At 51.8% G+C, this 52,211-nt stretch carries 47 protein-coding genes and 1 pseudogene; 35 read left to right on the top strand and 13 right to left on the bottom strand.

Annotated features, from left to right (window positions below; genetic code table 11):
* Positions 1-81 precede the first annotated feature (81 nt).
* The 4 genes from hbs to GN107_RS02315 all read left to right on the top strand — a co-directional run bounded on the left by hbs (position 82) and on the right by GN107_RS02315 (position 5,691).
* Entirely contained in the window at positions 82-357 is a 276-nt protein-coding gene (hbs, locus tag GN107_RS02300; protein ID WP_155285845.1) for a non-specific DNA-binding protein Hbs, read from the top strand.
* Between the two features lie 914 nt (positions 358-1,271).
* The gene (locus tag GN107_RS02305) at positions 1,272-2,540 is read left to right on the top strand and encodes a tetratricopeptide repeat protein (protein ID WP_155285844.1); all 1,269 of its coding nucleotides are present in this window, start codon (positions 1,272-1,274) and stop codon (positions 2,538-2,540) included.
* Positions 2,541-2,594: 54 nt separating this feature from the next.
* Complete coding sequence (locus GN107_RS02310) at positions 2,595-3,791, top strand: CCA tRNA nucleotidyltransferase (RefSeq protein ID WP_155285843.1); 1,197 nt, start codon at positions 2,595-2,597, stop codon at positions 3,789-3,791.
* A gap of 10 nt (positions 3,792-3,801) precedes the next feature.
* Positions 3,802-5,691 carry an ABC-F family ATP-binding cassette domain-containing protein gene (locus GN107_RS02315; RefSeq protein ID WP_155285842.1) on the top strand — a complete coding sequence of 630 codons (1,890 nt, stop codon included), beginning with the start codon at positions 3,802-3,804 and terminating at the stop codon, positions 5,689-5,691.
* An 88-nt stretch (positions 5,692-5,779) separates the two neighbouring features.
* On the opposite strand, the gene trhA is transcribed toward GN107_RS02315, so the two are convergent.
* Entirely contained in the window at positions 5,780-6,433 is a 654-nt protein-coding gene (gene trhA, locus GN107_RS02320) for a PAQR family membrane homeostasis protein TrhA (protein WP_155285841.1), read from the bottom strand.
* 213 nt (positions 6,434-6,646) lie between these two features.
* On the opposite strand from trhA, the gene GN107_RS02325 reads away from it, so the two are divergent.
* The 6 genes from GN107_RS02325 to GN107_RS02350 all read left to right on the top strand — a co-directional run bounded on the left by GN107_RS02325 (position 6,647) and on the right by GN107_RS02350 (position 11,570).
* Positions 6,647-7,489, top strand: a complete 843-nt coding sequence (locus GN107_RS02325; RefSeq protein ID WP_155285840.1) for a DegV family protein — start codon at positions 6,647-6,649, stop codon at positions 7,487-7,489.
* 391 nt (positions 7,490-7,880) lie between these two features.
* The gene (locus GN107_RS02330) at positions 7,881-8,708 is read left to right on the top strand and encodes an SGNH/GDSL hydrolase family protein (protein WP_155285839.1); all 828 of its coding nucleotides are present in this window, start codon (positions 7,881-7,883) and stop codon (positions 8,706-8,708) included.
* Positions 8,708-9,358: a YpmS family protein gene (locus GN107_RS02335; RefSeq protein ID WP_155285838.1), complete on the top strand. Its 651-nt coding sequence runs from the start codon at positions 8,708-8,710 to the stop codon at positions 9,356-9,358. Before GN107_RS02330 ends, GN107_RS02335 begins: the two co-directional genes overlap by 1 nt.
* A 35-nt stretch (positions 9,359-9,393) precedes the next feature.
* Positions 9,394-9,915 carry a peptide-methionine (S)-S-oxide reductase MsrA gene (gene msrA / locus GN107_RS02340; RefSeq protein ID WP_155285837.1) on the top strand — a complete coding sequence of 174 codons (522 nt, stop codon included), beginning with the start codon at positions 9,394-9,396 and terminating at the stop codon, positions 9,913-9,915.
* Complete coding sequence (locus GN107_RS02345; protein ID WP_155285836.1) at positions 9,912-10,142, top strand: YozE family protein; 231 nt, start codon at positions 9,912-9,914, stop codon at positions 10,140-10,142. The genes msrA and GN107_RS02345 overlap by 4 nt, the downstream gene beginning before the upstream one ends.
* Positions 10,143-11,570 (top strand): S41 family peptidase, encoded by a 1,428-nt coding sequence (locus GN107_RS02350; protein ID WP_230678518.1) that lies wholly within the window; start codon positions 10,143-10,145, stop codon positions 11,568-11,570.
* A gap of 103 nt (positions 11,571-11,673) precedes the next feature.
* On the opposite strand, the gene GN107_RS02355 is transcribed toward GN107_RS02350, so the two are convergent.
* Entirely contained in the window at positions 11,674-12,024 is a 351-nt protein-coding gene (locus tag GN107_RS02355; RefSeq protein ID WP_155285835.1) for a hypothetical protein, read from the bottom strand.
* A 467-nt stretch (positions 12,025-12,491) separates the two neighbouring features.
* Here GN107_RS02355 and GN107_RS02360 point away from each other — a divergent pair, with 467 nt between their 5' ends.
* Together GN107_RS02360 and GN107_RS02365 are read left to right on the top strand one after the other, a co-directional pair.
* Positions 12,492-14,300 (top strand): DUF2075 domain-containing protein, encoded by a 1,809-nt coding sequence (locus GN107_RS02360; RefSeq protein WP_155285834.1) that lies wholly within the window; start codon positions 12,492-12,494, stop codon positions 14,298-14,300.
* Between the two features lie 54 nt (positions 14,301-14,354).
* On the top strand, positions 14,355-14,813 hold the full coding sequence (locus GN107_RS02365; RefSeq protein WP_155285833.1) for a GNAT family N-acetyltransferase: 459 nt from the start codon (positions 14,355-14,357) through the stop codon (positions 14,811-14,813).
* Positions 14,814-14,964: 151 nt separating this feature from the next.
* On the opposite strand, the gene GN107_RS02370 is transcribed toward GN107_RS02365, so the two are convergent.
* Positions 14,965-16,089 (bottom strand): GGDEF domain-containing protein, encoded by a 1,125-nt coding sequence (locus GN107_RS02370; RefSeq protein WP_155285832.1) that lies wholly within the window; start codon positions 16,087-16,089, stop codon positions 14,965-14,967.
* A 225-nt stretch (positions 16,090-16,314) separates the two neighbouring features.
* Here GN107_RS02370 and GN107_RS02375 point away from each other — a divergent pair, with 225 nt between their 5' ends.
* The 5 genes from GN107_RS02375 to GN107_RS02395 all read left to right on the top strand — a co-directional run bounded on the left by GN107_RS02375 (position 16,315) and on the right by GN107_RS02395 (position 21,987).
* The gene (locus tag GN107_RS02375) at positions 16,315-18,495 is read left to right on the top strand and encodes a Tex family protein (protein WP_155285831.1); all 2,181 of its coding nucleotides are present in this window, start codon (positions 16,315-16,317) and stop codon (positions 18,493-18,495) included.
* Between the two features lie 307 nt (positions 18,496-18,802).
* Positions 18,803-19,804, top strand: coding sequence for a ribosome small subunit-dependent GTPase A (gene rsgA, locus GN107_RS02380; protein WP_230678517.1), 1,002 nt, complete (start codon positions 18,803-18,805; stop codon positions 19,802-19,804).
* A gap of 31 nt (positions 19,805-19,835) precedes the next feature.
* A complete protein-coding gene (locus tag GN107_RS02385) occupies positions 19,836-20,099 on the top strand; it encodes an FAD-binding protein (protein WP_269057682.1) in 264 nt (87 codons plus the stop codon).
* Positions 20,100-20,410: 311 nt separating this feature from the next.
* Entirely contained in the window at positions 20,411-20,986 is a 576-nt protein-coding gene (locus GN107_RS02390) for a TetR/AcrR family transcriptional regulator (RefSeq protein WP_155285830.1), read from the top strand.
* On the top strand, positions 20,986-21,987 hold the full coding sequence (locus GN107_RS02395; RefSeq protein WP_155285829.1) for an NADP-dependent oxidoreductase: 1,002 nt from the start codon (positions 20,986-20,988) through the stop codon (positions 21,985-21,987). The genes GN107_RS02390 and GN107_RS02395 overlap by 1 nt, the downstream gene beginning before the upstream one ends.
* 173 nt (positions 21,988-22,160) lie before the next feature.
* Here GN107_RS02395 and GN107_RS02400 read toward each other — a convergent pair.
* The 3 genes and pseudogenes from GN107_RS02400 to GN107_RS02415 all read right to left on the bottom strand — a co-directional run bounded on the left by GN107_RS02400 (position 22,161) and on the right by GN107_RS02415 (position 25,167).
* Positions 22,161-22,449, bottom strand: a pseudogene (locus GN107_RS02400) (helix-turn-helix domain-containing protein).
* Between the two features lie 101 nt (positions 22,450-22,550).
* On the bottom strand, positions 22,551-24,362 hold the full coding sequence (locus GN107_RS02410) for an EAL domain-containing protein (protein ID WP_155285828.1): 1,812 nt from the start codon (positions 24,360-24,362) through the stop codon (positions 22,551-22,553).
* Positions 24,363-24,630: 268 nt separating this feature from the next.
* Complete coding sequence (locus tag GN107_RS02415; RefSeq protein WP_155286271.1) at positions 24,631-25,167, bottom strand: phenolic acid decarboxylase; 537 nt, start codon at positions 25,165-25,167, stop codon at positions 24,631-24,633.
* 118 nt (positions 25,168-25,285) lie between these two features.
* Between GN107_RS02415 and GN107_RS02420 the strand changes: the two genes are divergently transcribed.
* Positions 25,286-25,825, top strand: a complete 540-nt coding sequence (locus GN107_RS02420) for a PadR family transcriptional regulator (protein WP_155285827.1) — start codon at positions 25,286-25,288, stop codon at positions 25,823-25,825.
* A 90-nt stretch (positions 25,826-25,915) separates the two neighbouring features.
* Here GN107_RS02420 and GN107_RS02425 read toward each other — a convergent pair whose 3' ends face one another.
* From GN107_RS02425 to GN107_RS02440, 4 genes are read right to left on the bottom strand one after another with little or no spacing between them, the layout of a single operon-like run.
* Entirely contained in the window at positions 25,916-26,797 is an 882-nt protein-coding gene (locus tag GN107_RS02425) for a LysR family transcriptional regulator (protein WP_155285826.1), read from the bottom strand.
* A gap of 18 nt (positions 26,798-26,815) precedes the next feature.
* Positions 26,816-27,436 (bottom strand): NAD(P)H-binding protein, encoded by a 621-nt coding sequence (locus GN107_RS02430; protein WP_230678515.1) that lies wholly within the window; start codon positions 27,434-27,436, stop codon positions 26,816-26,818.
* Positions 27,429-27,749, bottom strand: coding sequence for a carboxymuconolactone decarboxylase family protein (locus tag GN107_RS02435; RefSeq protein WP_155285825.1), 321 nt, complete (start codon positions 27,747-27,749; stop codon positions 27,429-27,431). The genes GN107_RS02430 and GN107_RS02435 overlap by 8 nt, the downstream gene beginning before the upstream one ends.
* 3 nt (positions 27,750-27,752) lie before the next feature.
* Entirely contained in the window at positions 27,753-28,166 is a 414-nt protein-coding gene (locus tag GN107_RS02440) for a cupin domain-containing protein (protein WP_155285824.1), read from the bottom strand.
* A gap of 463 nt (positions 28,167-28,629) precedes the next feature.
* On the opposite strand from GN107_RS02440, the gene GN107_RS02445 reads away from it, so the two are divergent.
* From GN107_RS02445 to GN107_RS02455, 3 genes are all read left to right on the top strand, one after another.
* Positions 28,630-29,796 carry a GGDEF domain-containing protein gene (locus GN107_RS02445; protein WP_155285823.1) on the top strand — a complete coding sequence of 389 codons (1,167 nt, stop codon included), beginning with the start codon at positions 28,630-28,632 and terminating at the stop codon, positions 29,794-29,796.
* 169 nt (positions 29,797-29,965) lie between these two features.
* On the top strand, positions 29,966-30,382 hold the full coding sequence (locus tag GN107_RS02450; RefSeq protein ID WP_155285822.1) for a MarR family winged helix-turn-helix transcriptional regulator: 417 nt from the start codon (positions 29,966-29,968) through the stop codon (positions 30,380-30,382).
* Positions 30,383-31,768 carry a DHA2 family efflux MFS transporter permease subunit gene (locus GN107_RS02455; protein WP_155285821.1) on the top strand — a complete coding sequence of 462 codons (1,386 nt, stop codon included), beginning with the start codon at positions 30,383-30,385 and terminating at the stop codon, positions 31,766-31,768.
* A gap of 112 nt (positions 31,769-31,880) precedes the next feature.
* On the opposite strand, the gene GN107_RS02460 is transcribed toward GN107_RS02455, so the two are convergent.
* Together GN107_RS02460 and GN107_RS02465 are read right to left on the bottom strand one after the other, a co-directional pair.
* A complete protein-coding gene (locus GN107_RS02460) occupies positions 31,881-32,363 on the bottom strand; it encodes a DUF2798 domain-containing protein (RefSeq protein ID WP_155285820.1) in 483 nt (160 codons plus the stop codon).
* A gap of 166 nt (positions 32,364-32,529) precedes the next feature.
* Positions 32,530-32,847 (bottom strand): hypothetical protein, encoded by a 318-nt coding sequence (locus tag GN107_RS02465; RefSeq protein WP_155285819.1) that lies wholly within the window; start codon positions 32,845-32,847, stop codon positions 32,530-32,532.
* Positions 32,848-33,096: 249 nt separating this feature from the next.
* On the opposite strand from GN107_RS02465, the gene ylqF reads away from it, so the two are divergent.
* From ylqF to GN107_RS02505, 8 genes are all read left to right on the top strand, one after another.
* Positions 33,097-33,951 carry a ribosome biogenesis GTPase YlqF gene (gene ylqF / locus GN107_RS02470; RefSeq protein ID WP_155285818.1) on the top strand — a complete coding sequence of 285 codons (855 nt, stop codon included), beginning with the start codon at positions 33,097-33,099 and terminating at the stop codon, positions 33,949-33,951.
* Positions 33,944-34,699 (top strand): ribonuclease HII, encoded by a 756-nt coding sequence (gene rnhB / locus GN107_RS02475; RefSeq protein WP_155285817.1) that lies wholly within the window; start codon positions 33,944-33,946, stop codon positions 34,697-34,699. Before ylqF ends, rnhB begins: the two co-directional genes overlap by 8 nt.
* A gap of 49 nt (positions 34,700-34,748) precedes the next feature.
* Complete coding sequence (gene dprA / locus GN107_RS02480; protein WP_155285816.1) at positions 34,749-35,600, top strand: DNA-processing protein DprA; 852 nt, start codon at positions 34,749-34,751, stop codon at positions 35,598-35,600.
* A 76-nt stretch (positions 35,601-35,676) separates the two neighbouring features.
* On the top strand, positions 35,677-37,758 hold the full coding sequence (topA, locus tag GN107_RS02485) for a type I DNA topoisomerase (protein ID WP_155285815.1): 2,082 nt from the start codon (positions 35,677-35,679) through the stop codon (positions 37,756-37,758).
* A 416-nt stretch (positions 37,759-38,174) separates the two neighbouring features.
* The gene (xerC, locus tag GN107_RS02490) at positions 38,175-39,071 is read left to right on the top strand and encodes a tyrosine recombinase XerC (RefSeq protein WP_230678514.1); all 897 of its coding nucleotides are present in this window, start codon (positions 38,175-38,177) and stop codon (positions 39,069-39,071) included.
* A gap of 94 nt (positions 39,072-39,165) precedes the next feature.
* Positions 39,166-39,690, top strand: a complete 525-nt coding sequence (hslV, locus tag GN107_RS02495) for an ATP-dependent protease subunit HslV (RefSeq protein WP_155285813.1) — start codon at positions 39,166-39,168, stop codon at positions 39,688-39,690.
* Between the two features lie 12 nt (positions 39,691-39,702).
* Positions 39,703-41,100, top strand: coding sequence for an ATP-dependent protease ATPase subunit HslU (gene hslU / locus GN107_RS02500; protein WP_155285812.1), 1,398 nt, complete (start codon positions 39,703-39,705; stop codon positions 41,098-41,100).
* A 49-nt stretch (positions 41,101-41,149) separates the two neighbouring features.
* Positions 41,150-42,022, top strand: a complete 873-nt coding sequence (locus GN107_RS02505) for an aldose 1-epimerase family protein (RefSeq protein WP_155285811.1) — start codon at positions 41,150-41,152, stop codon at positions 42,020-42,022.
* Positions 42,023-42,128: 106 nt separating this feature from the next.
* Here GN107_RS02505 and plsY read toward each other — a convergent pair whose 3' ends face one another.
* Entirely contained in the window at positions 42,129-42,755 is a 627-nt protein-coding gene (gene plsY, locus GN107_RS02510; RefSeq protein WP_155285810.1) for a glycerol-3-phosphate 1-O-acyltransferase PlsY, read from the bottom strand.
* A 215-nt stretch (positions 42,756-42,970) separates the two neighbouring features.
* Between plsY and parE the strand changes: the two genes are divergently transcribed.
* From parE to GN107_RS02540, 6 genes are all read left to right on the top strand, one after another.
* On the top strand, positions 42,971-44,986 hold the full coding sequence (gene parE / locus GN107_RS02515; RefSeq protein ID WP_155285809.1) for a DNA topoisomerase IV subunit B: 2,016 nt from the start codon (positions 42,971-42,973) through the stop codon (positions 44,984-44,986).
* Between the two features lie 3 nt (positions 44,987-44,989).
* Positions 44,990-47,431: a DNA topoisomerase IV subunit A gene (parC, locus tag GN107_RS02520; RefSeq protein ID WP_155285808.1), complete on the top strand. Its 2,442-nt coding sequence runs from the start codon at positions 44,990-44,992 to the stop codon at positions 47,429-47,431.
* Between the two features lie 209 nt (positions 47,432-47,640).
* On the top strand, positions 47,641-48,624 hold the full coding sequence (locus GN107_RS02525) for a LysR family transcriptional regulator (protein WP_155285807.1): 984 nt from the start codon (positions 47,641-47,643) through the stop codon (positions 48,622-48,624).
* 43 nt (positions 48,625-48,667) lie between these two features.
* A complete protein-coding gene (locus GN107_RS02530; protein ID WP_155285806.1) occupies positions 48,668-49,597 on the top strand; it encodes a manganese-dependent inorganic pyrophosphatase in 930 nt (309 codons plus the stop codon).
* 959 nt (positions 49,598-50,556) lie between these two features.
* Positions 50,557-51,534, top strand: coding sequence for a mannose/fructose/sorbose PTS transporter subunit IIA (locus tag GN107_RS02535; protein ID WP_155285805.1), 978 nt, complete (start codon positions 50,557-50,559; stop codon positions 51,532-51,534).
* A gap of 27 nt (positions 51,535-51,561) precedes the next feature.
* The coding region (locus tag GN107_RS02540; RefSeq protein ID WP_155285804.1) for a PTS mannose/fructose/sorbose transporter subunit IIC at positions 51,562-52,211 on the top strand (650 nt) is incomplete at its 3' end.

Here is a 52,211-nt window from a genome sequence, read left to right on the forward strand (position 1 = left end):
CATTATTTCCTCATTCTTGAACCACTATCCAGTGGGCATGTTTGGGTGTTCACGCATCTAATCGCACGGAGGTGAAATAATTTGGCTAACAAAGCAGAACTTATCGACAGTGTTGCAACTACAACCGGTTTGACAAAGAAGGATGCTACTGCTGCAGTTGATGCAGTATTTAGCTCCATCCAGTCTAGCTTGGCTAAGGGTGACAAGGTTCAGCTTATCGGTTTTGGTAACTTTGAAGTCCGCGAACGCGCTGCCCGTAAGGGTCGCAACCCACAGACTGGTGCAGAGATTGAAATCCCAGCATCCAAGGTACCAGCATTCAAGCCTGGTAAGGCATTGAAGGACGCCGTTAAGTAAGACGGTCACGCAATACCTATTAAACAGATCGGCCGGAGCAGCTGCTCCGGTCTTTTTGTTGTCTGCGTTCAATTTTGTTCTAGATGCCAGGTGGCGGGCAGGGCTACTCCCACTGCGTCATGGGTCTGCTCCATGCACATGGTCGCGTTCAAGCCTTAACCAAACCCGGGTTAAGTCTTGCCGCTAAACTCGAGCCAACGCTCGCCTGCGGCTCACCTTGTTGGCTCTGCGTTTCCCCCGATAATTAGCGGCAAGCCTGCATAAACCGCAGTCTAGCAGCCAATTATCGCGATGGCATGGAGCAACCCCGTTTCTCCGCTCCGTAGCCCTACCCGCCACCCTCTGTGGATGCTTGCAGGTTACTGTGGTGATTCTGGTACGTCCATATTTACGCGGGTTTATTTTCATTTTCATTGACCTTTTTTCAGTGGGTATGACTTGAATGGTGTTTGTTGCGATGGTGATGCTCTTGTCCCGGTACTACTGGTTATGATGCTATGCTGAAAGTGAACATTGCACAGTTGTGGAGAGAGTGCTGAATTTACGATATACGATACATGTAATTCACAAAGTTAAAACTAGCTGTGCGGGGTGCCACTGCGTAGAGAAGTATATGCCGCGTAAAGCCCAAACTGTTATTAAGCAGCGGTTTTCTGCTTAATAACAGGGGGTGAAAGTAGGACCGCGTTGAGCGTAGCGATGCGGGCCTGGTTTTAGGTTCAAGACTCGCGAAGCTAGTCTGGAGACGGCCCCGGGCTGTTCCACGCGACAAGCATATACGGAACGGAGCAGTGGCACCCCGCACCGCGGGCCCACTGAACCACCAGTACAGCTTTGTCCGTGGCGTTAAACCGCCGGATGCGGTAGAGTATTAATGGAATGGATTAGAACGGATTTTTCCCAAGGAGGTACGCATGTCATATTCTGAACAAATGCTCGATGCCGTTGAGAAGGGTAATATGGATCAGGCCAAGGTCCTTTTTCAAAAGGTCCTTGCTAACGATGATGACGAAACCAAGTTCAGCCTGGCGGAGCAGCTTTATGCGCTTGGCTTCACTGGCCAGGCCAAACGGATTTACCAGGAATTGTCCACCAAGTACCCTGATGAGGCATCAGTGCTCACGGCGTTGGCGGATATTGCCGTTTCCGATGGCGATAGCGACACGGCCCTCAATTATCTGAACCGGATCGAGCCCGACAACCCGGATTATGTGCAGGCGCTCCTAGAGATGGCAGACGTTTACCAGACGCAAGGTTTGTACGAAGTCAGTGAGAACAAGCTGCTGACCGCGCAAAAATTGGCACCAGATGAGCCCGTGATCACTTTTGCGCTCGGGGAGCTGGAGTTTGCCTGGGGGCACTTCGAACAGGCAGCGGCGGCTTACCTGGACCTCATCGAGGCCGGAGAAGACACCGTTGCCGATGTTAACGTGCACTTACGCTATGCAGAGAGTCTGGCCAACAACGGGCGTTACGAAGATGCTGTCGCGGTTTATGAAGAGTACGGGACTGGTGAGTTGCCGCTTGCGGACCGTTTCCAGCTGGGCGCGTTGTACTACCAGCTGAAAGACTATCAGAAGTCCGTTGACATGCTGAAACAGGTCGTTGAACAGGATGCAAGCTACACCAACGCTTACCTGCCACTGGCTAATGCGGAGCGGGAAACCGGGGCCATGGAGGAAGCGCTGAAGACTGTGCAAAACGGGATCGCGCAGGATGAGACCAACGATGAGCTATACAGTGTGGGTGCACAGCTGGCGCTTGATCTGGATGACCAGGAGCTAGGTGAGAAGTATTTGCAAAAGGCGATGAGGATTGCGCCGGATAATGAACACCACAAACTTGCGTGGAGTAACTTCTTACTGCAAGCGGGCCGGGATGAAGAAAATATTGATTTCCTGCAGGATCTAGATGCTGACGGTAACGGTGACCCACAGCTATATTGGAACCTCGCCCGTTCGCAGGAACGCAGTGATGATTACGATAACGCGCGTGGCAACTACCTGTTAGCGTTCCGGACCTTCCAAGACCGGCCAGAATTCTTGCGGGATCTGGCACGCTTCTTCCGCACCACGGCAGCGCACGCCGAGGAACAGTCTGCGCTGACCAGATTACTGCAAATCGAGCCCGATGATTTGGACGCGCAGGACCGGCTCGACGCACTCAAGAACGGTGAATATTGATTGAACAGTACCATTTAGCAAAATAGTTGTAGTTAGTGAAAGGGAGAATATTTCGTGCAAGTGAACCTATCGCATCCAGAGTTTCAAGCGGCCATCCCCATCCTGCAGCGGATCGAAGCCGCAGGGTTTGAGGCGTATTTTGTTGGCGGCTGTGTGCGGGACGCGCTGCTAAACTTACCGATTCACGACGTTGATATTGCCACCTCTGCGTATCCGGAAGAGGTCAAAAGGATTTTTAAGCGCACGGTTGATACCGGGATTCAGCACGGAACGGTGATGGTGCTGGACCACGGGGCCGGCTATGAAGTCACCACTTTCCGGACGGAATCGACGTATCAGGACTTCCGGCGGCCGGATGAGGTAACTTTTGTCCGCTCACTGAAGGAAGATCAGCAGCGGCGGGACTTCACGGTTAACGCCCTGGCAGCACGGCACGACGGTACAATCATTGATAATTATGGGGGCCTGGCCGACCTAGACGCGCACCTGTTGCGGGCCGTCGGTGATCCCCAGGCGCGGTTCCACGAGGACGCCCTGCGTATGATGCGGGGGGTCCGTTTTGAGAGCCAGCTCGGTTTCAGTCTGGAGCAAAAGACAGCAACAGCCCTGGCGGCTAACGCACCGTTGCTGAAGCACATTGCCGTTGAACGGATTGCCGCGGAGTTCTCGCGCCTTTTGCTCGGAATCAACCGCACGGCTGGGTTGACTAGCTTCATTAACGCCAAGCTGTACGAGTATTGCCCTGAACTCAGCGGCCAAGGGGCGGCCCTTGAGCGCCTGGCCCAGTTGCCACGGACCCAGTTGCACGATGTGGCTGTTGGCTGGCTACTGCTGGCCTATGAGCTGCAGACAGCCGCTGCACCGTTGTTGCGGGCGTGGAAGCAACCCAAAGCACTGATGAAGTCCGTGCAGGTGGCCCAGGACATTTTGCCCAAAATTTTGAGTGGACAAGCCAGCGCCATGGATTTGTACACGGCGGGTGCGACCGACTTGACCGTTGCGGTGACCGCTGCGCAATTATTGCAGCCGAACGTGGACCCAGCCACTTACCAGCAGCGCTATGCCGCATTGCCGATGCACGCTGCAGGGGAGCTGGCCGTTAACGGCGGTGACCTGATCAAAGCTGGTGTACACCCGGGGCCAGCCCTCGGCACGACCCTGCGCGATTTAGAGGAAGCCGTAGTGGTCGGCAAAATCACTAACACGCGTGCCGAACTGCTGGCCCACGTGCAAACCGGCGCGAAGGAATGAGGAACAGATAGTGCAAACTTTAACAGCAACCGGTGTCGCAAAGGCATACGGCGATAAGACATTACTAGATGGCATTGATTTTCTAATTAACGCGGGGGACCGCATTGGTTTGATTGGGGTGAACGGGACCGGTAAGACGACGCTCCTGCAGGGTTTAGCTGGTGTCGAGCCGTTTGACAGTGGCTCAGTGCAGACGCCGAAGAACTATTCGATTGCCTACCTAGACCAAAAGCCGAAGCTCAATCCAGAGCTCAGCATCATGGACGCAGTTTATGGGGGCCAGTCTGCAATTTTCCAGGCGATTCGCAGCTATGAGTCCGCACTAGACGCGTACACTGCGGATGCGGGCAACGAGAGCCTGCAGAACGCCTACGCCAATGCCGAGCGCAAGATGGACCAGCTGGACGCTTGGGACGCGGAAACCGACATTAAAACGATTCTGACGCAGCTACACATCAACGACTTGACGCAAAAGGTCGGCCAGCTGTCTGGGGGCCAACAGAAGCGGGTCGGTTTGGCACAAGTGTTGATTGAGAAACCCGACCTGTTGATGCTAGACGAACCTACTAACCACCTGGATTTTGACTCCATCGATTGGCTGCAAAAGTACCTGGCTGCATATAAGGGTGCGCTCCTAGTCGTGACCCATGACCGTTACTTCTTGGATCGGGTCGCCAACCAAATCTACGAACTCGACCGCGGTAAATTACGGATTTTCCCCGGTAACTACCAGGCATATGTTGAACAGAAAGCCACCCTTAATGAGCAGGAGAGCGCCGCCGCCCACAAGCAGCAGCAGCTCTACAAACAGGAGCTGGCGTGGATGCGGGAGGGGGCCCACGCACGGACAACCAAGCAAAACGCCCGGGTCAACCGCTTCAAGGCCATGGATGCCGGCAAGCCGGAACTCGCGGACGCCAAAGTTGACATTAATATTGGCACCTCGCACCTCGGCAAGAAGGTCATTGAGTTCCACCACGCGAACTTGGACCTTGGCCCGCACCATATTTTGCATGACTTCAATTACCTTGTGCAGCGCAACACGCGCATTGGGATCACGGGGATTAATGGGGCCGGCAAGTCATCACTTTTGAACGTGATTGCGGGTGACCTCAAGCTTGATTCCGGCGTGCTGGATATTGGCGAAACCGTGAAACTCGGTTACTACCGGCAAAAGATGCCAGCTCTGGACCAGAATAAGCGGGTGATTGCCTACCTGCAGGAGGTCGGCGAGGGGGTTACCAACGCGCAGGGCGAGCATGAAAGTGTCACCCAACTGCTGGATGCCTTTCTCTTCCCCCGTGAGAGTCATGGCACCCTGATCAGCCGCCTGTCTGGTGGGGAGCAACGCCGGCTCTACCTTCTGCAAGTGTTGATGCAGGAGCCAAATGTACTGCTGCTGGATGAACCGACCAACGACCTTGATATCGCGACCCTGACGGTGCTTGAGGATTACCTAGACAAGTTCAACGGCACGGTCATCACCGTGTCCCATGACAGCTACTTTTTGGATAAGGTCGCCGACGAATTGCTGATTTTTGATGGTGACGCCAAAATCGAGCGGGCAGTGGGGATGTTTAGTGATTACTTGGCTCGCCAGCGCGCGGCGGCAAAAGCCCCGAGTCCGGTGAAGGAAACCAAGCCGGAGCCGGCGGATGAGCAACCCGCCGCGCCGAAAAAGAAGGTCAAGTTGACCTATGCGGAGCAGAAAGAGTACGAAACCCTGATGCCCCAGATGGACAAAATCGATGATGAGCTTGCCAGCCTGCAAAAGGAAATGGAAGCTAACGGGGCCGACTACGATAAGCTTGCTACCCTGCAGAAGCAAATCGATGAGCTTAGCGCCAAGCAAGACCAGCTACTGGACCGCTACGTGGAACTGGATGCATACGTCAATTAGATTAATGTGAGCACAAAAAAATGATCCGCAACTTCGCCACGTACGAAGCTGCGGATCATTTGCTTTTGGTCAGTCAAAAATTACAAGGCTAGACGAACAGGTAAATTGAGAAGAACATGCAGGCAGAACCAGCCAGAACAAACAGGTGCCAGACAACGTGAATGAACGGAATCTGTTTTTGTGTATATAGCAGTGCCCCGATGGTGTAGCACAGGCCGCCAGCAACAAGCAAGCAGAAGCCGGTGACACCCAAGTGACTCCACAGCGCTGGCATGGCGACAACGCATAACCAGCCGAGGCCAATGTAGATGGCAACTTCGAGCTTCTTAAAGCGGCCGACGAAGAAACAGTCCATGATGATTCCTGCTGCGCAAAAGGCCCAAATGACCGCGAGCAGGATGATGCCGAGCCGACCACCAATTGCAATGAGACAGTACGGCAGGTAGGAGCCAGCAATTAGGATGAACACGTTTGAATGGTCGATCACCTGGAGCACGTGGCGCGCCCGTGTGAAATAGAGGGCGTGAAATAAGGTGGAGGCGCTATATAAGAGTAAGAGTGCCACGCCAAAACCGGCAAACGCGAACATGCGCAGGGCTGAACCGGTGGCAGCGGCGCGGACGCTCAGCAGGACCAGAGCCGTGATGGCTAAAATAATTCCGGCACCGTGCGTGATGGCGCTCCACAACTCGTTGAGAATGGCGTAATGTCGCGATTTTAAGTAGACTTGTGAGCTCTGCATAGAAGTTATCCCCCAATATGAAAGGCTTGTTACTGACAAAATTGCATGTTTGAAATTGCTTACAGGTACATGATACCGCCATGGACTCCCAAATGCAACATCATCTAGTTTTGAAAACTATGTTAAATAGTCTGGAATTTTACCGTGGCATTAGTTATACTAAGTTTTGAACGAAACATGTTCTTTATTCCAATTAGAAAGCGTGGCATCCAGATGACCAAAATTAAAATCGTCACCGATTCTTCAGTCCAAATGACTAATGAGGAGATTGCCGATCTTGACGTAACGGTAATTCCGCTCAGCGTCATGATCGACAACACGGTGTACATTGACGGCGTAACTATCCAGCGAGATGAATTTGTTAAAAAGATGAGCACATCTGAATCGCTTCCCAAAACCAGTCAGCCGGCTGTGGGCACGATTCTGGAAACATTCAACAAACTGACCGCTGATGGCAGTTCCGTTCTGGCAATCTTCCTGGCTGAGAGTCTCAGCGGCACGGTTAATTCTGGACGGCAGGCGGCTGAGATGTGTGATGGCGATGTTACTGTCATTGATTCCGAGTTCACTGACCGGGCCCAAGCCTTCCAAGTAATCGAGGCTGCCAAGTTGGCGCAGACGGGTGCGGACATGGACACGATCGTTGCCGCAATCAGTCAGGTGCGGTCCAACACGACGTTACGGATGGCGGTCGTTAACCTGACGAACCTGGTTAAGGGTGGCCGCTTGTCGAAGGCTGCGGGGATGATCACCTCACTGCTGAACATCAAGATCACTTTGAGTATGGAGAACGGCAAGCTAGACATCTTGAAGAAGGGGCGCGGCATGAAGACCATCAAGGCGTTCCGCGAAGATGTTATTCAGCACATGAGTCAGCTTCCAAACGTGAAGAGCGTGGGTGTGTCCTATGTTGCTATTAAGGACAAAGCTGAAGAAATCGGTGCCGAAATCAGCCAGGCAGTGCCTGGGGTTGAAATGCTTGTGCGGCCAACCGGTCCTATCGTTGCGACCCATGCCGGCGAGGGTGCGTTCGCGATTATGTATTACCAGGGTTAATGGTGTAAAATTAATAGTTAATGCTGAGGGTGGAGCGCAGGTTCCGCCCTTTTTTGACACAGAGCGCAGCGGGGCGGTTTGCAACTGAGTATTTACGTACTTTGCACCAGATGCGGTTTTGGCATTTGGTGCAAAGGGTGTAAAGCGCAAGTTACAGCCCCGCGGAGCTCGACTATGACACAGAGCGCAGCCAGGCGTTTAGAAGCTGAGGATTTGCGTGCTCCCGCAATAATGCCCGGTTTTGGCACTATTGTGGTGGTGTGCAAACAACAATTTGCAAAAGTTTAAGCGGCTCGCGTGCACAATTCAACTATGATTAACCTTGGTGCTATAAAAACTTAATCTCAATCAATAATTCAGAGCAAACATAGCCAAACAAAGGAGGTCCAACATGCGCATCAAGAGAGTAGCTGGCATCATCATTGCTTTTGTATTTGCCATTGCACTTGGGGCCGGCATTGCCGCGTGGACCATGCCCGCCGCGGCACCACTGCGGACTGGCGGCAAGGGCGACGCAGAAGCGCAGATTAATATCTGTGCGGTGGGCGATTCATTAACGCACGGGGTCGGTGATACCACTAATCAGGGTGGTTACGTACCGCTCATTGCTCAAGATGTCGCAATCAACACTGACGCCCACGTCAACACCAGTAATTTTGGGGTGACTGGTGATACATCGCTGCAGATTGCTAAACGGGTCAAGAATGACAAGAAGCTGGCGCGGAAGCTCAAGCAGGCCGACGTGATTACGCTCACCGTTGGCGGAAACGACTTAATGCACGTTTTGCAATCCAACCTACTTAACATGAAGACAAAAGACGTTACTAGGGGGATCAACAAGTTTCAGGGCCATCTGCGCGATCTCATTGGCGATATTCGGAACGATAACCCTGATGCCCCGATTTACGTCTTTAGCATTTACAATCCTTTCTATGTATACTTTCCGAACATCAAAATGATGCAAAGTAGTGTCCACCGCTGGAACCAGCAGACTAAAAAGACGCTGAGCACGCTGAACCGGACGCATTTTGTTGACGTTGAAGATGTACTCAGCAAGGGTAGCAATACCGCTGCCGGCGCTAAGAAGGATAGCAGCAAGTCAGTCAACCAGTTGATTTACGGCAAGGATCATTTCCACCCGAACAACGCTGGCTATGTCCAAATGACGGCCAAGCTGTGGACGGTCATGCAAGATAGTGAGAAGGAGTGGTCGAAGTAATGCAAGATAGTCAACATACACGGCAGGGACGTAAGCAACAGTCCACGCCGGTAACAAGTAAAATCAAGCGCCAAATTAACTGGTGGATGTGGGCATTCATCGTCTTATTGGGCTTGATTATTGGTAGTGGTATCACGATTGCCCACCGCATCGGCTCACCAGTGCAGACGACAACGTCAATGGTTAGCCCTAGTGTTGAGGGCAGCGATGACACCGTTATGAGCATCAAACTCACCAAGCGGCAGCTGAACCGGGTGATCGGCAACTACTTGAACAATTACCTGAAACAGGGGGATGTCCACTATAGCTTGACCGTGGGCACACACGCCGTCCTGAAGGGAACCTTCAAGTTCTTCGGCAGCAAGGTCGGCTTCGGCATGCAGTGCGATCCCTATGTGCAGAGCAACGGCAACGTCATTTTGAAAGCTACCAAAATGAACGTTGGTGCTTTGTCCGTCCCGGTTAGCTATGTGCTGAGTTACGTAGGTAACAACTACAAGCTGCCGAAGATGGTGTCCGTCAATAGTAAGGACAAAACCATTGTGCTAAGATTAAATCAATTTGATTTAGGTAATGGCTTACACGTGCGCGCGGATCGGATCGATCTTGTGCACGACAAAATTAACCTTAGTGGTTACTTGAGCAAGTAAGTTCTAGCCATCAACTAAAATGTGGAGGTATTGATATGCAAGATACAGCAATTTTTGCCGGTGGGTGTTTCTGGTGCATGGTTGAGCCGTTTGAGACCCAACCTGGGATTCTGAACGTTCTATCCGGATACACGGGTGGCCACGTGCCGAATCCGACTTACGAGCAGGTATGTAGCCACACCACTGGGCACACGGAGGCGGTTCAGATCACCTTCGACCCAGATATCATTAGTTACGCAGATTTGGTTGAAATATACTGGCAGCAGACGGACCCAACTGACGCAATGGGTCAGTTCCAAGACCGCGGTGATAATTACCGGCCCGTGATTTTTGTGAACTCACCTGAGCAACGTCGCATTGCTACTGAATCAAAAGCAAAGCTGGCCGCATCAGGCATGTTCAAGGATCCAATCGTGACGACAATTGAAGATGCCAAACCATTCTACCCAGCAGAAGACTACCACCAGCAGTTCTATGAAAAGAACCCCCGGCGGTACGCGCAGGAACATGCTCCCCGCGCTGAGTTTGCTGCTAAGCACTGGAAGGACCAAAAATGAACGAACCCTTCTACCGCTATTTAATGACGTTACGCAATCCTAATGACCATGGTGAGGTCGCCAATTTTGCCCAGAATGCATTTCTTGATCACGCATTTCCAAAGCAAAGTTATGATTATCACGAACTGGCTAACTACCTAGAGTTAAACGGTAGTTACCTGCCGAACATGGATGTGTTTGATCAGGCGTTCCAGATGTACCGGGACGCGAGGGGAGATCAGAATTAGATGAATAAACCTAAGAGAAGAATTCCCGTCTGGGCCGCAGTCGTGGGGATGATCATCACGCTGGTGCTCGGCGGGGGTATTGGGTATTTTGCCCATCAACCACAGTCCGTGCAGGTCAGCACTAATCAGCAAATACCGGCCGGGTTCGACAAGGTTCTTAAAACATACGCAACAATCAGTCAGAATTACTACCGCAAACCAAGCGATAAGAAGCTTGCGGATGGTGCAATCAACGGGATGCTCAAGTCACTTGATGACCCGTTTTCTAACTACCTCCAAAACACTGATGCGACTGATCTGAACACTGAGATTTCCGGATCATTCGGCGGAATCGGCGCAACCATGGCGCAGACTAGTGATGGGGTCAGCGTTGACGCGCTGAACTCCGGCAGTCCGGCTCAAAAAGCGGGACTGAAGGTCGGCGACACCATTGTGAGCGTTGACGGTAAGTCAATGGCGAAGAAGGATATCAACGCCGTTGTTAGCAAGGTGCGCGGCAAAATCGGCACTAAGGTCACTGTTGTAGTTAGCCGTGGCAACAAGCAGCTTAGCTTCACAATGGAACGTTCGAAGATCAACGTACCAAGCGTGACGACCTCACTCGATAAGACGAACAAGCAGATTGGAATCATCACATTTAGTACCTTCACGGAAACTTCCGGCAAACAGGTCAAGAATGCCATCAAGAAGTTGCGCAAGGAGGGCGCGCAGAAGTTCGTGCTCGACATGCGTGGCAATCCTGGTGGTGTGCTCGGTGAGGCACTCAAGATTGACTCAATGTTCTTGAAGAATGGGCAGACGATTCTGAAGGTCAAGCCGCGCAAGGGGAAGACTGAGGTTTACAAGGCCGGTCGTGAATACGACAAGGGCTTCAAGGTGACCGAACCGACCGTTGTTTTGATTGATGGTAACTCCGCATCTGCAAGTGAAATCACTGCTGCCGCTCTCAATGAGAGTGCCGGGATTCCGCTAATCGGGACGAAGAGTTATGGTAAGGGTACCGTGCAGACAGTCGCTGACATGGGCCAGGGCGCCGAGCTTAAGCTCACCATCGCCAAGTGGCTCACTCCGGATGGCGATTGGATCAACCACAAGGGCCTGCAACCAACCATCAAGGCTGACTATCCAGCGTATGCTTACACGCCAAGCTTCACTAGTGACAGCATCAAGCCGGAAACGGTCAGTGAAGATGCTAAGTCACTGCAGACGGTGCTTAACGCCCTTGGTTACAACGTCGGTAAGGTCAACGGTTATTACGGAGCCAGTACCATGGCCGCCGTCAGCAAGTTCCAGGCTGCTAACGGTTTGACCGCCAGTGGTACCGCTGACAGCAACACCCTCAGCAAGTTGACCCAGCAGCTCGGTACCAAGATCAACGCCAACGACAACGCCATGAAGGCTGCCGTTAAGGAGCTGGATAAGAAGTAACCCGATTTAAAATAGTACGCGAAAAACACCACGGTGAAAATGCCGTGGTGTTTTTTGCTGGCAGTCGGACTTTGCCGGGTGCCGCCGGAATGATTACTTAAAATTATTGTTCGTAATCCACAGGTAAGCTTGTTAGTGCGGTGCGGCGCAACTCCGCGGGAACCTGCTGGCAAAAAGCAAAGTCGGCGAGCCACTCCTTTTGCTGAGCGATTACGCGCCAAGCGCCAAAGCTGTTTGCGGATAGATCCCGTACGGACGCGGCTGTCAGTTGTGTGCCGAGGAGTTGGTCGATGCGTGCGCACTGGTCCTGACTGGCGTAACGCCGGGTGAGTAAGTATTCCTTCAATTTGATTTTGCCCTTGGTCTGCTCGTCCTTGTGGTGCTGGAGCCACATTTCAACCGCGGCCTGGCCGTCGGTTGTTTCATATAATTTGCCGTCGATATACTGTAACATGTTAATTCTCCTCCGTTTTTTTGTAGTCGAGCTGCGGCCCACAGAAGGTTGCGGCTAACATACTCTGGACCAACTGCTAAAAACCACGCATTTGTTCCAGAGTCCGTTAGTCCTCACCTTCTGACCGTGAGCCTCTGCTCTGTGCATGAAAAAAGTCGTCCACGTAACGTGCACGACTAAACAGAGTTTGTTTGTTGTGCATCCGTCTACGGTGGGGCACGTTGCGTTTCCGTACGTTGCCGGTTGGTCATAGTGCGTAGCCACTACCAACACTCTCGATACATATCCGATTTTCTTCACGAATCATGATACGGGGCTAGTGGACCACTGTCAACAGCAGTTTGCGGTCACTCTTGGTGCAGGTGATTAATTGTTTGCTATAATTAGCAACAGTTACGGCATATTCGGCTAATTAACGCGGCCGGTGGAACGTGTTCGCAGGTGGAGCAGCCTGCGGGGAGAGACAAATGGCAGAAGAGTATCCGGTGATTCGGGAAGTTGATTACAGCGATAAAGGTTTAGCTAGTCTGGAGCGAATTGCAGATCAGCATAGCCACACATTGCTTTTAGATTTTCCCACAGTCTACATAATTGGTGCCCAAGCGCAGCGGGATTTGCTGATTTACGTTGGTGAAACCACGAGTATTCAGCGGCGGACCGTTCAACATCTTGAAGACGACCCACACAAGCAAGAGGGCTGGGCTGCAATCGACAAGGGCCAGAATGGACGCATGATCGTCATTGGGCACGAACATTTCAATAAATCCATGACCCTAGACATTGAGAACCAGATGATGCTTTACCTGTCGGGCGCCGAGTCCAGTCACCGGCTCATGAACTTGCGGACCAATCCCCAAGGCAGTTACTACCCGATGCAAGAAAAAGATGATATTTTCGGCAAGATTTGGCGAAAATTGCACCGCATGCATCCGGATGTATTCCCACTTGAGCGGATTATTCGCGATTCTGCGTTGTTTAAGGCGTCGCCGTTCCACAAGTTAACGCCGAGCCAGTTCCGTGCCCGTGACGAGATTCTGCTCCGCGTGCAGAAGGCACTACGTAATAATGACCAGGGCCAACTGATCCTAGTGCAGGGTGAGGCTGGCTCCGGAAAAACGGTGTTGCTCAGTAGCCTGTTTTACCAACTTTTGACAACCATCGACCGTGCTGGCAATGTCCGCGAATCGGTTCCAACGGGTGAGCGAATGGCGGCCAAGTTGATGGTCAATCATGAGCAGCAGCTGAAGGTTTACAAGCAGATCATGACCAAGTTAGGTTTGTACACCAAGGGTGGGGACCAAGTCGGTAAACCAACCCACTTTATCAACGAGTTGCCTGCAGATGGAGACCCGATTGATGTTGCCTTGGTTGATGAAGCGCATCTGCTTTACACGCAGGGCAAACAGGCTTACCGTGGTAAGAATCAACTGCTCGATTTGCTTGGTCGTGCTCGCGTCGTCATCACAGTAATTGACCCGCATCAGGTTTTGGCAACAAACGGTTACCGGAGCAAGCAGAGTTATCAGAAGTTGCTTGAGCGCGCCGCCACACACGGCAGCATTGTCACTTTGCAGCAGCAGTTGCGGATGCAGGCAGACCCGGCCACCTTGCGCTGGATCGATGAGTTCGTACTTGCCCGCAAAATCGATCAATTACCTGGCCACGACACTAAGGGTTTTGACCTGCGGGTTTTTGATTCACCATTGGCAATGCAAAATGCCATCAGAGCAAAGGCACAAGATGAAAGCCAGGGCTTGTCCCGCATGCTGGCAACTTTTGACTGGCCTTTTGTTGAAAAACGACATCCAGATGGTGATACCAGCAAAATGTGGCAGGTTAGTGTTGGCGACTGGTCGATGCCGTGGAATTTGCAGTTGTCGCCCGCAAACAGGGCTGAAGCACGGCGCAACCGCGGCCTAGCCTGGGCCGAGCAAGCCCAAACAATTAATGAAATTGGCTCCACTTTTACCGTTCAGGGGATGGATTTGAATTATGCTGGCGTTGTGCTCGGCCCCTCCGTTGGGTTCGAACATGGCCGCGTGGTTTCACGGCCGGAGAATAGCGCCAACCATAACGCTACCCAGAAGCGGAGTCTAAATGGCGAAAAAAAGAGCGTCGCGACCGAGCTCTTGCGCAACGAGGTCAATGTCCTGATGACTAGGGGTGTGCACGGACTCTATATCTATGCGGTCGATCCGGCATTGCGGCGGGCGCTCAAGAATGCTGCGGCGAGTGCTGTGCAGAATGTCGCGGAGGAGCCTCAGGATTATGAATAACCACTGCTGCATTGTTTGGGTAGCGAATATTCAATTTTAATTTTGGGAGAAATTATGGCAATTAAAGTCACAGAGTATCAGCGAGCTGACCGGTCGGAGCTAATTCCGTTGCTACTGATTGGTGATGCTGACGAGAAGCAGGTCAACGCGTACGTAAACAGCGGCCGGATTTTTGTTGCTACGGACGACAACGACATTGTTGGTGTAGTCTTGGTGATTGCAGTTGATTCAAGCACGCTAGAAATCAAGAACATTGCCGTGGCATTGGACGCTCAAGGTCGAGGTATTGGCACCGAGTTACTGGAATTTGTTTGTTCTTATTTTGCCGAGGGTTATTCGCGGGCAATTGTCGGCACTGGAGATGCAGACGTTCAGAACATTCTTTTTTACCTCAAGCGGGGGTTTAGGTTTTACGCCATCAAGAAAGGTTTCTTTGATGCGTACTCGCAGCAGCTTGTTGATAACGGGGTCGTGCTGAAGGACATGGTCATGCTGGAGAAAAATTTACGGTAAAGCGCAAGCATTCATTCAAAGCTCTGGACCATTGTGAGTAGGCCAAGCCTGATTTGCACATGGGTTAGCTCATAATAATTAGAGCTATAGCTGAAAAAGAAGCGTCCCGCTGAATTTTGTCAGCAGGGCGCCTCTTAGTCTTATTAGTGCTTTAGACTGCGACCGTTTTGCCTTCAACGGTAATCTGGTTGCGGCCGTTGTGTTTGGATTGGTACAAGTAACTGTCGATGCGTTTGTACAAGCTGGAGAAGTCCTCGTCCTCCGTGCGCAGCATTGTAACGCCCATTGAGAGGGTGACCTGAATCTTTTGGCCCTCGTAGGTGAACTGGGCCATGCGGATCTCACGGAGGATGTCCTTTGCTAGTTGTGTTAGCTCTCCCGAGGTGGGGTTAACGACCAAGATGTTGAACTCTTCGCCGCCAGTCCGGTAAAGGGCGCAGCGGAACTTGGTGGCCTCCAGCATCGAATTGATGAGGTGCGCCAGGCCAATTAACACTGAGTTACCAGCGGAATGACCGTAGTGGTCGTTGATGCGTTTGAAGAAATCAATGTCGAACATAATGACACCAAAACTGAGGCCGTCCTTATGTGCTTTTGGGACCCAGATGATTGTGTCGTCGTGGAAGGCATACATGCTGCCGGCGCCAGTCAAACCGTCGCGGTTGATTTCCTCAATCAGCTGGTGGCGTTCGTTTTCATGGTGGTTCTCGGCGTTCCAGTAGTAAATTGTGACTAAAATCATCAGCATCAGCATCACCGTGTTCGTGATGACGTCGATGTCGGTGGTACTCGATTGACCCAGCCAGAAGCCAATCCCAATAATCGCGGCCATGACCACGGTTAGGTGGTGTAGCGCGGTCAATTGGTTCCGCCAGTACCAGAAGACGATGATTGCTACCGCAAGCAAAGCCAAACTGACGATGCGGGCGGGACCGGCAACCTGAATGTTGAGTACCCAGAACAAAACGAGTACTGCTGCGCGAACTATGTATTCAATGATGCCGGTCTGTTCGTCGTCGAGCATGGTGAAAAATATGTAGAGGGCAAGGTTAAAGAACACCGGTGTAAAGACGTTCAACTGCGCAGCAACCTGACAAAAAATAATAATCAGCAGGCCGAACAGCGCCACGAACGAGCGGACGCGCAAGCCAGCGGTTTTGGTTGCATCATCCGTTCCGAGGACGCGCAGGGCGATACTGTTGTGCACCCCAATGTAGCCAGAAATCATGAAGACACTGACGATGGTTTCAACAAACCACATAAGCCAATAATGCATAAAGAATTCCCCCAGGAAAATTAACGTGCCGAAAAAAATGACACTCGGTTAATGATATAGCAATTCTTAGAATAATACCAGAATTAGATTAGCGGAGCATTGCTTATTAGCGAATGAGCAGACTGAATTGGCCCGCGGGTTTTGTTTAAATTGTGGAAATCGCGCTGCAATTCGCGTAGCCTGAAGGAGGTATAGTTAAACTCAGTAGAACGTGAGGAACAGATATTGATTGATAAGCAGACCCTTGAATTAGTTCAGCATAATCTAAGCACCATTGGCAAGTCGCAAATTGCCGCCGTTTTGAAGCTGATGGATGAAGGCAACACGATTCCGTTCATCGCCCGTTATCGGAAGGAAATGACGGGCAGCCTGGATGAAGTTCAGATTCAGACAGTTGAAGCAGAATACCAACGGGCAACCGCTCTGCAAGATCGGAAAGCCGCCGTCATTAAGAGCATTGATGAGGAGGGTAAGCTCACACCCCAACTGCGCCAATCAATTCTGGCCAGTGCCAATCTGCAAGATGTTGAAGACATTTACTTGCCATACAAGCAAAAGCGTCAGACCAAGGCGACGCTTGCCAAGCAGCGCGGTCTAAAGCCCTTTGCGCGTTGGCTGCTGACGTTTCCGAGTGGCAATCTGGAGGTTGCGGCGCAGAAGTATGTTGACCCAAGTAAGGAACTGCGCTCCCCACAGGACGTGCTAGATGGTGCCCACGAGATTTTGGCGGAAACCTTCAGTGAACTTGCGCCGGTGCGCAACTGGGTGCGCGGTTTCACCACCCGGACTGGGAAGATCCGGGCGACCGTCAAGCCTAAAGGTAAGGCGCTGGACGAGAAGGGCGTTTACCAGCAGTATTACGATTTCGCCGAACCAATTGCCAAAATGACGGCAACACGGACGCTGGCAATCAACCGCGGCGAGAAGGAGAAAATTCTGACCGTCAAGGTGGCCGTTGATACGGATCCAATCATTAACTATTGCCACTTCAAGTTTGTTGGCAAACGGCCAGACAGCCCGGCGACAGCTTTTATTGAAGCGGGATACCAAGACGCCTACAAACGTTTCATTGGTCCAGCAATCGAGCGTGAATTGCGCAGCAGTTTGACCGCGACTGCTAACGATCAGTCAATCAAGGTCTTCGGCCAGAATCTCTACAACTTGCTGATGCAAGCGCCTATCAAGGGCAAAATTGTCCTTGGCTTCGATCCGGCTTATCGAACGGGTTGTAAGCTCGCTATTGTTGACGAAAATGGCAAGTATCTCGGCAAAGGGTTGATCTACCCGCATAAACCGGCCCCGGAGCAGAAGCGTCAGGCTGCGCAACAAGAATTCATTGCTATTTTGGCAAAGTATCACGTCCAGATGATTGCAATCGGAAACGGGACCGCCAGTCGGGAATCGGAGCAGTTCGTTGCGGACGCGCTCAAGCGGGTCAAACGTGATATTTACTACGTGATTGTGAATGAGGCCGGCGCGTCGGTCTATTCAGCCAGTCAGGCAGCGCGGGACGAGTTTCCGGACCTACACGTTGAGCAGCGTAGTGCCATCAGCATTGCCCGCAGACTGCAGGACCCGCTGGCGGAACTGGTCAAAATCGATCCGGAATCAATCGGTGTCGGGCAGTACCAACACGATTTACCCGCGAAGGACCTTGCCAATGAGGTAGACGTGGTGGTCGAACGCGCGGTTAACCGGGTCGGCGTGAACCTAAACACGGCCAGCTACCAGTTGCTGGAGCACATATCGGGCTTGTCGACGACCATCGCCCGCAACATCGTTAAATATCGCGACGAGAATGGACGTTACAACAGTCGCAAAGAGTTGAAGAAGGTCGCGCGGCTTGGCCCGAAAGCATATGAGCAGTCTGTGGGCTTTCTGCGGATTATTGGCGGTAAGGAGCCACTCGATAACACCGATATTCACCCCGAGAGCTATGCGGTGGCGCGGAAAATTTTGCAGGCAGCTCGCGTGGAGTCGGCTGAGATTGGAACCGCGGCAGCTGCTGCTAAACTGCAGGGGTTAACTGCGCAAAATTTTGTTGGCGCTACAGTCGGCCTGGAGACGGTCAAGGATATTATCAATAGTCTGCAAAACCCGGGTCGCGACTTGCGGGACCAGATGCCGGCACCGCTCTTGCGCAAGGATGTGCTCACGATGGCCGACCTCAAGCCGGGGATGAAGCTTGAAGGAACCGTCCGGAATGTCGTGGACTTTGGTGCCTTCGTCGACATTGGGGTCAAGCACGACGGGCTCGTGCACGTTTCGCGGATGCGGGCGCATCAGTTCATCCGCGATCCCAAAACGGTGGTCAGCGTGGGTGATATCGTAACCGTGTGGATTGAATCTGTTGATTTGGAACGCGAGCGAATACAGCTGACGATGGTGAGTCCGGAAGCACAGTGATGAGTGAGGGCCTAACCGGATTTGTCTTATCCTATGGTGGTAAGTGGCGCCCAATCATGAATATTTTGCAGACTCGCACTGTATATTAACGGTGCGAGTTTTGCTATAATCTGCACATAAAGGCGAAACGATTCGCCAGCAGAAAGGATGACGTTCTATGAAGAGCATTGTAGTTGGCGTTGCGACGGCACAGGAGGACTACAAAGCCTAGCTAAGTTAGTTCTCCGGGTTTTTTCAGGAGGACAAAACACTGAAATTAGATGATTACGGTCTGACAGGTACCCAAGAGGTAGTTGCTGGACTCACTTTGGCGCGGGTAATTGCGACCAGCCACATGCAGTACACAGTCGTTACGGCAGCGGGCCAGTTCCAAGCACAACTAGCCGGGCGCTTGACCAACCTGGCCAGCGGTCCGGAAGACTTGCCGACAGTCGGTGATTGGGTGCAGCTACGGTTGCCAGCGAACGAGACTGATGCGGCAATTATTGAACGTTTGAATGCGCGGAGCACTGTGTTTCTGCGCAAAACGGCCGGCCGGCGTTCCGGCGCCCAGTTGGTTGCAGCCAACATTGACTGGCTGCTGCTGTGCATGGCGCTGGATGCGAACTTTAACATTCGCCGCCTTGAACGTTACCTGGCCGTGGCCGCGACATCGGGCGCCCAGGCGGCGATCGTTTTGACCAAGGCGGACCAGGCGCAGAATCTAGCGGAGCAACTGACCGCGGTCGCAGCGGTAAGCGCGTCCGCCCCACTGCTTATTTGCGACGCCACCAAGGCTGATGGGGTGCAGGAACTCAAGGATTTCATGCAGCCGCGGCTGACCTACGCATTTTTGGGCTCGTCAGGAGTCGGTAAATCGACACTGATCAACCGCCTGCTCGGAGCGGACAAAATCGCCACCCAGGCGGTGCGGGCCAGTGACGCGCACGGTCGTCACACCACCACGGCCCGGCAGTTATTGCACTTGCCGAACGGCAGCTTGGTGATCGACACGCCGGGGATGCGGGAATTAGGCTTGTTGTCTGCTGATGTTGACAACACCTTTGCAGATATTCAGGCGTTGGCTGAAAATTGCTGCTTCAACGACTGTACGCACCAGCATGAGCCCGGCTGCGCGGTGCAAGCCGCGGTTGCGACGGGCGAACTACCCGCAGAGCGGCTGGCAAGTTACCAGCGGCTGAAGGCGGAGCAGTCGCGCAATAACAATCTGCGCGGCAAAGAGCGGGAGAATGCCAAAATCACCCGCATGTTTGGTGGTAAGAAGCAGATGAAGGCGATGATCAAGGCTTCGCGTCTGCGGCACCGTTAAGTTAACTTTTTACCGAAAGGCCGCGGCTTATCTGACCCCGGTTAAAGACGGCCCGTTTTACGCGGTGACTTTAGGTGTGGGGATGGCGTGTGCGCTAGGCGGCTTGCGGATCGATACGCACAATGCCGTGTTGAATGACTTTGGCTATCCGATCCCTGGCTTGTATGCGATCGGCAACGATGCGGCAGGCGTGCTGGTTGGCGATACGTATGCTGTCACCTTGCCTGGCAGTACCGCAGGATTTGCGGCATTTTCTGGGCGCAATGCGGTTCAGGCGCTCTGCCAAAATCAATAATGATGAAGCGCACAGTGATTGTGCGCTTTTTTTGTGGGACGGTCACAAAGGGCACTTGGGTGACGCGCTTTATCAAATCGTGATCCGCTGATTTTGACCGTATCGGCATTCAGTGGTTAAGAACGAGGATCGGCGCGCATCAGTACCAGCGGCTGCAAGCATTGTGCGCGATGCCGCTTCAGATAGACAGGAATCAACTGCCCAATATACTGCACGGATGCGCGTCATTGTTCATGTTTTTACACCACCCCTTGCTATCAGCTGCGTTTTCCGTTATATTGGAACAGTCATTCCAATAAGGAGCAAGTTTAATGAGAACAAAGACATTCGTTGTCCAAGAGGCGTTAGCGCAAGCGGTGCAGCTGTTTTGGCGGCAAGGTTATGCTGGGACGTCGATGACGGACTTGGTGCAGGCGATGGGCATCAACCGCCAGAGTATTTATGATACTTTCGGCGATAAGCATCGGCTTTTCATCTTGGCACTTGACGATTACTACACGCAGACTAAGGCCGAGCTCACAGCCAAGCTGGCGGCAACGACGGGCTTGCAAGCGACACTGCAAGCGATTTTTACGGTCTATGCCCAGCGCGATGCCACGACGCCTAAGGGGTGTTTGATCGTGAATTCAGCTACCGAACTTGGGCTGGTCGACGCTGAGGTGAACGCCTTGGTGCAGGCTTATTTTGACGCTGAAAAAGCGTTGCTCAATCAAGTGCTCAGCCAGTATCAAGCCTCACTGCGCCAGCCCAGCGACATCCCTGCATTGGCCAGCCGTTTGCAAAATGCCTTGGTGGGGATCAGGGTGCAGGCGCGCATTGGCCAACCGCAAATCGATGCCATTATTGACGCGACGATCGCGTCACTGCCATGGAAGGAAAACCGCTGATGAAAGCTGCCCAGATCCAAAAATATGCGAAGTCTCTTGATGTCCAGATTAACAACATACCCAAGCCTGAGCCGACTGACAACGAAGTTCTGATCCAGGTTAAGTATGCGGCGGTCAATCCTTTAGACTTGATGAACATCGATGGCAGTGTCAAGCTGATCCAAAGCTATTCGATGCCGTTGACGCTGGGTAATGAAGTGTCCGGTGTGGTGGCGGCAATTGGCGCGCAAGTGAGCCGTTTTCGCGTTGGCGATCAGGTTTATTCGCGCTTGCCGTTGAACAAGATCGGCGGCTTTGCGGAATATGTCGCCGTGGATCAAGCCGCGATTTGGTTTATCCCGCAGCATCTATCGTTAAAACAAGCGGCGGCGGTGCCGTTGACTGGTTTGACGGCTTATCAAGGCTTGACGGAAGAATTACAGATCAAGCCTGGCCAAACCTTGTTCATTCCTGGCGGTTCAGGGAGTTTTGGCCAAATGGCGGTGCCGTTAGCCAAGCAAATTGGTGTCAACGTCATCGTTTCTGGCAACGCACTTGCTAAAGCGCGCATCATGGCGCTAGGGGCCAGCCAATATCTTGATTACCGCAAAGAGGATTTTTGGACGGTACTTGATCCAGTCGATGCCATTATCGATACGCGCGGCGCCAAAGCGCTGCCGCTGGAAATGGGGGTGCTTAAACCCGGCGGCCGGCTGTTGAGCTTGATTGCTGGGCCGAACAAACAATTTGCGGTGGCGCGGAATTTGCCGTTCTGGAAAACACTGTTGTTTGGCGTAGCTGGCTATCGCTTTGATCGTTTGGCGCGGCAACACCACAGCCTTTATCGCTTTATCTTTGTGCGCGCAGACGGGCACCAGCTGCAGCAGATCACATCGATTGTAGAAACTAACCACATCGTGCCGGCCATCGATGCGCGGGTCTTTGATCTTGATCACATCAATGATGCCTTGCAACTGGTGGCGCATGGGCGATTGACCGGCAAAGTGGTCGTGGCATTATAGCCAGTACGAGAGGCAAAACAATTCCTGCTCAGACAAACTCGTCTGGGCAGGAATTTTTAATCAGGTCCCGCATTTTGTACAGCGACAAAAAAAGGCCTCATTACAGAGACCCGTCAACAGCTGATAAACTTATCGATCAATGAATCAGACAAACTTCACGAGATTTCTGCATCTCAAGTAAATTCAACCTTGAGTTTCTTCCCAAGTGCAAAAGAGTGCAAAAGCAATCTTGCTCATGGTATCGAAGCTAGTGTTCTGGCCGTGCTCAATGCGCGCAATCGTGGATTGTGGGACATGGGCCCGCTCTGCCAACTCACGCTGGGTCAATCAGTCACGTTCACGTTCGTTCAACAATGCTACCGCACTTTTAAGTTTAGAAGATTCAGCGTCAAACCCTTCCTTAAATTCGGGATCTTTAAGTTGTTCAGCGAGATAATCGTCAAAAATAATATTCTTTGCCATGCTACTTACCTCCCAAATTATCATAGTATTCCGTCCGAAGTTCTTTGGCGTGATTCAGCTCAGACGGCTCTTGTTTCAATTCAAGATGGCCCAATGTTCAATTATGCTGCTGGTAGAGCTGGCTTACCGAAGTAGAAGCCTTGGCAGTATTGAATTCCCAAGCTGGTTGCAAACTCAACGTCGGCTTGGCTTTCCACGCCCTCAAGGATGAGTTCGATGTTAGCTTTTTTGGCGGTATCCGCCCAGAACTGGACGCGCTCACGAATGCGCTCTGGCGACTCGTGCTTACGCAGGTTCTGCATGGCGAACTTAATGCCGTCGATGTATGGCAAGACTTGTTTGACGAGTTCGTAAGAATTATCCGAGCCAACGTCATCAATGAAGATATTGATACCCGCGCTCCGATAAATCGAGGTGATGCGCCGAATCGCGGAAAGATCTGGTACCGAAGTGATCTCAACGACCAACTTTTCCGGGCCATAAGCCGCTTTGGTAAAACCGGCTAGGGCCTTAGCAAAATTGGTATCCGCGAACTGGTCGCGGGTGAGGTTGATATCCATGCGTTTAAGATTGCTGCTCGTAATCACCTTAGTCATCAGCGCAATCTGCTCTTCAACACCGATGTCGAAGCGGCCTGGTAGGTGCCAGTGGTCACCGTCTTGTTGCCGTAACAATAATTCGGCACCCCAAGTCTCCGCGCTGGTTTTGTTCGGTTTAACGATTGGTTGCGCGAAGTAGGTGAGTACCGGTTCGTCGCCGTCGATAGTCACACCGCTGCCGTAGATTTGATTTTGACCGCGTTGCTTGCAGACGCGGAGGTTGTCATCCGCCCGGGCAAAGGCTGAACCAATGCTGGGGTCTTCTTGCTGGGTTACAGTCAAGCCAGCCGAAACAGTCAGATGTGCATAACCACCGTTGACGGGGAACCGTTTATTGGCAATTCGTTCCCGGCAGTCGTTAACAACCGTGGCCGCTTGTTCGGGGGTGATGCCGAGGAAGCCTAGGGTGAATTCTTCACCGCTAGCCCGGTACAATCGTGCCGTCACCTTGGCATCGTGCACGGTGTTCTGAATCATGTCCGCAATCGTCAGCAAAACCAGGTTGCCAGATAAATACCCATAGTGTTGGTCAAAGGAACTGAATTGGTCAACATCAATTGCGGCAATTACCATCTGTTCGTGCCGATCTTGCGCATCTTGGAACATGCTGTCCATATCGGTTTGGTCGTTCGCAAACACTGCTTCTGAAGTCATTTGGTCGTAAGCCGCGGCCCGCTGCAATGCACCGGTGCGCGCGTCGGCCGTGACCGTCAAACGAATGTATTCGCCAACAGCAATACCAACGATGGCATATGCGAGTAACTCGCGCAGCCACCACCAAGGATCAAAAGTCCGGGGCTGGGAGACGTAAATGCCAATAATTCCAATCAGTCCCAGAACAAAAAGGCCTAAGTAGTCGCGCAGCCGGTTCTTCTGCACCCACTGCCGGATCACGATGAGTCCGCAGAGAATTACCACCCAACTGATGTAGGCCGCGATGACGAGCGGCCCAAGCGGGTTGGCGTAATGCAGCAAGTAGACAAAGCAGCACAGTTCCTGAATGATGATCGTCGGCCAATCGCCGGTGCGTACCGCAATGGTGTAGAGACTGACCAACATCAAGTTGAGAAAGGGCCAATGCATTCCAAACACGTGCATTTGCGGGTCAACGTGGTATTGCATGTCCTGCAACATGTATAGCATCCATAAATAAATTAAGCCGCCGATCCGCACGATCATGGTCCGGTGGGCGACGATAAAAGGTGCTACTGACCGGTCGTTGACCCAGTACAGTAAGGATGTCATCCCCAATGCCAGAAAAATGCTTAACAATAGTGTTGTAACGTAAGAGATGGTGATCATGCCAACGCCCATCTTATTGACCCCCCAGTGTCTATGTACTTTAACATTCCCCTAATTAAGCTAATTATTCGTACCCAGATTAACTCATAATCAGTATAAACAATAATATGTGAATAAACAAACATTATTGACCGAAAAGCACGAATTAATGTTCTCAAGTTACGTGCAAATCCGCATTATACGATAGTGTCAAGACAATAAAGAAACAAAAAAGACTGAATACCGTAAATTGTCCGGCATTCAGTCCGTTTTTTAATTATTAGATTATTGATTAGTCGGATTAACGGTTAATCATTTTGTAGTTCTCATCATAAAATTTACCATTCCGAATGTCGTCAGGCATGCCGGCATATGGTTCTGCTGCAATTACCTGGTCGTTGTTCTGACCGGCATCGCCAATATAAGTGATGTTGGCAAATTCGGGTACGACCAGCTTTGGGTAGGTCGCGTATTTTTCGCGCGCTTCAAGCATGCGGTCCAGGTGCTCGTTTTGGTAAGCAACGGTGATTTCTGGGTGATCCTGCACCCACTTAGGGAAGAATATGGTCCCGTTCAAGCGGTGCTCATTGGGAACGAAGTCGAGGGCAACGTCAGTCCCGGTTGGTTCGGTCCAGGCGATTTTGTAAATTCCGGCCGTCAGCATGGTGATGTGTGCTTCCTGGTCGGTTACCCAACGTCCTGCAACCATGCCACCGTGAATCCGGTAGTCAACAGTGTGGTCGTTCTTAGCGTACCATTCGTATTCCCAACCATTGTCATAGGTGTAGATGAAGTGGGTACCAAGAAAATCGTCGAGCGTTTCAAAATGCTTGTCCATGTGATTCAAGTTTGCCATTGTTAATTCCTCCTGTATTTCAGTACATGTAAATAATTACATGTTTTAAGCAACGTGACTATGATATACTGTTGTCATCAGCAGGTCAAGGAGAAATAACATGGCAAAACGCAACATTTTACAATTCATCATTTTGGGGCTCCTGAATCAGCAGGCCCGGACCGGCTACGAACTGACGAAAGCCTTCGATTCGGATATTGGCGAATTTTGGTCGGCGCAACACAGCCAAATTTACCCACAGCTGCAGCGTTTAGAGGCGGATGGCCAGATCATCCACAGCGATGAGGTGAGCGGCGAAAAGTTGAATCGCAAGCGTTACGCAGTCACTAGCGCTGGGCAGGCAGCATTGAACGATTGGCTGGCCGCCGACACCGAACCAACAATTGGCGGGCGGGATGAGTTTGCGCTCAAATTGTACTTTATCAAGTCGCCAAGTGATCCGCGTCTGCAGCGCATGCTCGCGGAACAACAAGCATTCCACACCCAAAAATGCGCGCATTTGCAGGCCCAGATGGCGGCCAAGTTTCCAGAGCGGCAACACGCGGACGATTTTGGCCACTATCTGGTGCTTGACCACGCGATTCGGCGGGAGACAGCATATGTTCAATGGCTGCAGTCGGCTAGTGAACAATTGGCATAATTTTGTAAACAAAAAAACGCCGCCGCCAGCACGTAAATCTGTGCTGCCGGTGGCGTTGCTACCAAATGTAATAATCGGACGCGGGTGAACTTATTTAACTAATGGTTTGAACCGGTCAATGAAGGCGCTAGTGATGGGAGTTTGCAGGCGGTGCTTCCGCCACGCCAGAACGGTGTGGGTCTGGACGCGAGGCGAGAAGGGCACGAAGCGGACGCCAGAATGATTGTGGCGGTCGATGACCCCTTCAATCGTCAGTGCTGCGCCGACTTGGGCCTGCACGAGCGGAATGACATTAAAAATCAGGTTGAAGTGGCCAACGATGTTCAGGTCAGCTGGATCGATCTGGGCCCAGTTGCTAAGCAGTTGTTGGACGGCACTGCGACTGGATATGATTAGCGGAATCCTGGTCAACATTTCTGGCTCGATGACGGGCGCAGTGGCAATTGGCGCATCAACGCTGACGACTAGGCCCCAGCGCTCGGTGTGGGCGAGGGTGAGATGATCGTATTTATCAGCATTGACGGGCTCCAGCAACAGGCCCAAGTCAATCAGACCCTTGTCCAGCCGGTCGAAAAGGTCGTCACTCGTGCCGGTAAACAGATTAAAGGTGACGGCTGGATATTCAGTTGTGAAAGCCCCAAGCTCTTTGGCCAGGGTGTGGCTACTATCCGCTTCAACGGCACCAATGTTGATGTTGCCACTGAAAAGCTCGCGGCGGCGGTCAATGAACGTCTGCTCGGTTTGTTCACTGAGCGTCAGAATTTCCTGCGCTCTAGTTTTGAGGTACAAGCCGGCTTGGGTCAGAATCAGGCCGTGATTACTGCGGGTGAATAATGGGGCACCAAGTTCATCTTCCAGCCCCTTTAATTGCCGTGAAAGTGTTGGTTGTGTGATGTGGAGTCGTTCAGCCGCGCGCGAAATCGACCCCGCTGCATCGATCGCCAAAAAATACTTTAATAGCCTTAGTTCCATGACCCTGCCTCCTTGCAGCTAGTAAGGACGTTCTCCGCCAGTTCCAGCTTGATCAATTCCTAAACTACTATAACTGTGTAGCTCAGGGTTGACAATAATCTGCAGGATTAGATCCGCAGCGTTCATGCGGGAAACAGTAGCGTCTTTGAATGGCGTTCCTTTGGCGGTCAGCTCATTGTTGATCTCATTTGCGGTCGTCATGTACGCGGGGCGGATCAAGGTGTAATTTAGACCGCTGTCTTCGATAATTTTGGCTGCGCGTCGGGTGTCTGCGATTACCTCGGGGCCAAATCTGTCAGGATCCTCATGATACAAGCCCAGCCCGGTGGCAAACAGCAGTCGTTTGGGCCCGGCACTAGTCATGGTGCGCACGATGTTTTGGGCGAGCGGCGCAAGCTTACCGCTCAGGTTGGCGTAAACAATATCTTGTCCCGCCAGTGCCTGCACGAGCGCTTGGTAATCGTTGACATCGGCTTCAATGACGTTTTCACGGCGGGGGTCAACTTGCTGCAGGCGACTCGCGCGGCGCAAGTACAGGGTTAATTCGCTGTCAGTCTTAGTGAGAAGGCGGCGTTCAACAATCCGGGCAATTTGGCCGTTCGCACCCAAAATCAAGACCCGCGGCACGCTGTTACTCACCGTAAATTTCCTTGGCTAATCCGAATGCAGACCACGCTTTTGGCCAGCCTGAGTAAAAGCTCAGGTGGGTGATCAGCGCAACCATCTCGGTTTTGGTCACACCATTGTCCTTCGCAATTTGCATGTGGGCCTTGAGCTGTGGAAATAATCCTTGTGCCATCAGTGCGGAGCAGGTGATGAGGCTCCGGTCGCGGGCGGACAGTTCGTCTTCCTTAGCCCAGACTTCGCCGAACAACACATCATCGTTGAGGGCCGCAAATTGGGGAGCAAACTTCCGCAAGTTGTCGTGGCCAGCGGTTTGTTTTTTTGCCATGTTTTAGTCCTCCACTGCGTTGTACTGGGCGTCAGAAACGGGTCCTAGCCATTCAGGGGTACCGGCGGTGATGGCGATGTGGGCGAACCAACTGTCCTTGGTTGCTCCGTGCCAATGTTTGACTCCATCGTGGGTGACTACGACATCGCCGGGGTGTAGTTTACGAGCGGCCTGGCCTTCTTCTTGGTACCAACCCGCACCGCCAGTTACCAGTAAAATCTGAAAGCCGTTGTGGTGGATATGCCAGTTGTTACGGCACCCGGGTTCGAAGGTGACGTTGCCCACGCCGACATTTACTGCCGGATCATTGACGAGGTTCTTGAGGTAACTTTGACCGGTGAAATACTGGGCGTAGGCGTCATTCTTGGCGCCCATGCCGAAAACATCATTTTTGACGGATTGTTCATTTTGACTCATGTTAGTTACTCCTTTGCAGATAGCTGTTTAGGTAAGGTTGCACGATTGCAGCGCTTCGATGAATCTAAGTGTATGACCACATGAAATATGCGTCCAATACCCACTTTATGTACCTAATATACTTTTTAGGCATGTTCGTGGCTACAATTAATCCGGTAATGACCGCTTTGTTGGTCACGGTTTGGAAAGACCGGCTACAGGTTGCAATGATTTAAGTGCATGATATAAATTATCCAATCATAACCCATTAGTAAAACGTTGAAATTATTACAAGTTACATTAGGTCTATTACCAGAAAAAATAAGCACAGCGGTAATACAGATTCAGCAAGGTTAATTGACCATTAAATGTAATAAACCGTCGTTTTGCGATTGAACAATCGTTTACATTCAATCTTTACCCATTATCCTATTGACCTTTACGTGCTTAGGGATAATGATGTACCTAGTCTGGGGGGACTGTCATGATTCAACAAGCACTGGGCTATTTTTTTCTAACGGTGGCCAGCACTTTGGGCTTTATCACCGTTTATTCGCAAGTTGATACGAGCGCCCGGAAGATTGTTGCGGCCAAGCGAAACCTGAACCCGCTAAACCGTGAGCAACCGGTAATCATTTACATATCTGCACTATTAATATTGCTGCGGATTATTGGTGGGGGCTTTGGCGGGCACCTGCTTTGGCTACTTATCAATCTGCAAGTGATTATTTTGGTGTACTCCAACCTGCTAATGCCAACTATTCGCGCTTTTGTCATCGTCCAAGCAGTTGCAATTGCCGTGTTTGCATCGACCGGAATGATGAATTGGCTTAACTGGCTGCTCATGTTGGTTTCGGGGGCAGTAATGTTTGCGGTGCGCTGGTATGGTCCGCATTTTAAAAATGATCAGTATATTTACGTGCTGCCCGCGGGCGTTATCGGGGTGGCCTTCTGGACAACCGCGGCCGTGCGGTTTCCCCAGATGGTTTCGCCAGGATTCGCAGCGGTAAACGCCCTTAGTTTTATTTGGTCATTTTTTGCGCTGGGCCGTTATGATCGCGATCAACGTGCAGACCAACGGATTATCGCCCAACTCACGCACGAGACGCAGTACGATGGGTTGACGCGGGTGCGCAACTGGACCACCTTCCAGCAGGACTTCAATGATAAGTTTAATAGTACTGACCAGTTGGCATTGATTGCGTTTGATATCGATCATTTTAAGTCGATTAACGATACGTACGGCCATCTTGTCGGCAATCAAGCGCTGATGGTGGTCGTCAGCACTTTGCAAAAGTATCTGCGGGCTGAATACCCCGCTGGGCACGTATATCGCACCGGGGGCGAGGAATTTGCTATCATTCTGCCAGACACCGATCGCCAAAGGGCTACGGCAATTGTTTTGGCTTGCGAGGAGCTTTTACGCAGTATGCCAATTCGCTACAGCCAGGGCGAGTTCCATATGTCGGCATCGTTTGGCCTGGCATTAGCTAGTGGTCACAAAATCGGTGACGCGACTGCGATGTTCAAACGCGCGGATCATTATCTGTATCAATCCAAGCGTGCCGGCCGCAATTCCGTCACTATTGAAGGAATCACGATGTCCGCGATGCGTAACCCATCCGCGCACGCAAGCGATGAAGAAGCGTAACGCACCGGCAGTACCTCGCGCCCGCCAACCTGGCCGCCAAATAAATTAGTAAGATCGGAAGCTTGGTTCCGGTCTTTTTGATTGCTTCACACGTAAACGCAAGCCTTGTTTGGTCGCCAAAATGGTGCTAAAGTAATCGCTAGTCGACTAACGAAAAGGACGTGCTTAAATGACGATTAATTACGGCCGGTTGATCAGACTGGCTTCTAACAAGATGGTGCAACAAATGGATGCCTATGCGCGCGATTATGGGCTAACGGGTACCCAAATCTCAATCCTAGATTTTTTGGCTAATGTGAAGGGCGTCTGCCTGCAACGGGATATTGAGGCGGAATTTAACATCCGCCGGTCCACAGCAACGGTACTGTTGCAGCGAATGCAGGCCCGGGATCTAGTGGTGCTCGCACGCTTTGCTGGGGATGGTCGGCAAAAGCAGATCAGCTTAACAACGAAGGGTAAACAGTTGCAACTTGCAACTAGCGATTACATTGCGCGCGACCAACGAGAATTCGTTGCGGCGTTTACGGATGCGGAACGAACAAAGTTTAGTCAGATGCTGCGGTATTGGATCAAGGAGGAGAAGTAAATGACGACGGACCGGATTGAAAAACGGGTGGTCGGGGCAATCTTTGCCACGGGCCTGTTATCCTTTAGTGGCGTGATCGTGGAGACGGCGATGAACATCACCTTTCCAACCGTGATGCGGGAGTTCAACGTGACCACCAGCACGGTGCAGTGGCTGACGACCCTGTACTTGTTAATTGTGGCCACGGTCATTCCTTTGTCGGCGTTTTTGAAGCGGACGTTCAAAATGCGGCGGCTCTTCATCACCGCTAATTTGCTGTTCATCTTAGGTCTGGTTCTGGATGGTAGCGCACCAGCCTTTTGGGTCTTGCTCCTTGGTCGTGCCGTTCAGGGACTGGGGACAGGCATTGCTTTACCACTGATGTTTAACATCATTTTGGAGCAAGTGCCGCAGTCCAAAATTGGGACGATGATGGGGGTTGGAACCCTGATCACCGGGATTGCGCCGGCGATTGGGCCCACGTTTGGCGGGTTAGTAACTACTTTTCTGAGCTGGCGGTACATCTTCGTGTTCTTATTGCCGGTGCTTATAATTTCCTTTGTGTTGGGTGTCCGCTGTATCCAGCAGAAGGAGGCTTTACAGCAGGGCAAACTGGATGTTAGCGGGGTGCTGCTACTCATCGTGACTTTCGCCGGCCTGATTTTTGGAGTCAGTGAAATTAGTTCCGGGAGCATTGCACCAGCGCTAGTCTGGGTCGCCATTGTTGTGGGCTTACTCGCGTTGCTGCTTTTTGTGCGGCGGTCACGGCACCAGAAACGGCCGATTCTCGATCTGTCGCCGTTCGGAACCACCAGCTTTTCGCAGCGGGCGCTGGCGTTCGTGATGTTTCAGATGCTGGCGTTAGGCTTGTCCTTTGTCTTGCCGAATTATCTGCAATTAGTTAATGGGGCGACTGCCTTGCAGGCGGGATTGATTGTCCTTCCGGGTGCCGCATTGGGTGCTGCGCTCGCGCCAATTAGTGGTCGCCTCTACGACCACATGGGCCCGCGGCGGCCAATTCTGGTCGGGGCCAGCATCGTTTTGCTCGGCATGTTCGCGTTTGCGCTGCTGCCCATGCCGCTCAGTAATGCCGAGATAATTTGCTGTTACCTGGTTTTCATGTTGGGGATCGGTTTGGCATTTGGGAATATTCTGACCGATGCGCTAGGCCAATTATCCGCGCTACAGCAAGCTGACGGGAACGCCATTATGAATACCATCCAGCAGTTTGCCGCCGCACTCGGGACCGCAGTTTCCTCCGCACTAGTCGCGAGCGGGCAAAATGGCCGCTCGCAAATTGATGGCACCGCTTTGGGCAGTCGGTGGGCATTATGGCTGTTGCTTGGGTTCAGCATCATCGCCTGGTTGATTTTGCTGCGGGCATTGCGGCAGCATAACAAGGCCTAGAGTAGTCTTTTGTGCAGGATATTAGATGACAAACAGGCCCGCTCCGAATTAATTTCGGGGCGGGCCTGTTGCTTGTTACGCAGATCGATTTAATTTATTGGTGTAGTCGGTATTAGTCAGGATCGATGACGTTACCGCGGTTTTGGAATGCTGCTAGAGCTGCACGGGCGATTGGGCCGACAATCAGTAGCTGCAGTGGCAAAGCCATGAATAAGTTGAAGATCCAGGTGTGTAAATAGGTCAGGACAATGTTGCCACCGAAGTTAGCGGTGACGATGATGCCAAACGCAGACATCAAGGTGACCATGCCGGCAACCATCAGTACTGAGATCCAAATGCCGATGATGGCGGGCTTTTGTTCCATTTCAGGCTTGAAGATGTGGTTGAAGAAAATCTTCTTTGCGGTTGGGCCAACCAAGCCGAGGTCAAGGACCAAGGCGATTGCAAGCGCCAGTGGGTAACCCTTGAGCACTTCGAGAACGTAACCAGCGCTGAAACCATCACTCATGGCGACGTTGTAACCCGCCATGACGAAAACCATCAGGCCGGCCATGATGAGACTGAAAAATACTTCTTCTTTAAAATTCTTAGGCACAGATAAAACTCCTTGGTTGCAAGCATAGAATTTTGGGAGGTAGAGTCAGCGCGTTGCGCCTATACGGAACCAATTGACAAAGTTGTCGCTCACAGCAGGTCTTAACCATACCAGACTTTTGCAAACAGCGTAAGCACTATTTTCAGAAAATGAAAATTAGCACTAATTATTTGCTCTTCTTTTCGTCAACCAGGATTGTTCCGGCAGGGGGATTCTGATTGAGTGCACCGACGACGGGGTACGGCTGGTATGGGGCTTCAAGAGCAGCAACGTCGTCAGGAGTGAGGGTCACTTCTTGCGCCGCAACCGCCTCCCGCAGGTGCTTCTCCTTGGTGGCACCGACAATTGGCGCCGCCACGCCCTTCGCCCAAGTTTGGTTTTCTTCATTACTTATTTCCTCCTTCTTCGTTGCTGGCAGGTCGGCAATGAGGCCATCGTTAATGCCGAACTTGTTGTTCATGTTACCAATGGTTAAGCCATTCATTTTGTCACCGATTTCTTACACATGCTGAGTATAGCAGTTGGCGTGGGTTCCATGTCTACGCTGGCTGTCAATTGTTTTTCACCGCAATTAAGTCGGTTTTCGACCGATAAATTGCTTTTGTGACTAGCGGCTGGCGGTAAAATGCTTTAGGCTGATAAAAGGAAGAGTGTGTTTGCACGTTGTTGTCTCAGCAGCGTCAAGATTAGTGACTTAACTCGTTATAATAGCTAAAAGGAGTTTTTAAAAAATATGGCAAATATCCAATGGTTCCCTGGCCACATGCAAAAGGCGCGGCGTGAAGTCGCTGAACGTATCAAGCAGGTTGACATCGTTCTGGAAGTAGTTGATGCCCGGGTCCCTGAGTCTTCCCGCAACCCAATGCTGCTGGAAATGCTGCAGCAAAAGCCCCGGATCTCAATCCTGAACAAGGCGGATCTGGCCGACCCGAAGCGGACCAAGCTCTGGCTGGATGAGTATGCGAATGGGGAGCAGTCTGCCCTGGCAATTGATGCGCAGCACGCGCGTCAGTTGCAGCAGATCCCCCAAATGGCTGAGCGGATGCTCGCTGAAAAACTGGACCGGAAGCGCGCCAAAGGGATTCGTAACCCCCACGTCCGCGCGATGTGTATCGGCATCCCCAATGTTGGTAAGTCGACAATTCTAAACCGCCTCGTGCGCAAAAATATTGCTGTGACGGGCAACCGGCCCGGCGTCACCAAAAATCAGCAGTGGCTTAAAACTAGTGGCAACCTTGAACTGCTCGATACTCCCGGTATTCTCTGGCCTAAGTTTGACGACCAAATCATAGGTAAGCGCTTGGCCCTGACTGGTGCCATTGCGGATAGCGTCTTTACTGACGATGAAGTCGCACTCTGGGGGCTGGAATACTTCCAAGCCAACTATCCGGAACGCTTGGTCAAACATTACCACCTCACTGATGAAGAGTTGGTCATGGCTCCTAGCGACCTGATGATCCGGCTGACGGAGAAGTTCACTTACGGCACGGAATACGATCGGGCCGCCAACCGCTTCATCAATGACGTGCGGAAGGGTGAGCTAGGTCGCTATACCCTCGAAGTGCCTGGAGATAAGGTCAGTGAGTAGTCTTAAGGAACTGAAGGCCCAGTTAGCCGCGCCAAACGTTTCCGCAGAGTTGCTGACAGCCTTGCGTAGTGATCAGCGGGCAGGTGCACAGCAGTTGCTCAAAAGTTATGAACACCGGCAGCAGCAGCTGTTTGCGCAGCGACAAATGCTCGAGCAGCACAAACGCCTCGAGCGCGGATTGTGGCCAAATTACCGCCACATTGCCGGAATTGATGAAGTGGGACGGGGGCCACTCGCTGGCCCTGTCGTGACCGCGGCCGTCATCATTGATCCAGATTTTCCCGTGCCCGTTAACGATAGTAAGCAGCTGACCGCACACCGACGCGCGGAGTTGTTCGGCCAGATTATTAGTCAGGCGCGCGCCGTTGCAATTGGCGTGCGGGACAATGTGGCGATCGACCGAGAAAATATTTATCACGCCACCGAGCTGGCGATGGCCGATGCCGTCAATAACCTGCGTGTGCGGCCGGACTACCTGCTCGTTGACGCGATGACGGTACCTTTGGCTATTCCCCAGAGTAAACTGATCAAGGGGGATGCCCGCAGTGCCAGTATTGGTGCTGCCAGCATCGTTGCGAAAGTTATCCGGGATCAACTGATGTGTATGTATGCACAAATCTATCCTGAGTACGACTGGGAAGACAATATGGGTTATGGGACCGCAAAACATCTTGCCGGCATTGCTAAGTACGGCATCACTCCCATACATCGGCGTAGTTTCGCTCCGGTTCGGGACGCAATCAAGTAAAAAACTATTTAAATCGCGAAATCTACAGTAAACCTTTAAGGAGGTCGACATGGAGATTCGCGATTTTTTGTTATTAGTTCATCTCAGCACGGGGGCTAGCCCCACGATTGCACGGCGAGTCATGCGGCTACTGGCGGAAGGCAAGGAGCCCGAGATTAGTACCCTCAAGGAGGCGGTGGGGGCGAAGAACCAGTTGAAGCTCGCGCGTTTTATTGATGATGGCGAGCAGATGGCTACGTGGCGGCGGCTCGCCGGTAAGCAATTTCTCTGCTGCACAGATGCCGAATACCCCGAACGACTGCGGAACATGGATCAACCTCCGCTCGTGTTATTTTGGGAGGGTGATTTAAACTTACTTAAGCGCTGCGGATTGGCCGTGGTGGGGGCACGTGCTGCCGGCGATTACACCCAGACGGCCCTTAACAAGTTGTTGCCGCACCTGGCGCCTGACGTTTGTATTATCTCCGGTTTGGCGAAGGGGGCCGATGCGTGTGCCCACAGATGTGCCTTAGCGTGCGGACTCGCCCCAATTGCGGTGATTGCGACGGGCTTGGATCAGGTTTATCCATACGCTAACGCTGGTCTCCAGAAACAAATAGTTGAAAAAGGTTTACTGATTTCTGAGTACCCATCAGGCACGAAAGCCTTACCTTACCGTTTCATTGCTCGGAATCGGATCATTGCGGGTTTGGCACACGGGCTCCTTGTTACGGAGGCTGCACACCACAGCGGCAGTCTCATCACGGCCACGATGGCGCTAGACGCTGGGCGCAACGTCTTCGCACTACCGAATCGGATCGACGCACCGCTCGGAATCGGGACTAACGAAATTATTCAAAATGGGGCCGCAGTCGCTCTGTCCGGGGCGGATATTAATGCTGAACTAAAATATTTTGCCTAGAATATTTGACAGTTTGCCGTTTCTACTATTAAGATGGGCTTTGATTTTGTGCCGCAAAAATGAAAGGAGGGCGACCATGCCAGCCAAAAATTTGGTCATCGTGGAATCCCCTGCCAAAGCGAAGACAATTGAGAAGTATTTGGGCCGTAATTACAAGGTAATTGCGAGCCTCGGTCACATCCGGGATCTGCCAAAGAGCCAGATGGGGATCGATATTGAGCATGATTACGAGCCAAAGTACATTTCCATTCGGGGTAAGGGTGACGTTATCAAGGAATTGAAGCGTGCCGCAAGTAAGGCGGAGCATATCTACCTCGCAGCTGACCCGGACCGTGAAGGTGAAGCAATCGCTTGGCACGTTAGTCACATCCTCAATCTGGACACCAAGGGCAAAAACCGGGTCGTGTTCAACGAAATTACTAAGGACGCCGTGAAGAATGCGTTCAAGAGCCCGCGCAGTATCGACATGAATCTTGTCGACGCGCAACAAGCTCGGCGCATTTTGGACCGCTTGGTGGGATATTCCATCAGCCCCTTGCTCTGGAAGAAGGTCAAGAAAGGCCTGTCTGCTGGGCGGGTACAAAGTGTTGCCCTCAAACTGATTATTGATCGTGAAAACGAAATTAACGCATTTAAACCCGAAGAGTACTGGAGCATTGACGCCAGTTTCAAGAAAGGGCGCGGGAAGGCCTTTCCTGGCTCATTCTATGGTTTTGACGGTAAGAAGCAGCCGCTTGCTAATGTTGAGGCCGTGCAGAAGGTGCTCGCCAGAGTCGACAAGAAGGACCCATTCACCGTCACGAGCGTCGTGAAGAAAGAACGTAAGCGGTTCCCAGCCCCGCCATTTACTACCAGCTCGCTGCAGCAAGAAGCTAACCGGAAGCTGAATTTCCGGACCCGCAAGACAATGATGCTTGCCCAGCAGCTGTATGAAGGTATCAACCTCGGCGGTAAGCAGGGTACGGTCGGGCTCATCACTTACATGCGAACCGACAGTACCCGCGTTAGCAGTGTTGCCAAGGCGGAAACGTCTAAGTTTATCCACGAACAGTACGGCGAACAGTTTGCTGCCGTCAAGATTCGTCAAGGCAAAATGCAAGAGGGTGCGCAGGACGCCCACGAAGCGATCCGGCCGTCCTCGACCATGCGTACTCCGGAGAGCCTGAAGAGTGTTCTGGACCGTGACCAGATGCGGCTTTACCAGCTGATTTGGTCCCGCTTTGTCGCCAGTGAAATGACGCCTGCCGTTGTTGACACGGTTCGGGTCTCCATGGAACAAAATGGGGTTCAGTTCCGGGCTAACGGTAGTCACACCAAGTTCGCCGGCTTTACCAAGCTCTATGTTTCTTCCCGTGAAACCAATGATGCCGACAAGGAATTGCCGGATCTTGAAGAGGGCGATCAGGTTATCATGAGCAAGACCGACCCTGCCCAGCACTTCACCCAGCCACCAGCTCGTTATTCTGAAGCTAACTTGGTCAAGGCACTTGAAGAAAACGGTGTTGGCCGGCCCTCTACCTACGCGCCAACCATCGAAACGATTCAGAAGCGTTATTACGTGAAGCTGACCGCCCGGCGGTTTGAACCGACTGAGCTCGGTGAAATTGTTAATAGCCTAATTGTTGAATTCTTCCCCGACATCGTGGACATCAAGTTCACGGCGACGGTTGAAGGCGAGCTGGATGACATTGAAGCTGGTAAGAACAACTGGGTCCAAGTTATCGACAGTTTCTACAAGCCGTTCTCAAAGGAACTTGCTTCCGCCGAGGAGGGCATGGCCAAGGTACAGCTCAAAGATGAACCAGCTGGTTTCGACTGTGACGTCTGTGGTGCACCGATGCTGATCAAGATGGGCCGTTACGGCAAGTTTTACGCCTGCTCACGCTTCCCTGATTGTCGCAACACGAAGGCAATTGTCAAGGAAATCGGTGTCGTTTGCCCTAAGTGTGGCAAAGGCCAGATTGTCGAGCGCAAGAGCAAACGGAACCGGACTTTCTATGGTTGCTCCCGCTACCCAGATTGTGACTTCGTATCTTGGGACAAGCCAGTGGGCCGTAATTGTCCAGTCTGCCAGCACTTCCTCGTCGAGAAGCGCAGCAAGGCCGGCGTCCAGGTCGTTTGCCCGAACGGGGATTACGACGAGAAGATCCAGAAGTAATACAGAGCGGAGCGGGACGATTTGAAGTTGAGCATTTGCGTACTCTGGAAGAAATGCCGGTCTTTGGCATTACTACCAGAGTTTGCAAAGCGCAGGCTTCAGTCCCGCGCAGCTCGACTAATAAACAGAGCGGAGGGAGGCGTTCAGAAGCTGAGGACTAACGGACTTTTGGAAAAATGCCGGGTTTTGGCATTATTCCAAAAGTTGGTTAGCCGCAAGCTTCTGCCTCCCGCAGCTCGACTAGATAGCAAAAAACGTAACCTCGAAGATAGAGACTCGCAGCTGCCGCTGCCTGGTCTCTATTTTTTTCAGTGCAAATAGGAATTAGCGAATTGCACCAGGACGCGCCAATTTTGTGGCCAAAGAAAGCGCATCCGTCCTGATTGTGATATTCTTATTCTATGGGAGGTGAGCATGTGGACGAATTAGAGGATTTTGTCCGTTATCTAGCAGTTGAGCGACACTACTCACCGCAAACAGTTAAGGCGTACCGCCGGGATGTACAGTCGTTTTTGGATTTTATCAAGGCCACTGGAGACAAGGATGATTTGCTCAAGGTCGACACCCTGGATGTTTCTGCTTACCTTGACTATATGGACGAGCGGGATTACAGCCCCGCGACGACTTCACGCAAGCTTAGTAGTCTGCGTGGCTTTTACCGTTACTTGCTCAAAATTGGCAGCGTTCAAGAAAACCCCTTCGCAATGGTCGAAAGTAAGAAGGGGCACCGGCGTCTGCCCCACTTCTTCTACGAGCCGGAAATCGCCGAGCTCTTTAAGGCCGTACAGGGGGATGATGCTCTCACAGTGCGCAACCGCGCTATTCTTGAAGTCCTTTACGACACTGGTATCCGGGTTTCTGAGTGCGTCAATCTTACCTTGGAGCAGATCGACTTTAACACGCAGTCGATGCTTATCCACGGGAAGGGCGACAAGGATCGCTACGTTGTTTTTGGTGACAGTTGCCAGGCGGCTCTGAAGCGGTATCTGAATTCCGCACGTAAGGAGCTGGGCGGTATCAAAAGTCTGGTCGAACCGCACGTGTTTTTGAATCAACACGGCCATCCGCTCACGGCGCGCGGGGTGGAATACATCCTGGATCAGGTCATCAAACAGACAAATCTGACCAGCAGCATTCATCCGCACATGTTGCGGCACAGCTTTGCCACCCACATGCTCAACCACGGTGCAGATTTGCGCACGGTGCAGGAACTACTGGGACATGCCAGTTTATCCACCACCCAGATTTACACGCACGTGACCACCGAGCACATGCTGGATGATTACAAACGCTATTTTCCTAAGCATAAGTGACACATTGTCATAAATCAGCCTAAAGAACGATGCTTATCCGGGCTTGTGGCGGTAAGATGTGTCACACAATCTGAAGAAAGAGGCTCATTAAAACATGACAACAATTGCAGCAGTAAGAAAAGATGGTCATACAGCAATCGCCGGTGACGGCCAAGTGACGGCCGGTGAGAAGACGATTATGAAGGGGTCGGCGATGAAAATTCGCCGCATCTACAATGATCAAGTAGTTATTGGTTTCGCTGGTGGGGTTGCGGATGCGATCACCCTCCAGGAATGGCTCGAAAAGAAGCTGGAATTGTTCCAAGGCAACTTGCGCCGTGCCGCCGTTGCCCTTGCGCAGGACTGGCGGAAGGATCCCACCCTGCAGAAGTTGGAAGCAATGCTGATCGCGATGGATAAAGATGACCTGCTCCTGATTTCCGGCAACGGGGAAGTGATCGATCCGGACGAAGATGTGGTCGCGATTGGTAGCGGCGGTAATTTTGCCCAGGCAGCCGCGGTGGCAATGCTCCGGCACAGTACCGGGATGGACGCTGCGGAGATTGCTAAGGAGGCGGTCGGAATCGCCAGCACCATCGACATCTTCACCAACCAGAACATCCACGTCGAATCTTTGTAGGAGGCGCCACTAATGCAAACACCAAAGCAAATCGTTGCTGAGCTAGACAAGTACGTCATTGGTCAGGATGAAGCTAAGCGGGCCGTTGCGGTTGCCCTCTATAACCGCTGGCGGCGGATGCAGCTGAGCGAGAAGATGCAACAGGACATTACGCCGAAGAACCTGCTGATGATCGGACCTACCGGGGTCGGTAAGACCGAAATTGCCCGGCGGTTAGCCAAAATCGTGAACGCACCCTTCGTGAAGGTCGAAGCCACGAAGTTTACTGAAGTTGGTTACGTGGGCCGGGACGTTGAATCTATGGTGCGGGACTTGGTTGATGTCGCCGTGCAAATGGAAGAGAACAAGCAGTATGACAACGTCCGGGGGCGCGCCGAGAAAGAAGCCAACAAGCGACTCGTCAAGCTGCTGGTTCCCGGCATCAAGAAGGAAAAACGCCAGAACACCATGGCCGACATGATGAGTGCACTGACGGCCTTGCAGAATGGTCAGCCGGCTGATAAAGCTGACGGGGAAGAAGTCACCGATTCGATTCGCGACGAGCGCCTTTCCGTTTCCGAACAGCTCGACAAGGGACTGCTCGAAGACCGGGAACTGACCGTGCAGGTTAACGACGAGAAGAAGCCAGCTGGTGGTGGCAATGATATGTACGGCCAGATGGGCATTGACCTGAGCGAAACCTTGGGCAATTTGATGCCCAAGAGCAAGGTCGAACGGACGATGACCGTGCGCGAGGCCCGCGAAGTGTTCATTCGTGAGGAGTCAGCCAAGCTCGTCAACCATGCCGATATCTACCACGATGCCATTCAGCTAGCCGAAAATTCCGGGATTATCTTCATCGATGAGATTGATAAGATTGCAGCTGGTAGCAAGAAGTCTGGTAGTGGTGAGGTTTCCCGGGAAGGCGTGCAGCGCGATATTTTGCCAATCGTTGAAGGGTCGCAGGTTTTCACCAAGTATGGCTTGGTCAACACCGACCATATGCTGTTCATTGGGTCCGGGGCCTTTGCCGAAGCCAAGCCGAGTGACCTGATTGCCGAACTGCAGGGCCGTTTCCCGATTCGCGTTGAACTCAAGGACCTGACCGAGCACGATTTCGTCCGCATCCTGACGGAACCAGACAACGCCCTAACCAAGCAGTACATGGCGCTCATTGGTGCCGATGGGGTCGAGATCACCTTCACCCAGGAAGCCATCGCCAAAATCGCGCACATCGCGGCAACCGTTAACTCCAGTCAGGAGAACATCGGGGCCCGGCGGCTGGCGACGATTCTCGAGACGGTCCTCGAAGACATTTTGTACGAGGGACCCGACATGCAGATGGGTGCCATTACCATCACGGAGAAGTACGTCGACGATAAGGTCGGCAAAATCGCTAGTGATAGCGATATGAGTCGTTACATTCTTTAATTCTAGGTAGTATGTTTTATAAAAAAATCTACAGAGGAGTATCAAGAACATGGTCAAAATCGAAAATGAGTTTCTAAGTGCAGAGATCAACTTACACGGGGCGGAATTGTCCTCCCTGCAGAACAAGGAAGACGGCACGGAGTACATGTGGCAGGCAGACCCAGAAGTTTGGGCACGCCACGCACCAGTTTTGTTCCCAATCGTAGGGGCACTGAAGGACGACCAGTACCGTTATGCTGGTAAGACCTACCACATGACTCGCCACGGCTTCGCCCGCGACCTTGACTTCACGGTTGCTAAGCAGGAGCAGAGCAGTGTTTCTTTGGTTCTGGAGGACAACGCGACAACCCACGAAAAGTACCCATTCGCCTTCAAGTTGACCCTGACTTACACTCTGGAGGGTAAGAAGCTCAGCGTTGGTTACAAGGTTGAGAACCCGGCGACGGAGACCATGTACTTCAGTATTGGTGCCCACCCTGCATTCCGGATGCCACTGACTACCGATACTAAGTTTGAAGACTACCACCTGCAGTTTGACCCAGCCGAGGACCGCACCCGGGTCGGCTTGGTCGGCAAGTACGCCGACTTCGCAGCGGGCAAGACCGTCAGCGAAAATGACACGCAGCTTTCCCGCGAGATGTTCAAGGACGACGCCCTCATCTACGTTCTGAATGGCGAAGAAACCAACATCAGCTTGAAGAGCAAGGCTGGTAAGCACGGTGTGACGGTCAGCGTTAAGGACGCTCCATACGTCGGTGTATGGTCTAACTATCCTAAGCCTGGTGACTTCTGCTGCATCGAACCTTGGTGGGGCGTTGCGGACGGTCCCGATGCGGATGGCGATTTGACCAAGAAGCGCGGCATCAACGAACTCGCTGCTGGCAAGACCTTTACCCAGGGCTTCAGTGTCACTGTGTTCTAGAATTCGCTCCTAGCAATTTAGCAAGCAAAAAGCCACCCGGTGACGGATGGCTTTTTTGTGCACAGAGCGGAGTAGCTCGCCTTGTGGAGCAAAGTGTTTAGCTTACTTAGTTAGACTTGCGATGGTGCTTCAGCCAGCTATAATACAGACCGAAATGGACGATGTTTTCCTTGCCTTCACGAATGCGAATGAGGTTCGGCAGGTGCCGCCAGACGAAGAACACAGTCAGCGCAGCGGCAATCACCGCAAGGACCCAGTCGTGAATGAGTAGTGCCACCAGTGCCATGGCGAAGACCCCAAGGATGCTGGCAATGCTGACGGTGGAGGTCACGAGAATCGTGCCCACGAAGATACTGCTGGCAAGGAGGAACATGCCCGGATTGTAGGCAAGTAAGATGCCGGCGCTGGTCGCGACGGCCTTACCGCCCTTGAAGTGCAGGAAGATACTGGCAACGTGGCCGGCCACCGCGGCGAGTCCACAAACGAGGATCAGCCAGTGCTGGGAGTAACCGAAGATCCGGGGCAGGCTGGCACCAAGTGTTCCTTTCAAAATGTCGAGGATGAGCACCTCCGTGCCGGCTGTCGGGCCGAGGACTCGGTATGCGTTTGTGGTGCCAATGTTATGGCTACCTGCATCCCGCGGGTCCTTGTGACAAAAGATGCGGCCAATCCAGACTCCCGAAGGAATTGAGCCAATTAGATAGGCCAGTACAAAACTTATTGCAAGTAGCATATCGCCACTCCTTTCAGTGCTATTAGTTTAGCATGTTTTGCATTACTTTTGACAGCCTGCATGCATCAATGTAGACTTAATTACGGCAATAGAACGTTTGTTCGTAAAGCGGTGAAAGTGGTCAAAAATAAGTCCGTTGCCGCTGTGTGCAGACTGGGACTAGAGCCCAACTTTGTGCTAAGGTAAGATTATTGCTTTTGAAGAGAGGTTGAGAAATGGCTAAACCAAGCGAATCATATAACGACTCGTCCATCCAGGTCTTGGAAGGACTCGAGGCTGTCCGCAAACGGCCAGGGATGTATATCGGATCAACGGACGCACGTGGTCTGCACCACTTGGTCTACGAAATCGTGGACAACGCTGTCGATGAGGCTCTTGCCGGTTACGGGGACGTCATCGCTGTTACTATCCACAAGGACAACTCTATTACCGTGGTCGACCACGGGCGCGGTATGCCAACGGGGATGCACGCCAGTGGTAAGCCAACGATTGAAGTGATCCTGACCGTGCTCCACGCCGGGGGTAAATTCAGTCAGGACAGTTATAAGACTAGTGGTGGTCTGCACGGGGTCGGTTCATCAGTCGTTAACGCGCTGAGTGAGTCACTGACCGTGCGGGTCGTTCGGGACGGCAAGGCTTACCTAGAGAACTTTGTGAACGGTGGTCATCCTGATGGCGGTCTGCAGAAGCTCGGTAAAGTTAAGGAGCCTAATGGGACGACGATTACCTTCAAGCCGGACCCAACTATTTTCCAAACGACCGTGTTCAGCTTTGACACTCTGGCTGAGCGCCTGCGTGAATCAGCGTTTCTACTGAAGAACATTAAGATCACGCTGAGTGACGAGCGCAGCGGCCGCGATGAGGTCTATCACTATCCAGATGGGCTCAAGAGCTTCGTTGCCTACCTGAATGAAGGTAAGGACGCCCTGTCAAATGTGATGCAGTTCGAAGGCGAGAAGGACGGAATCGTCGTTGATTTCGCCGGTCAGTACAACGATGGCTACTCCGAGAACATCATTTCCTTCGTCAACAACGTACGGACCACTGACGGCGGGACTCACGAAGCAGGATTGCGAGCTGGGATGACCCGGGCGTTCAATGATTTTGCGCGCAAGGTCAATTTGCTCAAGGAAAAGGACAAGAACCTCGACGGTAGCGATGTCCGTGAAGGTCTCGCCGGCGTGTTGTCTGTCCGTATTCCTGAAGAGCTACTTCAGTTTGAGGGCCAGACCAAGGGCAAACTGGGCACCCCACAAGCACGTCAGGTTGTTGATAACGTCGTGTACGAAAAGCTGAGTTTTTGGCTCATGGAAACCGGTGATGCCGCGCAAGAGCTCGTTAAGAAGGCCCTGCGTGCGCGTGAAGCCCGTGAAGCCGCCCGCAAAGCCCGGGATGAATCGCGGACCGGGCGTAAGCGCAAAAAGGACCAAGGCGTGCTGTCCGGGAAGCTAACTCCTGCCCAGAGCAAAAACGCCAAGAAGAACGAGCTATACCTAGTTGAAGGGGATTCTGCCGGTGGTTCGGCCAAACAGGGCCGGGACCGGCGCTTCCAGGCAATTTTGCCACTGCGAGGGAAGGTTCTGAACACCCAGAAGGCCAAGCTGGGTGATATCGTGAAGAACGAAGAAATCAACACGATGATCTATACGATTGGGGCCGGTGTCGGCAGTGACTTTGATGTTTCTAGTGCTAACTACGATAAAGTCATCATCATGACTGATGCCGATACCGATGGTGCACACATTCAGATTCTCCTGCTGACCTTCTTCTACCGTTACATGCGGCCACTCATTGATGCCGGCCGCGTCTACATCGCCTTGCCGCCACTATACCGTTTGTCCAAAGGTGCGGGGGCCAAGACGGAAATCCATTACGCTTGGACCGATGAAGAACTCGAAAACGAAACCAAGAAGATGGGCCGCGGCTACACGCTGACCCGCTTCAAGGGGCTCGGGGAAATGAACGCTGACCAATTGTGGGAGACAACTATGAATCCGGAGACCCGGACACTGATTCGGGTGCGGATCGATGACGCCCAGCTTGCTGAACGGCGAGTGACCACGCTCATGGGTGATAAAGTCGAACCACGGCGGAAGTGGATCGAAAGCAACGTTGAGTTCACGCTCGGGGATGACAGTTCCATCCTTGAGACCAAGACCTCGAATCACGAAGACCTAACTTTTGGGGCCAAAAAGATCAAGCAGCAATTGAAACGGAAGAAGGGAAAGTAAACCATGGCAAACCACATTCAGGAATTAACGCTTGAAGAGGTCATGGGTGACCGCTTCGGCCGCTACTCCAAGTACATCATTCAAGAACGGGCCTTGCCCGACGTCCGCGATGGGCTCAAGCCTGTGCAGCGCCGAATTCTCTACGCGATGCAGATGGACGGGAACACCTACGACAAGGGCTTCCGGAAGTCAGCCAAGTCCGTCGGGAACATCATGGGTAACTTTCACCCCCACGGTGATAGTTCCATCTATGAAGCCATGGTTCGCCTCTCCCAAGACTGGAAGCTGCGCATCCCCCTCGTTGAGATGCACGGTAACAACGGGTCCATGGACGGGGACTCACCAGCCGCAATGCGGTACACTGAGGCCCGTTTAGCCAAAATTTCCACGGAACTGCTGAAGGACATCGAGAAGGACACCGTTGAGATGGTGCTCAACTTTGATGACACTCAGCAGGAACCAACCGTGCTGCCCGCTGGTTTTCCGAACTTGTTGGTCAATGGCGCAACCGGGATTTCCGCGGGTTATGCGACCGAGATCCCGCCACACAACCTGCGGGAGGTCATCAAGGCCACGCTCATGGTGATGGCTAACCCTGATGTTAGCTTGGCTGAACTGATGACAGCCGTGAAGGGTCCTGATTTTCCGACCGGCGGGATCATCCAGGGCCTCGATGGCATTAAGAAAGCATACGAGACGGGCCGCGGCCGGGTCATTGTCCGCTCCCGTTGCTCGATTGAAGAGGTCCGCGGCCACAAGCAGCAAATCGTTGTGACCGAGCTACCTTACGAAGTTAACAAGGCGCAGCTTGTTAAGCGGATCGATGACCTCCGTTTGGCTAAGAAGGTTGACGGAATTGCCGAAGTTCGTGATGAAAGTGACCGCTTCGGCTTGTCGGTTGTCATTGAGCTGAAGAAGGATGCGAACGCACAGGGAATTCTGAATTACCTGTACAAGAATACCGACCTGCAGATCAGCTACAACTTTAACATGACCGCAATTTCGAACGGCCGGCCGATGCAACTGGGCTTGCGGCCAATGATCAGTGCTTACCTTGATCACCGCCGGACAGTTGTGACCCGGCGCAGCGAGTACGACCTTAAAAAGGCGCAAACGCGGGAGCACATCGTCCAAGGTTTGATGAAGGCACTGTCGATTCTGGACCAGGTCATCAAGACCATTCGCGCCAGCAAGGACAAGGGGGATGCCAAGAACAACTTGGTCAAGGCCTATGACTTCACGCCGGAACAGGCCGAGGCCATCGTTTCCCTGCAGTTGTACCGTTTAACCAACACGGATATTACCGCCTTGCAGCAAGAGGAAGCCGAACTGAACAAGGCCATCGCCGGCTACCAGGATATTTTGGCGCACCCGGCGGCGCGAGACCGCGTGATCAAGAACGAGCTGGAGAAGGTTGCGAAGGAGTACGGGGATGATCGCCGGACTCGCATTGAAGACAAGGTTGAAGAACTTGAAGTCGACACGACGGTTACCGTCGCTGACGAACAGGTGATGGTGCTGGTTTCGCGGGATGGTTACGTCAAGCGCAGCAGCTTGCGGAGCTACCAGGCCGTTGATGACCAGCAAAATGGGCTGAAGGAGCAAGACTTCGCTGTTTTCCAAAAGCAACTGTCGACGCTCGACCATGTCTATATCTTCACCAGCCTTGGCAATGTCATCTACCGTCAGGTGTTTGAACTAGACGATGAGCGCTGGAAGGACTCCGGCGAGCACCTCAGTCAGACAGTTGGCTTGCAGCCAAACGAAGTTGTGCTGCGCGTCTTTGCCTTCAAGGACCTGCAGACCAAGGGTAACTTTGTCCTTGGCACAACTAATGGGCTTATCAAGCAGACGGCTTTGAATGACTTGCAGCCGACCCGGACGTACAAGACGAAAGCAATGGTCGCAATCAAGCTGAAAGATGATGCTGCCACGGTCAGTGATGTCTACTTCACGGACGCTGCGGACAAACAGACTGTTTTTGCAGCGACGACTAATGGTTACGGCTTGAGTTTCGCCCTGACTGAGGTGCCAATTTCTGGTGCACGGGCTGCTGGGGTCAAAATGATTAACCTGAAGGATGGCGATACGGTCGTTAATTACATTCTTAGCGCCGCTCCAGAGAAGGACGAGGTTGCTATTGTCACTCAGCGTGGAGCCTTTAAGAAGATGAAGTTGAGCCAGGTTCCGGCAACTAGCCGGGCTAAGCGGGGACTGCAGATTCTCCGTGAGCTCAAGAAGAACCCGCACCGGATTGTGGCAATGCAGTTGGTTGCGGAGGGCGTCGTACTTGACGTCTTGACAACTGCTGGTGCCGTCTTAACGATTAATCCAGCGGACCATCCGCTCGGGGATCGTTTCGGCAATGGTTCCTTCGTAATTGATACGGACGAAAGCGGTACGCCAGTTTATGTGCACTGCCGATTACTGGAAACGCTAATATAATCTGAACCTAATTTACGGGTGTCCGGGACAAAATTGTCCTGCGACACCCGTTTTGGTATATTCATTCCGGAATTCAAGGGCCTGACCGTCACTTTTCTGTTATTTCTGGCTAAATCCCCGTTGATTTTACTTAATGGATAACTTATAGTTAAGCTAACGGTATGAGTAAGTCGAATCGCGATTATAAGCGCACAAAGGAGAGGTACACCATGAAGACTAAGCAGGATAACATTTTTTCTTCCAAGACCCTCAGTTATTTCCTCCAGTTGGCAGAGACGATGAATTACACCCAGGCGGCACAGATCTTGGGCATCACGCAGCCGGCGCTTACCCAACAGATCAAGAAGCTTGAGCGGACGGTTGGTGCGCCGTTGTTCTTCTCTGTGGGTAAGAAACTACATCTGTCTGATGCTGGGGCAACCATGTTGGCTGCAACGCAAGATATCTACGAGGTTTTGAACCAGGCGACTGATGAAATCCAGCGGTCGACTAGTGCAACCTCTGGGGTGATTTCAATTGGTTTCTTGGCTTCAATTGAGGACTCCGTGTTCAACGCTTTCATCGCACATTACTACGCCATGCACCCGGATATTAACGTGAACTTCCGCATGATGACGCGGCGTGAAATTTGGGAACATCTCGAAAACAACCAGATTGACTTGGCCATCATGTACCTACCTGATGACTCAATCAAAAACTGGAAGCCGTATGAGTCCCGGACAATTTTCGGTGAACAACTCATGTTCTTGCACAATGATGACCGGCTTAAGGGTCGCGAGACCGTCCGCTTCGAAGAAACCGTCGACAGCAAGTGGGTATCATATCCAGACGACTACTTCCTTGCCCACCTGATGAGCGAACGTTACAAGAATCAGTTGGTTACGATTCCAAAACCAGTCGCGCAGTTCACCACGCCTTACCAGTTGGCTGAATTTTCCAATCGGACTGGTGTTGACACGGCTTTACCTGCTAGTTTCTACGTTGCTCACAAGGATGAAATCAAGGCTGAAGCTGCAGGCTTTGACCCCGAGATTCAGTTTGACCTAAGTTTTGTCTTCCGTAAGGGTAAGGACCAGATTCCGCGGATTGCCAACTTCCTCGACGAGCTTGACGCTTATCTTGAAGCGGATGATTATCTGTCGCGGGTAGTTAAGAATCGTGGTAGACTGATTACTGAGTCAGATGAAAATTAATCTGCAGCATTAATACTATGAATATTTAAGGGAGAGTTGTTCAATGTCTACATTGATTTTTGGTCACCAGAGTCCTGATACGGACGCGATCACGAGTGCAATTGATTTTGCCGAATACAAGAAGCAAAGTGGGGACAGTGACGTCGAAGCCGTTGCTTTGGGCGAACTGAACGATGAAACTAAGTTCGCACTGGACTTCTTCAAGGTGCCAGCTCCACGCGTGATCAAGACCGCCGCAAACGAGACTCAGCACGTTATCCTCGTGGACCACAACGAAGCGCAGCAGTCTGTTGCTGACCGGGACAAGGTAACTGTTGACGCAGTGATCGATCACCACCGTCTGGCTAACTTTGAGACCGCCGCACCACTGTTCATTCGGATGGAACCAATTGGCAGTTGCAACTCTGTCATCTACAAGATGTACAAGGAACAGGGCTTCAAAATCACCCCTACGACTGCGGGTTTGATGGCATCTGGCCTGATTTCCGACACTCTTTTGCTTAAGAGCCCAACCACGACTGATGAAGATAAGCAGATTTTTGCAGAACTGCAGAAGCTTGCTGACGTTGACCTGAAAGAATACGGTTTGAAGATGCTCAAAGCTGGCACCAACCTTGCTGCCAAGTCTGACAAGGAACTCATTGACGCAGACGCCAAGAGTTTTGAAATGAGCGGCAGCAACGTCCGCATTGCGCAGATCAACACCGTTGACTTGAATGACATCTACGACCGCCAGGATGCGATTCTTGCTGCAATGCAGGAAGAGAAGGATGCCGACAACTACGATTTGTTCCTCGTATTCGCAACTGACATCCTTAACAGCAACTCTGTCGGTTATGCCCTCGGTGCTACCGACAAGGTTGAAGCGGCCTTTGGTAAGAAGTTCGATGCTAACAAGCGTCTCGACCTCGCCGGCGTTGTTTCCCGTAAGAAGCAGGTTGTACCACCACTTACAGAGGAATTTGCCAAGTAAGCAAGTGTTTTTTTAAAATAGAGAGGACCGGAGTAATCCGGTTCTTTTTTTGTCTGGTCTGCGACTCCCCGCAGGAAGCTACGGGCATAAACAGCCACCGGTCATCTAGAATGAATGAGGGCTTACTTAGGGTGATGAATGTGCACTTTTTCATTTAGGTTAGATAGACATTGCCACTTGTGCTTTTTGTGCATTCTGCACAAGGCTGCTAATTATTTAGCTGCGAGTTTGCAAAGTTGTTAAATTAGCCATTACTGCAGACAAGGGCAGGATACAGATGATTTGAAAATAGCCTAGTAAAATGGTGACTGTTCATTATGTTTTTTTAGGATTTGCTGGCAATCAATCTAGTTTACATCTAGTTTACATATAGAAAACGCTTTTCATCAGCGACATTACCGATTACTGAGTTTGTGATTAATTTGCATGAAAGATATGCGGCTTGTCTTTGATAATTCGAGTTTATGTCTGCAAAAGAATGCATGCAAACTGTATAATAGCAAGACCGTTCGACAATATTTTTGACCGCTTGTTATAAGCATGCTTTTATTAATTGAATTAGTATAGTTCCTTATGTGTGCACCATTTTATTAACACCGTTTAAAGTGCGAATAGTGAGCAGTTCATGATTAGACGCTGATATTAATAGGAAAATTACAAATTACCATTGCGGCTAACCGCATCTTTAGGTACGGACAACTTTTTGATGCTGTTCAGTATCTGTTGACTCCGGCAAGAAGAATTATGACAAAAAAGTTTAATTTTTTTGTCAGCTGTAATTCCCATAATCTAAGGCCTTTCATGAAAATTCAAGAAAGCACTTTCGGAAAAGGCTTGCAAATTAATTGCGGGCTGGGCATACTTATAACTGTTAGAAGAGCATCCCGTTTACTATCGGTCGAATTTGAACCGGTTCAACATAAACGTTAGATGCGAAAAATATTTTAGGAGGCGACACGATGGTCGGAATCATTCTTGCCAGCCACGGACAATTCGCTGCTGGCATTAAGCAGTCTGGTCAGATGATCTTCGGTGAGCAGGATAAGGTTGAAGCGGTAACCTTCATGCCTGACGAAGGTCCAGATGACTTGAAGGCTCACTTGGAAGCAGCCATTGCTAAGTTTGATCCTGAAGATGAAGTTTTGTTCCTGATCGATCTTTGGGGAGGTTCTCCATTCAACCAGGCAAATGGAATTTTCGAGGAGCACAAGGACAAGTGGGCGATCGTTACTGGATTGAACCTGCCAATGCTGATCGAGGCATACGGCGCGCGTCTATCCATGAACTCAGCACACGAACTTGCAGCACATCTTGTTGAAGCAGGGCGTGAAGGTGTCAAAATCAAGCCTGAATCACTCGAGCCAAAGCCAAAAGCAGCTCCTGCAAAGGCTGCAGCACCGGCAAACGCCGGTAAGCCAGGCAAAATGGAATACGTACTTGCACGGATCGACTCTCGTCTGCTTCACGGCCAAGTTGCTACTACTTGGACGAAGACGACCAATCCAAACCGGATCATTGTTGTTTCTGACAACGTTGCGAAGGACAACATGCGTAGCACCCTGATTAAGGAAGCTGCTCCTGCCGGTGTTAAGGCTCACGTCATTCCAATCGATCAGATGATCAAGATTGCGAAGGACGACAAGCACTTCGGCGGTCAGCGCGTAATGCTGTTGTTTGAAACTCCTGAGGACGCACAGCGTGCTATTGAAGGTGGGGTTCCACTCAAGGAAGTTAACGTTGGGTCCATGGCTCACTCTGTTGGTAAGGTTCAGCCGAACAAGGTACTGGCTTTTGACCAGACCGATATCGATTCCTTCAAGAAGATGGAATCTGAAGGCATCACTTTCGATGTTCGTAAGGTTCCTGCAGACAGTAAGGATAACCTCGATCACATCCTTGCTAGTGCTCAGGCCGAACTCGATAAGCAAAAGCAATAATCCGTTAAACAGAGAGGAGGATATATAATGTCTTTAAACTTTATTCAAATCATTCTGGTCCTCATCGTAGCATTCTTGGCCGGGGTGGAAGGTGTTCTTGATGAGTGGGAGTTCCACCAACCACTTGTTGCCTGCACCTTGATTGGTCTCGCCACTGGGACAGTTGTTCCTTGCATCATCTTAGGTGGTCAGTTGCAGCTCATCGCTCTTGGCTGGGCTAACGTTGGTGCCGCGATTGCTCCTGATGCTGCTCTTGCGTCCGTCGCATCTGCAATTATTCTTGTTCTTGGCGGTCAGGGCAAAGCCGGAGTTAGCTCCGCTATCGCGCTTGCTATTCCACTGGCTGTCGCAGGGCTGCTGCTCACGACCCTCGTGCGGACCATTGCAACTGCTATCGTCCACTTGATGGATGCTGCAGCTTCCAAGGGTAGTTTCCGCGGAATTGAAGTATGGCAGTGGATTGCTATCTGCCTGCAAGGTCTGCGTATCGCCATTCCAGCCGGTTTGATTCTGGCTGTTGGTGCTGGTCCTGTTAAGTCCTTGCTGGGTATGATTCCTGACTGGCTTAACCAAGGTCTTGGCATTGGTGGTGGCATGGTCGTTGCCGTTGGGTACGCCATGGTTATCAACATGATGGCTACCGCTGAAGTATGGCCATTCTTCGCTTTAGGTTTCGT

Origin of the sequence: Lacticaseibacillus zhaodongensis (assembly GCF_009687905.1) — a bacterium.
GTDB lineage: Bacteria > Bacillota > Bacilli > Lactobacillales > Lactobacillaceae > Lacticaseibacillus > Lacticaseibacillus zhaodongensis.

Bases quoted from the DNA above. Each gene is read 5' to 3' on its own strand.
- GN107_RS02450 (WP_155285822.1), top strand. From the start codon at position 29,966: ATGACGATTAATTACGGCCGGTTGATCAGACTGGCTTCTAACAAGATG.
- GN107_RS02465 (WP_155285819.1), bottom strand. From the start codon at position 32,847: ATGAATGGCTTAACCATTGGTAACATGAACAACAAGTTCGGCATTAAC.
- GN107_RS02390 (WP_155285830.1), top strand. From the start codon at position 20,411: ATGAGAACAAAGACATTCGTTGTCCAAGAGGCGTTAGCGCAAGCGGTG.
- GN107_RS02325 (WP_155285840.1), top strand. From the start codon at position 6,647: ATGACCAAAATTAAAATCGTCACCGATTCTTCAGTCCAAATGACTAAT.
- GN107_RS02425 (WP_155285826.1), bottom strand. From the start codon at position 26,797: ATGGAACTAAGGCTATTAAAGTATTTTTTGGCGATCGATGCAGCGGGG.
- GN107_RS02455 (WP_155285821.1), top strand. From the start codon at position 30,383: ATGACGACGGACCGGATTGAAAAACGGGTGGTCGGGGCAATCTTTGCC.
- GN107_RS02355 (WP_155285835.1), bottom strand. From the start codon at position 12,024: ATGTTACAGTATATCGACGGCAAATTATATGAAACAACCGACGGCCAG.
- topA (WP_155285815.1), top strand. From the start codon at position 35,677: ATGCCAGCCAAAAATTTGGTCATCGTGGAATCCCCTGCCAAAGCGAAG.
- dprA (WP_155285816.1), top strand. From the start codon at position 34,749: ATGGAGATTCGCGATTTTTTGTTATTAGTTCATCTCAGCACGGGGGCT.
- GN107_RS02440 (WP_155285824.1), bottom strand. From the start codon at position 28,166: ATGAGTCAAAATGAACAATCCGTCAAAAATGATGTTTTCGGCATGGGC.
- GN107_RS02420 (WP_155285827.1), top strand. From the start codon at position 25,286: ATGGCAAAACGCAACATTTTACAATTCATCATTTTGGGGCTCCTGAAT.
- GN107_RS02345 (WP_155285836.1), top strand. From the start codon at position 9,912: ATGAACGAACCCTTCTACCGCTATTTAATGACGTTACGCAATCCTAAT.
- GN107_RS02360 (WP_155285834.1), top strand. From the start codon at position 12,492: ATGGCAGAAGAGTATCCGGTGATTCGGGAAGTTGATTACAGCGATAAA.
- GN107_RS02305 (WP_155285844.1), top strand. From the start codon at position 1,272: ATGTCATATTCTGAACAAATGCTCGATGCCGTTGAGAAGGGTAATATG.
- GN107_RS02410 (WP_155285828.1), bottom strand. From the start codon at position 24,362: ATGGGCGTTGGCATGATCACCATCTCTTACGTTACAACACTATTGTTA.
- msrA (WP_155285837.1), top strand. From the start codon at position 9,394: ATGCAAGATACAGCAATTTTTGCCGGTGGGTGTTTCTGGTGCATGGTT.
- GN107_RS02370 (WP_155285832.1), bottom strand. From the start codon at position 16,089: ATGCATTATTGGCTTATGTGGTTTGTTGAAACCATCGTCAGTGTCTTC.
- GN107_RS02435 (WP_155285825.1), bottom strand. From the start codon at position 27,749: ATGGCAAAAAAACAAACCGCTGGCCACGACAACTTGCGGAAGTTTGCT.
- GN107_RS02535 (WP_155285805.1), top strand. From the start codon at position 50,557: ATGGTCGGAATCATTCTTGCCAGCCACGGACAATTCGCTGCTGGCATT.
- plsY (WP_155285810.1), bottom strand. From the start codon at position 42,755: ATGCTACTTGCAATAAGTTTTGTACTGGCCTATCTAATTGGCTCAATT.
- trhA (WP_155285841.1), bottom strand. From the start codon at position 6,433: ATGCAGAGCTCACAAGTCTACTTAAAATCGCGACATTACGCCATTCTC.
- hslU (WP_155285812.1), top strand. From the start codon at position 39,703: ATGCAAACACCAAAGCAAATCGTTGCTGAGCTAGACAAGTACGTCATT.
- GN107_RS02330 (WP_155285839.1), top strand. From the start codon at position 7,881: ATGCGCATCAAGAGAGTAGCTGGCATCATCATTGCTTTTGTATTTGCC.
- GN107_RS02530 (WP_155285806.1), top strand. From the start codon at position 48,668: ATGTCTACATTGATTTTTGGTCACCAGAGTCCTGATACGGACGCGATC.
- parC (WP_155285808.1), top strand. From the start codon at position 44,990: ATGGCAAACCACATTCAGGAATTAACGCTTGAAGAGGTCATGGGTGAC.
- GN107_RS02505 (WP_155285811.1), top strand. From the start codon at position 41,150: ATGGTCAAAATCGAAAATGAGTTTCTAAGTGCAGAGATCAACTTACAC.
- ylqF (WP_155285818.1), top strand. From the start codon at position 33,097: ATGGCAAATATCCAATGGTTCCCTGGCCACATGCAAAAGGCGCGGCGT.
- hslV (WP_155285813.1), top strand. From the start codon at position 39,166: ATGACAACAATTGCAGCAGTAAGAAAAGATGGTCATACAGCAATCGCC.
- parE (WP_155285809.1), top strand. From the start codon at position 42,971: ATGGCTAAACCAAGCGAATCATATAACGACTCGTCCATCCAGGTCTTG.
- GN107_RS02365 (WP_155285833.1), top strand. From the start codon at position 14,355: ATGGCAATTAAAGTCACAGAGTATCAGCGAGCTGACCGGTCGGAGCTA.
- GN107_RS02525 (WP_155285807.1), top strand. From the start codon at position 47,641: ATGAAGACTAAGCAGGATAACATTTTTTCTTCCAAGACCCTCAGTTAT.
- GN107_RS02415 (WP_155286271.1), bottom strand. From the start codon at position 25,167: ATGGACAAGCATTTTGAAACGCTCGACGATTTTCTTGGTACCCACTTC.
- GN107_RS02335 (WP_155285838.1), top strand. From the start codon at position 8,708: ATGCAAGATAGTCAACATACACGGCAGGGACGTAAGCAACAGTCCACG.
- GN107_RS02350 (WP_230678518.1), top strand. From the start codon at position 10,143: ATGAATAAACCTAAGAGAAGAATTCCCGTCTGGGCCGCAGTCGTGGGG.
- GN107_RS02395 (WP_155285829.1), top strand. From the start codon at position 20,986: ATGAAAGCTGCCCAGATCCAAAAATATGCGAAGTCTCTTGATGTCCAG.
- GN107_RS02445 (WP_155285823.1), top strand. From the start codon at position 28,630: ATGATTCAACAAGCACTGGGCTATTTTTTTCTAACGGTGGCCAGCACT.